Source organism: Sphaerisporangium sp. B11E5 (assembly GCF_039871875.1).
Classification (GTDB): domain Bacteria; phylum Actinomycetota; class Actinomycetes; order Streptosporangiales; family Streptosporangiaceae; genus Sphaerisporangium.
Window position 1 is genome coordinate 1 of the sequence record NZ_JBDPMD010000055.1, and the last position, 57056, is coordinate 57056.

At 73.0% G+C, this 57056-nt stretch carries 55 protein-coding genes and 1 riboswitch; of the genes, 15 read left to right on the top strand and 40 right to left on the bottom strand.

The features are described 5' to 3' along the window. From metK to pyrR, 14 genes are all read right to left on the bottom strand, one after another. Window positions 1-895: methionine adenosyltransferase (gene metK / locus ABGB17_RS33035; RefSeq protein WP_347637192.1), on the bottom strand; the 895-nt coding region annotated here is incomplete at its 3' end. A 131-nt stretch (window positions 896-1026) separates the two neighbouring features. Continuing rightward, on the bottom strand, window positions 1027-1395 hold the full coding sequence (locus ABGB17_RS33040; RefSeq protein ID WP_347637194.1) for a hypothetical protein: 369 nt from the start codon (window positions 1393-1395) through the stop codon (window positions 1027-1029). A gap of 370 nt (window positions 1396-1765) precedes the next feature. Then, window positions 1766-2986 (bottom strand): bifunctional phosphopantothenoylcysteine decarboxylase/phosphopantothenate--cysteine ligase CoaBC, encoded by a 1221-nt coding sequence (coaBC, locus tag ABGB17_RS33045; protein WP_347637196.1) that lies wholly within the window; start codon window positions 2984-2986, stop codon window positions 1766-1768. A 65-nt stretch (window positions 2987-3051) separates the two neighbouring features. Further along, window positions 3052-3315: a DNA-directed RNA polymerase subunit omega gene (gene rpoZ, locus ABGB17_RS33050; protein ID WP_347637294.1), complete on the bottom strand. Its 264-nt coding sequence runs from the start codon at window positions 3313-3315 to the stop codon at window positions 3052-3054. Window positions 3316-3417: 102 nt separating this feature from the next. Continuing rightward, window positions 3418-4038 carry a guanylate kinase gene (gmk, locus tag ABGB17_RS33055; protein WP_347637198.1) on the bottom strand — a complete coding sequence of 207 codons (621 nt, stop codon included), beginning with the start codon at window positions 4036-4038 and terminating at the stop codon, window positions 3418-3420. A gap of 122 nt (window positions 4039-4160) precedes the next feature. Then, a complete protein-coding gene (gene mihF, locus ABGB17_RS33060) occupies window positions 4161-4484 on the bottom strand; it encodes an integration host factor, actinobacterial type (RefSeq protein WP_347637200.1) in 324 nt (107 codons plus the stop codon). A gap of 560 nt (window positions 4485-5044) precedes the next feature. After that, the gene (gene pyrF, locus ABGB17_RS33065) at window positions 5045-5743 is read right to left on the bottom strand and encodes an orotidine-5'-phosphate decarboxylase (protein ID WP_347637202.1); all 699 of its coding nucleotides are present in this window, start codon (window positions 5741-5743) and stop codon (window positions 5045-5047) included. Next, entirely contained in the window at window positions 5740-6714 is a 975-nt protein-coding gene (locus ABGB17_RS33070) for a dihydroorotate dehydrogenase (protein WP_347637204.1), read from the bottom strand. Before ABGB17_RS33070 ends, pyrF begins: the two co-directional genes overlap by 4 nt. After that, window positions 6704-7570 (bottom strand): dihydroorotate dehydrogenase electron transfer subunit, encoded by an 867-nt coding sequence (locus tag ABGB17_RS33075; protein WP_347637206.1) that lies wholly within the window; start codon window positions 7568-7570, stop codon window positions 6704-6706. The genes ABGB17_RS33070 and ABGB17_RS33075 overlap by 11 nt, the downstream gene beginning before the upstream one ends. A gap of 46 nt (window positions 7571-7616) precedes the next feature. Next, entirely contained in the window at window positions 7617-10901 is a 3285-nt protein-coding gene (carB, locus tag ABGB17_RS33080) for a carbamoyl-phosphate synthase large subunit (RefSeq protein WP_347637207.1), read from the bottom strand. After that, entirely contained in the window at window positions 10894-12042 is a 1149-nt protein-coding gene (gene carA / locus ABGB17_RS33085; RefSeq protein WP_347637209.1) for a glutamine-hydrolyzing carbamoyl-phosphate synthase small subunit, read from the bottom strand. The genes carB and carA overlap by 8 nt, the downstream gene beginning before the upstream one ends. Beyond that, entirely contained in the window at window positions 12039-13343 is a 1305-nt protein-coding gene (locus tag ABGB17_RS33090) for a dihydroorotase (protein ID WP_347637211.1), read from the bottom strand. The genes carA and ABGB17_RS33090 overlap by 4 nt, the downstream gene beginning before the upstream one ends. Further along, window positions 13340-14275, bottom strand: a complete 936-nt coding sequence (locus tag ABGB17_RS33095) for an aspartate carbamoyltransferase catalytic subunit (RefSeq protein ID WP_347637213.1) — start codon at window positions 14273-14275, stop codon at window positions 13340-13342. The genes ABGB17_RS33090 and ABGB17_RS33095 overlap by 4 nt, the downstream gene beginning before the upstream one ends. Further along, window positions 14275-14856 carry a bifunctional pyr operon transcriptional regulator/uracil phosphoribosyltransferase PyrR gene (pyrR, locus tag ABGB17_RS33100; protein ID WP_347637215.1) on the bottom strand — a complete coding sequence of 194 codons (582 nt, stop codon included), beginning with the start codon at window positions 14854-14856 and terminating at the stop codon, window positions 14275-14277. Before pyrR ends, ABGB17_RS33095 begins: the two co-directional genes overlap by 1 nt. A gap of 511 nt (window positions 14857-15367) precedes the next feature. On the opposite strand from pyrR, the gene ABGB17_RS33105 reads away from it, so the two are divergent. Continuing rightward, window positions 15368-15862: a transcriptional regulator gene (locus ABGB17_RS33105; protein WP_279783368.1), complete on the top strand. Its 495-nt coding sequence runs from the start codon at window positions 15368-15370 to the stop codon at window positions 15860-15862. 23 nt (window positions 15863-15885) lie between these two features. On the opposite strand, the gene ABGB17_RS33110 is transcribed toward ABGB17_RS33105, so the two are convergent. Next, window positions 15886-16440: a GNAT family N-acetyltransferase gene (locus ABGB17_RS33110; protein ID WP_347637217.1), complete on the bottom strand. Its 555-nt coding sequence runs from the start codon at window positions 16438-16440 to the stop codon at window positions 15886-15888. A gap of 160 nt (window positions 16441-16600) precedes the next feature. After that, window positions 16601-17077, bottom strand: a complete 477-nt coding sequence (locus ABGB17_RS33115; protein ID WP_347637219.1) for a YbaK/EbsC family protein — start codon at window positions 17075-17077, stop codon at window positions 16601-16603. A 129-nt stretch (window positions 17078-17206) separates the two neighbouring features. Here ABGB17_RS33115 and ABGB17_RS33120 point away from each other — a divergent pair, with 129 nt between their 5' ends. Next, the gene (locus ABGB17_RS33120; protein ID WP_347637221.1) at window positions 17207-18034 is read left to right on the top strand and encodes a L,D-transpeptidase family protein; all 828 of its coding nucleotides are present in this window, start codon (window positions 17207-17209) and stop codon (window positions 18032-18034) included. Window positions 18035-18079: 45 nt separating this feature from the next. Here ABGB17_RS33120 and ABGB17_RS33125 read toward each other — a convergent pair whose 3' ends face one another. Then, a complete protein-coding gene (locus tag ABGB17_RS33125) occupies window positions 18080-18988 on the bottom strand; it encodes a cytochrome c biogenesis CcdA family protein (RefSeq protein WP_347637223.1) in 909 nt (302 codons plus the stop codon). 1 nt (window position 18989) lies between these two features. Continuing rightward, complete coding sequence (locus ABGB17_RS33130) at window positions 18990-19520, bottom strand: redoxin domain-containing protein (RefSeq protein ID WP_347637225.1); 531 nt, start codon at window positions 19518-19520, stop codon at window positions 18990-18992. Between the two features lie 808 nt (window positions 19521-20328). Here ABGB17_RS33130 and ABGB17_RS33135 point away from each other — a divergent pair. Further along, window positions 20329-20769 (top strand): SAV_6107 family HEPN domain-containing protein, encoded by a 441-nt coding sequence (locus ABGB17_RS33135; protein WP_347637227.1) that lies wholly within the window; start codon window positions 20329-20331, stop codon window positions 20767-20769. A gap of 488 nt (window positions 20770-21257) precedes the next feature. Here ABGB17_RS33135 and metF read toward each other — a convergent pair whose 3' ends face one another. Beyond that, window positions 21258-22187, bottom strand: coding sequence for a methylenetetrahydrofolate reductase [NAD(P)H] (gene metF / locus ABGB17_RS33140; protein WP_347637229.1), 930 nt, complete (start codon window positions 22185-22187; stop codon window positions 21258-21260). A gap of 148 nt (window positions 22188-22335) precedes the next feature. Here metF and ABGB17_RS33145 point away from each other — a divergent pair, with 148 nt between their 5' ends. Continuing rightward, window positions 22336-23403, top strand: a complete 1068-nt coding sequence (locus tag ABGB17_RS33145) for a polyprenyl synthetase family protein (RefSeq protein WP_347637231.1) — start codon at window positions 22336-22338, stop codon at window positions 23401-23403. Between the two features lie 241 nt (window positions 23404-23644). Here ABGB17_RS33145 and thiE read toward each other — a convergent pair whose 3' ends face one another. Genes thiE through ABGB17_RS33160 form a run of 3 tightly spaced genes read right to left on the bottom strand, consistent with a single transcriptional unit; the run spans window position 23645 to window position 25853 of the window. Then, on the bottom strand, window positions 23645-24283 hold the full coding sequence (gene thiE, locus ABGB17_RS33150) for a thiamine phosphate synthase (RefSeq protein WP_347637233.1): 639 nt from the start codon (window positions 24281-24283) through the stop codon (window positions 23645-23647). After that, entirely contained in the window at window positions 24261-24635 is a 375-nt protein-coding gene (locus ABGB17_RS33155; RefSeq protein ID WP_347637235.1) for an Rv2175c family DNA-binding protein, read from the bottom strand. Before ABGB17_RS33155 ends, thiE begins: the two co-directional genes overlap by 23 nt. Before the next feature lie 48 nt (window positions 24636-24683). Then, a complete protein-coding gene (locus ABGB17_RS33160) occupies window positions 24684-25853 on the bottom strand; it encodes an FAD-dependent oxidoreductase (RefSeq protein WP_347637237.1) in 1170 nt (389 codons plus the stop codon). Between the two features lie 138 nt (window positions 25854-25991). Beyond that, window positions 25992-26105, top strand: a riboswitch (TPP riboswitch). Here ABGB17_RS33160 and thiO point away from each other — a divergent pair. From thiO to ABGB17_RS33185, 5 genes are all read left to right on the top strand, one after another. Then, a complete protein-coding gene (gene thiO, locus ABGB17_RS33165; protein ID WP_347637239.1) occupies window positions 26101-27297 on the top strand; it encodes a glycine oxidase ThiO in 1197 nt (398 codons plus the stop codon). Its footprint overlaps the riboswitch before it by 5 nt. A 63-nt stretch (window positions 27298-27360) precedes the next feature. Beyond that, complete coding sequence (gene thiS, locus ABGB17_RS33170) at window positions 27361-27561, top strand: sulfur carrier protein ThiS (RefSeq protein ID WP_347637241.1); 201 nt, start codon at window positions 27361-27363, stop codon at window positions 27559-27561. Between the two features lie 25 nt (window positions 27562-27586). Then, on the top strand, window positions 27587-28387 hold the full coding sequence (locus tag ABGB17_RS33175) for a thiazole synthase (protein ID WP_347637296.1): 801 nt from the start codon (window positions 27587-27589) through the stop codon (window positions 28385-28387). A gap of 35 nt (window positions 28388-28422) precedes the next feature. Then, a complete protein-coding gene (gene pknB / locus ABGB17_RS33180; RefSeq protein WP_347637243.1) occupies window positions 28423-30399 on the top strand; it encodes a Stk1 family PASTA domain-containing Ser/Thr kinase in 1977 nt (658 codons plus the stop codon). Between the two features lie 82 nt (window positions 30400-30481). Next, complete coding sequence (locus ABGB17_RS33185; protein WP_347637245.1) at window positions 30482-31408, top strand: hypothetical protein; 927 nt, start codon at window positions 30482-30484, stop codon at window positions 31406-31408. A 63-nt stretch (window positions 31409-31471) separates the two neighbouring features. On the opposite strand, the gene alc is transcribed toward ABGB17_RS33185, so the two are convergent. The 9 genes from alc to uraD are packed head-to-tail and all read right to left on the bottom strand — an operon-like array spanning window position 31472 to window position 39444. Continuing rightward, window positions 31472-32443 (bottom strand): allantoicase, encoded by a 972-nt coding sequence (alc, locus tag ABGB17_RS33190; protein ID WP_347637247.1) that lies wholly within the window; start codon window positions 32441-32443, stop codon window positions 31472-31474. Window positions 32444-32465: 22 nt separating this feature from the next. Next, complete coding sequence (allB, locus tag ABGB17_RS33195) at window positions 32466-33764, bottom strand: allantoinase AllB (RefSeq protein ID WP_347637249.1); 1299 nt, start codon at window positions 33762-33764, stop codon at window positions 32466-32468. 5 nt (window positions 33765-33769) lie between these two features. After that, a complete protein-coding gene (locus ABGB17_RS33200; protein ID WP_347637251.1) occupies window positions 33770-34909 on the bottom strand; it encodes a glycerate kinase in 1140 nt (379 codons plus the stop codon). A gap of 16 nt (window positions 34910-34925) precedes the next feature. Next, the gene (locus ABGB17_RS33205; RefSeq protein WP_347637253.1) at window positions 34926-36314 is read right to left on the bottom strand and encodes an 8-oxoguanine deaminase; all 1389 of its coding nucleotides are present in this window, start codon (window positions 36312-36314) and stop codon (window positions 34926-34928) included. After that, window positions 36311-36781, bottom strand: a complete 471-nt coding sequence (locus ABGB17_RS33210; protein ID WP_347637255.1) for a (2Fe-2S)-binding protein — start codon at window positions 36779-36781, stop codon at window positions 36311-36313. Before ABGB17_RS33210 ends, ABGB17_RS33205 begins: the two co-directional genes overlap by 4 nt. Further along, window positions 36772-37647 carry an FAD binding domain-containing protein gene (locus ABGB17_RS33215; RefSeq protein ID WP_347637257.1) on the bottom strand — a complete coding sequence of 292 codons (876 nt, stop codon included), beginning with the start codon at window positions 37645-37647 and terminating at the stop codon, window positions 36772-36774. Before ABGB17_RS33215 ends, ABGB17_RS33210 begins: the two co-directional genes overlap by 10 nt. A gap of 14 nt (window positions 37648-37661) precedes the next feature. Then, complete coding sequence (gene pucL / locus ABGB17_RS33220) at window positions 37662-38531, bottom strand: factor-independent urate hydroxylase (protein ID WP_347637259.1); 870 nt, start codon at window positions 38529-38531, stop codon at window positions 37662-37664. 2 nt (window positions 38532-38533) lie between these two features. Beyond that, the gene (gene uraH, locus ABGB17_RS33225) at window positions 38534-38857 is read right to left on the bottom strand and encodes a hydroxyisourate hydrolase (RefSeq protein ID WP_347637261.1); all 324 of its coding nucleotides are present in this window, start codon (window positions 38855-38857) and stop codon (window positions 38534-38536) included. Continuing rightward, entirely contained in the window at window positions 38854-39444 is a 591-nt protein-coding gene (gene uraD, locus ABGB17_RS33230; protein ID WP_347637263.1) for a 2-oxo-4-hydroxy-4-carboxy-5-ureidoimidazoline decarboxylase, read from the bottom strand. The genes uraH and uraD overlap by 4 nt, the downstream gene beginning before the upstream one ends. Window positions 39445-39687: 243 nt before the next feature. On the opposite strand from uraD, the gene ABGB17_RS33235 reads away from it, so the two are divergent. Next, window positions 39688-40542, top strand: a complete 855-nt coding sequence (locus ABGB17_RS33235; RefSeq protein ID WP_347637265.1) for a deoxyribonuclease IV — start codon at window positions 39688-39690, stop codon at window positions 40540-40542. A 6-nt stretch (window positions 40543-40548) separates the two neighbouring features. Here the strand turns inward: ABGB17_RS33235 and ABGB17_RS33240 are convergent, their stop codons facing one another. From ABGB17_RS33240 to ABGB17_RS33260, 5 genes are all read right to left on the bottom strand, one after another. Next, the gene (locus ABGB17_RS33240; RefSeq protein WP_347637267.1) at window positions 40549-41706 is read right to left on the bottom strand and encodes a pyridoxal phosphate-dependent aminotransferase; all 1158 of its coding nucleotides are present in this window, start codon (window positions 41704-41706) and stop codon (window positions 40549-40551) included. Between the two features lie 22 nt (window positions 41707-41728). Continuing rightward, the gene (locus tag ABGB17_RS33245; protein ID WP_347637269.1) at window positions 41729-42349 is read right to left on the bottom strand and encodes a PAS domain-containing protein; all 621 of its coding nucleotides are present in this window, start codon (window positions 42347-42349) and stop codon (window positions 41729-41731) included. 949 nt (window positions 42350-43298) lie between these two features. Beyond that, window positions 43299-44060, bottom strand: coding sequence for a LytTR family DNA-binding domain-containing protein (locus tag ABGB17_RS33250; RefSeq protein ID WP_347637271.1), 762 nt, complete (start codon window positions 44058-44060; stop codon window positions 43299-43301). A 76-nt stretch (window positions 44061-44136) separates the two neighbouring features. Beyond that, window positions 44137-45315 carry a histidine kinase gene (locus ABGB17_RS33255; protein WP_347637273.1) on the bottom strand — a complete coding sequence of 393 codons (1179 nt, stop codon included), beginning with the start codon at window positions 45313-45315 and terminating at the stop codon, window positions 44137-44139. A 44-nt stretch (window positions 45316-45359) separates the two neighbouring features. After that, window positions 45360-45968, bottom strand: a complete 609-nt coding sequence (locus ABGB17_RS33260) for a molybdopterin-dependent oxidoreductase (protein WP_347637275.1) — start codon at window positions 45966-45968, stop codon at window positions 45360-45362. Window positions 45969-46205: 237 nt separating this feature from the next. Here ABGB17_RS33260 and aroF point away from each other — a divergent pair, with 237 nt between their 5' ends. Beyond that, window positions 46206-47240: a 3-deoxy-7-phosphoheptulonate synthase gene (gene aroF, locus ABGB17_RS33265; protein ID WP_347637277.1), complete on the top strand. Its 1035-nt coding sequence runs from the start codon at window positions 46206-46208 to the stop codon at window positions 47238-47240. Window positions 47241-47369: 129 nt separating this feature from the next. Here aroF and thiI read toward each other — a convergent pair whose 3' ends face one another. Then, window positions 47370-48617, bottom strand: coding sequence for a tRNA uracil 4-sulfurtransferase ThiI (gene thiI, locus ABGB17_RS33270; RefSeq protein WP_347637279.1), 1248 nt, complete (start codon window positions 48615-48617; stop codon window positions 47370-47372). A 278-nt stretch (window positions 48618-48895) separates the two neighbouring features. Between thiI and ABGB17_RS33275 the strand changes: the two genes are divergently transcribed. Then, complete coding sequence (locus tag ABGB17_RS33275; RefSeq protein ID WP_347637281.1) at window positions 48896-49741, top strand: MHYT domain-containing protein; 846 nt, start codon at window positions 48896-48898, stop codon at window positions 49739-49741. Between the two features lie 81 nt (window positions 49742-49822). Here the strand turns inward: ABGB17_RS33275 and ABGB17_RS33280 are convergent, their stop codons facing one another. Then, the gene (locus ABGB17_RS33280) at window positions 49823-50848 is read right to left on the bottom strand and encodes a 6-phosphofructokinase (protein WP_347637283.1); all 1026 of its coding nucleotides are present in this window, start codon (window positions 50846-50848) and stop codon (window positions 49823-49825) included. Between the two features lie 160 nt (window positions 50849-51008). Beyond that, a complete protein-coding gene (locus ABGB17_RS33285; RefSeq protein ID WP_347637284.1) occupies window positions 51009-52016 on the bottom strand; it encodes a lactonase family protein in 1008 nt (335 codons plus the stop codon). Window positions 52017-52129: 113 nt separating this feature from the next. Between ABGB17_RS33285 and ABGB17_RS33290 the strand changes: the two genes are divergently transcribed. Both ABGB17_RS33290 and ABGB17_RS33295 read left to right on the top strand, forming a co-directional pair. Further along, entirely contained in the window at window positions 52130-53044 is a 915-nt protein-coding gene (locus tag ABGB17_RS33290; RefSeq protein ID WP_347637286.1) for a helix-turn-helix domain-containing GNAT family N-acetyltransferase, read from the top strand. A gap of 109 nt (window positions 53045-53153) precedes the next feature. Then, window positions 53154-56138: a P-loop NTPase fold protein gene (locus ABGB17_RS33295; RefSeq protein ID WP_347637288.1), complete on the top strand. Its 2985-nt coding sequence runs from the start codon at window positions 53154-53156 to the stop codon at window positions 56136-56138. 12 nt (window positions 56139-56150) lie between these two features. On the opposite strand, the gene ABGB17_RS33300 is transcribed toward ABGB17_RS33295, so the two are convergent. After that, entirely contained in the window at window positions 56151-56618 is a 468-nt protein-coding gene (locus ABGB17_RS33300; protein WP_347637290.1) for a DNA starvation/stationary phase protection protein, read from the bottom strand. A gap of 118 nt (window positions 56619-56736) precedes the next feature. On the opposite strand from ABGB17_RS33300, the gene ABGB17_RS33305 reads away from it, so the two are divergent. Next, window positions 56737-57056, top strand: a 320-nt coding sequence (locus tag ABGB17_RS33305; RefSeq protein WP_347637292.1) for a MerR family transcriptional regulator, incomplete at its 3' end; no start/stop codon positions are given.

Genomic DNA, 57056 nt, shown 5'->3' on the forward strand with positions numbered 1-57056 from the left:
CGACGTTCTTGGCGACCCAGCGCATGGCGTAGGCGGCGGAGCGGTCGACCTTGGAGGGGTCCTTGCCGGAGAAGGCGCCGCCGCCGTGGCGGGCCATGCCGCCGTAGGTGTCGACGATGATCTTGCGGCCGGTGAGGCCGGCGTCGCCCATGGGGCCGCCGATCTCGAAGCGGCCGGTGGGGTTGACCAGGAGGCGGTAGCCGTCGGTGTCGATGTCGAGCTCGGCGACGACGGGGTCGACGACGTGCTCCTTGATGTCGGGGGCCAGCATCTCCTTGAGGTCGATCTCAGGGGCGTGCTGGGTGGAGACGACCACGGTGTCGAGGCGCACGGGGCGGTCGCCGTCGTACTCGATGGTGACCTGGGTCTTGCCGTCGGGGCGCAGGTAGGGCACGGTGCCGTTCTTGCGGACCTCGGAGAGGCGGCGGGACATGCGGTGGGCGAGCTGGATGGGCAGCGGCATCAGCTCGGGGGTCTCGCGGCAGGCGTAGCCGAACATCAGGCCCTGGTCGCCGGCGCCCTGGCGGTCGAGGTCGTCGATGCCCTCGCCCTCGCGGTGCTCGTAGGCGTCGTCCACACCCTGGGCGATGTCGGGCGACTGGGCGCCGATGGACACCGACACGCCGCAGGAGGCGCCGTCGAAGCCCTTGTGGGAGGCGTCGTAGCCGATCTCCAGGATCTTCTCCCGGATGACGCCGGGGATGTCGACGTAGGTCTCCGTGGTGACCTCACCGGCGACGTGGACCTGGCCGGTCGTGATCATCGTCTCGACCGCGACCCGGCTCCGGACGTCGTCTTTGAGCATCGCGTCGAGGATCGCGTCACTGATCTGGTCGGCGATCTTGTCCGGGTGGCCTTCGGTGACCGACTCGGAGGTGAACAGGCGGCGGGACAACTCAGTGGCTCCTCATGCAGCGGCTGCTGGCGACATGGCTCGGGGAACGGACGGCCCGAGCGCTCCGCTGAGTGTAGCCTCACCCCGCGCGGCGCCGCTCTACCGTCTCGACCGGTGGTCGCCGGCCGACCTCACAGGTCGGGAAGCGGATCCCGGGGCAGATCCCCAGGAGAGAACACTTCGGTGTCCGCCGCCCCCACGACCGCGACGTACTCCTCGTCGACCTCGAAAACCGTACCACCCAATTTGATCCTGGGCCCGGCGCCGAACTCGATCGGCCCGAGTCTCGTGTTGCGCGGGTGTGTCGCCCACACGGCGGCGGGCTCGTAACGGCTGAACACCTTGGTGGCGAGCACCGTGATGAACCGGTCACTCACCAGGACCATGAAGTTGGCCACCCCACCGGACCCGACGAGGCTCACCGGGAAGACGTAGTGGATGTTCTCACCCGCGGGCAGGAGTTCACGGCATCGTTGCCTGATGGCTGCGGTCACCGGCATCGTCCAGGCCCTCTCGCTCGGCCTTTCCATGGAGTATCCGACGAGGCGACACGGACAGCAAGATGCGGGATTAAGAGCGTGACCGGTTCGCGGGGAATCGGCACGCGCAAAGCGGCGATTCCGCGCGGAATCAGCGTCCGGACGTCGCCGGAGTCGCGGCGATCCAGCGTACGGGTGGCGGCACGCCCGCCGGCGGGCAGTGGCCGTCCGGCCCACGTCCGGGCACCAGGGCAGCGCCGGACTCGCCCGGGACGGCACGGGGGCAGCGGCGCGCTCGCGGGAGACGGGGCAGGGGGCCGGCCGATCGAACGGGCGCGTCCGAACCGGCATCGCCGCGCCGGGCGGTGAGGGCCCTGTCCGACGGGGGTGTTCAGGACAGGCGGGCGGACACCAGGGTCCACAGGGTGTCGGCGAGGGACTCCTTGGGGCCGCGGGGGACCTCCACAGGGTCGCCGCCGGCGACCAGGATGACGGCGGCGTTGTCGGGGGTGCCGAAGGCCAGGCCTTCGCCGACCTGGTTGACGACGAGCAGGTCGCAGCCCTTGCGTTCCAGTTTGGCCTGGCCGTTGGCGAGGGCGTCGTGGGTTTCCGCGGCGAAGCCGGCGATCACCTCGGGGGACGGCTCGCGGCCCTCGCGGCGCCGGTCGCACAGCTCGGCGAGGATGTCGGGGTTCTTGGCCAGCCGGATCGGCTCGGGTTCCCCGTCGGTCTTCTTGATCTTGGCGTCGCTCGCCGCGACCGGCCGGAAGTCGGCCACGGCGGCGGCCATGACCACCGCGTCGGCCCCTTCCGCGGCCTCCAGCACCGCCGTGCGCATCTGGGCCGCCGACTCGACGCGGACCACGGCCGCCCCGGCCGGGTCGGGCAGCGCGACGTTGGCGGCCACGACGGTGACCCGGGCGCCGCGCGCGACGGCCGTGCGGGCCAGGGCGTACCCCTGCAGGCCCGAGGAGCGGTTGCCGATGAAGCGCACCGGGTCGATGGCCTCACGGGTGCCGCCGGCGGACACGACGACGTGACGGCCGGCGAGGTCGCGCGGGTGGCCGGACAGGACGCGCCGGCACACCTCGAAGATCTCCGCCGGGTCGGGCAGCCGCCCGGGGCCGGTGTCGGCGCCGGTGAGCCGTCCCACGGCGGGGTCGACGACCACCGAGCCGCGCTCGCGCAGCGTGGCGACGTTGGCGCGGGTGGCGGGGTGCTCCCACATCTCGGTGTGCATGGCGGGCGCGAAGACCACCGGGCATCGGGCGGTCAGCAGGGTGCCGGTGAGCAGGTCGCCCGCGAGGCCGTGCGCGGCCTTGGCGAGCAGGTCGGCGGTGGCCGGCGCCACCACGACCAGGTCGGCCCGCTGCCCGATGCGGACGTGTGGCACCTCGTGCACGGACTCCCAGACCTCGCTGGTCACGGGATTGCCGGAGAGGGCGGCCCAGGTGGGCTCGCCGACGAAGCGCAGCGCGTCGCGGGTGGGGATCACCCGCACGTCGTGGCCGGACTCGGTGAACAGCCGCAGCAGCTCGCACGCCTTGTACGCGGCGATGCCGGCGCCCACGCCGAGAACGACACGCGGGCGGTCGCCCCGGCCGGCGGTCATGGCGCTGGTCCCTCTGGTTCGATCTGCTGGATCTGGTGGGTCTGTGCCGGTCTGGCGCCGAGGGCTCAGCCCTCGATCGGCTCGGAGGTCAGCAGGCCCTCGGAGATCTCGCGCAGCGCGATGGACAGCGGCTTCTCCTGGGCGTGGGTCTCGACCAGGGGGCCGACGTACTCCAGCAGGCCCTCGCCGAGCTGGGAGTAGTAGGCGTTGATCTGGCGCGCCCGCTTGGCGCCCATGATGACCAGGCTGTACTTGCTGTCGACGACCTCAAGGAGCTGGTCGATCGGCGGGTTGGTGATGCCTTCGGCAACAGGGGCGGTGCCTGCCACGTGGTCGCCTCTCCATAGTTTCGTCATTCGTGTCTCGGCGAAGGATACCAACTCCCGGGCCCCCCTCGTGACGTGCGCCGGCGAACCGGGCGCGCGCAGACCTCAGGGCCGGCGGGGGGGTGAGCCGTCGCGGACCAGGAGTTCGATGAGGCGGCCGCAGACGTCCTCCACGGCGGTGTTGACCAGCGTGAGGTCGAACTCCTTCTCGGCGGCCATCTCGACGCGGCCCGCGGCGAGGCGGCGGGCGATGACGTCCTCAGGCTCGGTGCCGCGGCCACGCAGGCGGCTCTCCAGTTCCTCCCAGCTCGGCGGAGCCAGGAAGACCAGGAGCGCATCCGGCATGGTGTCGCGGACCTGGCGGGCGCCCTGCAGGTCGATCTCCAGCAGGGCGGGCACCCCCTCGGCGAGCTTGCGCTCGACCGGGCCGCGCGGCGTGCCGTACCGGTTGCCGGCGAACTCCGCCCATTCGAGCAGCGCGTCGTCGGCGACCAGGCGGTCGAACTCGGGGCCGGACACGAAGAAGTACTCGACTCCGTGCTTCTCCCCGGGGCGGGGCGCCCTGGTGGTCACCGAGACCGACAGCCACACCTCGGGGTGGGACCGCCGAAGCTCGGCGACGACCGTGGACTTCCCCACGCCCGACGGCCCGGACAGGACCGTCAGGCGGTTTCCCTTCGGTCCGGAGGAGAGATCGGTCCCCTCCGGACTCCCGGATGGAGGCATGGGGTCACCGCCACGTGTCCCGAACCCCCCGAAAACGGGCGCCCTTCGCGCGCCCCCCTCTTCGGGCCAGGACGTACCGGTCACTCCACACCCCCGATAGTTCGCGCCGGCGTCCGCCGAGATCAACTCTCGGCGCCGCCGAACTCGCGCTCCAGGGCGGAGCGCTGGTTCGCACCGAGACCCCGTACGCGACGGGACTCGGCGATACCGAGTCTCTCCATGAGCTGCTTGGCGCGGACCTTGCCCACGCCGGGGAGCGACTCCAACAGTGCCGACACCTTCATCTTGCCGATGACGTCGTCGGTCTGACCATCCTTCAGCACCTCAGCCAGAGAAACCGCGCCGTGCTTCAGCCGGTTCTTGACCTCGGCACGCTCCTTGCGGGCCTTGGCAGCCTTCTCCAGGGCTGCGGCGCGCTGCTCGGGGGTCAGGGGAGGAAGAGCCACGCCGGGTCACCTCGAATTTCTGTCGATGTACTCGGACGGGAGGGGAAACTAGCTGGTCTTGGGCCCTTCAGGCAACGTCAAGACCAGTTTCTCCCCACATAAACTTCATTTCATCACCCTTCGTGGCCGTCACGTCGCGTTGTGTCGACAAAACCCGCCTGTACTGGCGCCTCACCGACCAGCACGCCGAGCCGGCCCGCGACGGCGGACACGCCCCGTGAGGACGCATCGAAGTCTCACCGCGCCCGTGGCGGACGACCCAAAAAATCGCCCGATTAACCGCTCAACAGGCGTTTTATCCCACCCGCACTCTTTGCCAGACAGTGCACTATTTGCCCGATCTCGTGACGCAGCCGGACGCCAGGAATCGCCGCCACGCCGGACACGCCAGGTGACCAACGGAGACGGACGGTGACCGCCGGGACGCGGCCGCGGACGCCGGACGGCCACCGGCACGACCGGCACACCGGGCGGCCACCGGCCGTCCGGTCCGGCACGTGGAGCGACACCGTGGACACGGCGCGTCATCGGCCGGGCCGGCCGACGACAGGGGCGAGGGGTCAGCCCGCGACGACGCGTCTGAGGGCGGCGGCTATGGCGGCGGCGGCGGCGCCCGGGTCGGTGGCGGCGGTGATGGGGCGGCCTATCACGAGGAGATCGGCCCCGTCGGCGATGGCCTGTTCGGGGGTCGCTACTCTTGCCTGGTCCTGGGTGGCCGAACCGGCGGGGCGGACGCCGGGCGTGATGAGCATGATGTCGGGGCCGACCTCCGCGCGGACGCCGGCGACCTCGCGGGGCGAGCAGACCAGGGCCTGGGCGCCCGCGCCGACGGCCTCCACGGCCAGGCGGCGCACGGCGTCGCCGGCGGGGCCCCGGACTCCCAGGCGCTCCAGATCGGCCTCGGACAGCGACGTCAGGGCCGTCACGGCGGCGATGCGCGTGTGCGGGGCCGCCTCGACGGCGGCTTTGATCATGGTGTGGCCGCCGGAGGCGTGGACGGTCAGGATGGCGGGCTTGAGGCGTGCCACCGCGCGGGCGGCGCCGGCGACCGTGTTCGGGATGTCGTGGAGCTTCAGGTCGAGGAAGACCTGGACCCCGCTGGCCCCCCGCACGGAGGCCAGCACGTCGGGGCCGTAGCGCAGATAGAGTTCGAGGCCGACCTTCACGGTGCTCACGTGCGGCGTGACCAGGGCAGCCCAGCGGGCCGCCGTCTCCAGATCCGGTGCGTCCAAGGCGACGGCGATGGGTGCGGACGTCACAGGGAGCTCTCCTCCAGGTCGATACGGTGCCGGGGCCCCGCCCCGGGTGGTCGCTGGGCCAGGCCGACGGCGTCGGCCAGCCGCTCGAAGCCGCGCTCCTTCAGAAGGTCCTCCAGCTCCCTCAGGATGCGCAGGCAGGCGTACGGGTCGTGGAACAGGGCGGTGCCCACCGAGACGACGCAGGCGCCCGCCAGGATGAGCTCCAGGGCGTCCCTGCCGGTGAACACGCCGCCCATGCCGACGATGGGCACCCCGGGCAGGGCGGCGTGCACCTGCCACAGGCAGCGCACGGCGAGCGGCCGCACCGCGGGCCCGGACAGCCCGCCGGTGCCCGCGGCGAGCGCGGGGCGCATGGTGTCCACGTCGATGCTCATGCCGAGCGGGGTGTTGATCATCGCGAGGGCGTCGGCGCCGCCGTCCACGCAGGCGCGGGCGACGGCCACGATGTCGGCGGCGTCGGGGGCGAGCTTGGCCACCACGGGCACGTCGTAGCGCATGGTGGCGCGCACCGACGAGATCACCTCGGCGGAGGCCGCGGGGTCGCGGGCGAACACCCGCCCGAGGTCCTCGACGTTGGGGCACGACAGGTTGACCTCGACGGCCGTCACGCCGGGCGCGTCGGCGAGCCTGCGGGCGAGCGCGGTGTACTCGGCCACGCTTCCGCCGCCGATGGACACCACGGCCCGCGCCCCGCGGTCCACCAGGCGCGGCAGCTCCCGTTCCAGGAACACGTCCACGCCGGGCCCCTGCAGGCCCACGGCGTTCAGCAGTCCCGAGGGGGTCTCGGCCATGCGGGGGGTGGGCCGCCCGGCCCGCGGCGCCATGGTGATCGACTGCGTGACGAAGGCGCCGAGGCGCGACAGGTCCACGAACTGGGAGAGCTCGGCGCCGGAGGCGGCGCACCCGGCGGCCGTGGTGATCGGGTTGGCCAGTTCGACGTGCGCGAGGTACGTCCGCATGTCAACTGACATTTCGGGTGTGAGCACCCCCTTCCTGTGCTCGTCCCCCAGGCGCGCCCAGGGCGTCGAACGGGATGGTCCCGATGTCCTCGAACCGCACCCGCTCGCCGCGGAACACCGGCCCCTCCACGCAGGATCGCACCATGCGGGTGACGCCGTCGTCACCGATGACCGGCAGCACGCAGGTCATGCACACGCCGTAACCGCAGGCCATGGCCTCCTCGACCGACACCTGCACCGGGATGTCGAACTCGACGGCGACCGCCGTCACCCCGCGCAGCATGCTCATGGGCCCGCAGGCGTACACCACGTCGGCCCGCGCGTCGGCGATCACCGACGGCAGGGCGTCGGTGACCCGCCCGCGCAGGCCGAGCGAGCCGTCCTCGGTGGTCAGGGTGGTGGTCTCGCCGATGCGCCGGGCGCGCAGCGCGCCGAACACCCGGTCGGCGGACGCGGCACCGAGCACGAAGTCGACGCGGCAGCCGCGCCGCTGCAGCACGTCGGCCAGCGCGAACAGCGACGCCGAGCCGTACTCGCCGCCGACCAGCACGCACACCACCGGGTCCCGCGGCACGGGGAACGGGCGGCCGAGCGGCCCGACGAGGTCGAGGGTGTCCCTGGCCTTGCGCTCGGCCAGCCACGCGGTGCCCCGGCCGCGCACCGCGAACACCAGCTCGACCGTGCCGCCGTAGTCGGGCTTGACGTCGTGCACGGCGAAGGCGCGCCGGGCCGGCATCGAGGTGTGCGCCCCGCCCACGGCCACCGAGACGAAGTGGCCGGGGCGGAACCGCTCGGCGATGCCGGGCGCGACCACGGTGAGGGCGTGGTAGGCGTCGACGCGGCGCGTGGTCAGCACCGTGCCCGTCACCTGTACCGCGGTACCGGCCGTCTCCTCCACCTCCCGCAGGGGTCGTTCAGCCTCGCAGCCGCTCGGCGTGCTCCTGCAGCGACCGTACGCCCACCGAGCCGGCGGCGATCGCCTGGATGCCCTGCACGGCCGCGGCGAGGCCCTGCACAGTGGTGACGCACGGGATGCCCCGCAGGACGGCCGCGGTGCGGATCTCGTAGCCGTCCAGGCGTGGCCCGGACTGGCCGGCGTCGCCGAAGGGAGTGTTCACGATGAGGTCGACCTCGCCGTCCAGGATGCGGGTCACGATGGTGGGCTCCCCGCCGGGGCCCGGGCCGTCGCTCTGCTTTCGCACGATCTTGGCATGGACCCCGTTGCGGCGCAGCACCTCCGCGGTTCCCTCGGTGGCGAGGATCTCGAACCCGAGGTCGGCCAGGGCCTTCACCGGGAAGATCATCGCCCGCTTGTCGCGGTTGGCCACCGACACGAACGCGCGCCCCTTGGTGGGCAGCGAGCCGTACGACGCGGCCTGCGACTTGGCGTAGGCCGTGCCGAACACCTCGTCGATGCCCATCACCTCGCCCGTGGACCGCATCTCCGGCCCGAGCACGGTGTCCACGCCACGGAACCGGTTGAACGGCAGCACGGCCTCCTTGACCGCGATGGGCGCGTCGAGCGGCAGCGCGCCGCCGTCGCCGGCGCGGGGCAGCATGCCCTCGGCGCGCAGCTCGGCGATGGTGGCGCCCAACATGACGCGGGCCGCGGCCTTGGCCAGCGGCACCGCCGTGGCCTTGGACACGAACGGCACGGTGCGGCTGGCCCGCGGGTTGGCCTCCAGGACGTAGAGCACACCCGCCGACATGGCGTACTGGACGTTCAGCAGGCCGCGCACGCCGACGCCGCGGGCGATGCCCTCGGTGGCCGCCCTGATGCGCTTGATGTCGTGGCCGCCGAGCGTGATGGGCGGCAGGGCGCACGCCGAGTCGCCCGAGTGGATGCCGGCCTCCTCGATGTGCTCCATGACGCCGCCGAGGAACAGCTCCTCGCCGTCGAACAGGGCGTCCACGTCGATCTCGATGGCCTCGTCCAGGAACCGGTCCACCAGCACCGGGTGCTCGCCCGCCGCGCGCTCCATGTACGACGCGAGCGTGCCCTCGTCGTACACGATGGCCATGCCGGCGCCGCCGAGGACGTACGACGGGCGCACCAGCACCGGGTAGCCGATCTCCTCGGCGACCGCCCTGGCCTCGTCCACCGTCATCGCGGTGCCGTGCTTGGGGGCGGGCAGCCCGGCCTCGGCGAGCACGCGGCCGAACGCGCCGCGGTCCTCCGCCAGGTGGATCGACTCGGGGCTGGTGCCGACCACGGGCACGCCCTCGTCCTTGAGCGCCTGGGCCAGCCCGAGCGGCGTCTGCCCGCCGAGCTGCACGATGACCCCGGCGACCGGCCCGGTCTCCCGCTCGGCGTGCACGACCTCCAGGACGTCCTCCAGCGTGAGCGGCTCGAAGTACAGCCGGTCGGAGGTGTCGTAGTCGGTGGACACCGTCTCGGGGTTGCAGTTGACCATCACGGTCTCGTACCCGGCCGACGACAGCTCGAACGAGGCGTGCACGCACGCGTAGTCGAACTCGATGCCCTGCCCGATGCGGTTGGGCCCGCTGCCGAGGATGATCACCTTGGGGCGGTCGCCGTAGGGGACCTCGGTCTCCTCGTCGTAGGTGGAGTACAGGTACGGCGTGCGGGCCGCGAACTCGGCGGCGCAGGTGTCCACGGTGTTGTACACCGGCCGCACCCCGAGCCGGTGCCGCAGCCGGCGCACCTCGGCCTCGGCGACGCCGCGGATCCCGGCGACCTGCGCGTCGGAGAAGCCGTGCCGCTTGGCCCGCGTCAGCGCCTGCGCGGTCAGCTCGCCCTCGGCGACGGCCCGCGCCTCCTCGTCGATCAGGTAGAGCTGGTCGAGGAACCACGGGTCGATGGACGTGGCCTCGTACAGCTCCTCCAGGGTGGCCCCGGCCCTGATGGCCTGCTGCGCGGTGCGCAGCCGCCCGTCGTGCGGGGTGCGGCAGGCCGCCAGCAGCTCCGCCTTGTCCCCCGGCTCCCCGTCCCAGCCGAACGACGAGCCCTTGCGCTCCAGCGACCGCAGGGCCTTCTGCAGCGCCTCGGGGAAGGACCGGCCGATGGCCATGGCCTCGCCGACCGACTTCATGTGGGTGGTGAGGGTCTGGTCGGCCCCGGCGAACTTCTCGAACGCGAACCGCGGCACCTTGACCACGACGTAGTCCAGGGACGGCTCGAACGACGCCGGGGTCTCGCGGGTGATGTCGTTGGGGATCTCGTCCAGGGTGTACCCGACGGCGAGCTTGGCGGCGATCTTGGCGATGGGGAAGCCGGTGGCCTTGGAGGCCAGGGCGCTGGACCTCGACACCCGCGGGTTCATCTCGATGACGATCATGCGGCCGGTGCGGGGGTCCACCGCGAACTGGATGTTGCAGCCGCCGGTGTCCACGCCGACCTCGCGGATCACCGCGATGGCGACGTCCCGCATGTTCTGGTACTCGCGGTCGGTGAGGGTCATCGCGGGGGCCACGGTGACGCTGTCGCCGGTGTGCACGCCCATGGGGTCGATGTTCTCGATGGAGCAGACGATGACGACGTTGTCGGCCCGGTCGCGCATCACCTCCAGCTCGAACTCCTTCCAGCCGAGGATGGACTCCTCCAGGAGCACCTCCCCGGTCGGCGAGGCGTCCAGCCCGGCGCCCGCGATGCGGCGCAGGTCCTCCTCGTCGTAGGCGAAGCCCGAGCCCGCGCCGCCCATGGTGAAGCTCGGCCGCACCACCACCGGGTAGCCGAGGGCGCCGGCGGCGGTCAGGCAGTCGTCCAGGCTGTGGCAGATCGCCGAACGGGCCGACTCGGCGTTCAGGCCGTACTCGGCGGCCACACGGGCCACGATGCCCTTGAACAGCTCGCGGTTCTCCCCCGCCTGGATGGCCGCGATGTCGGCGCCGATCAGTTCCACGCCGTACCGCTCCAGCACGCCGGCCTCGTGCAGCGCCACCGCGGCGTTGAGCGCGGTCTGGCCGCCGAGGGTGGGCAGCAGGGCGTCCGGCCGCTCCTTGGCGATGATCTTCTCGACGATGTCCGGGGTGATCGGCTCGACGTAGGTGGCGTCGGCGAACTCCGGGTCCGTCATGATCGTCGCGGGGTTGCTGTTGACCAGGATCACCCGGTAGCCCTCGGCACGCAGCACGCGGCACGCCTGGGTGCCCGAGTAGTCGAACTCGCACGCCTGCCCGATCACGATCGGCCCGGAGCCGATCACCATGATCGAGCGGATGTCGGTGCGCTTAGCCACGCCTGTCCCCCTTCGTCGCGCCCGCACGCGCCATGAGGGCGCGGAATTCGTCGAACAGCCCGGCGGCGTCGTGCGGCCCCGCGGCGGCCTCCGGGTGGTACTGCACGCTGAACGCGGGATAGTCGAGCAGGCGCAGCCCCTCCACGCAGTCGTCGTTCAGGTTGACGTGGCTGACCTCCGCGCGGCCGTACGGCGTGTCGAACGGGCCGTCGAGCGGCGCCTGGACGGCGAAGCCGTGGTTGTGCGCGGAGATGTCCACCTTGCCGGTGCGGCGGTCCTGGACGGGCTGGTTGACGCCCCGGTGGCCGTACCGCAGCTTGTAGGTGCCGAGGCCGAGGGCGCGGCCGAGTATCTGGTTGCCGAAGCAGATGCCGAACACCGGGGTGCCGCTCTCCATGACGCCGGTGAGCGTCTCGACGGCGTAGTCCGCGGCGGACGGGTCGCCCGGCCCGTTGGACAGGAACACCCCGTCGGGGTCGAGGGCGAGCACCTCGGCCGCGGTGGTGGCGGCGGGCAGCACGTGCACCTCGCAGCCCCGCTCGGCCATGCGGTACGGCGTCATGGCCTTGATGCCGAGGTCGAGCGCGGCGACGGTGAACCGCTTCTCGCCGTGCGCGGGCACGACGTACGGCTCGGCCGTGGACACCTGCCGCGCGAGGTCGGCCCCCACCATGGACGGGCTCTGCCGCACCCGTTCGGCCAGCTCCTCCACGGGGGCGTGCGGCCCGGTGAACACCCCGGCCCGCATCGCGCCCCGCTCACGCAGGTGGCGGGTCAGCGCCCGGGTGCCGGGCATGGCGATGCCGACGACGCCCTGGGCGCGCAGCTCCTCGTCCAGGGTGCGGCGCGAGCGCCAGTTGGACGGGACGCGCGCGGGCTCGCGCACGACGTACCCGGCCACCCAGACGCGGGACGACTCGGGGTCCTCGTCGTTGACCCCGGTGTTGCCGATGTGCGGGGCCGTCATCGCGACGATCTGCCGGTGGTAGGACGGGTCGGTCAGGGTCTCCTGGTAACCGGTCATGCCGGTGTTGAAGACCATCTCGCCGAACGTCTCCCCCTCGGCGCCGTACGGCGTGCCGTGGAAGGCCCGGCCGTCCTCCAGCACCAGGACGGCCGTGCCCGTGGTCGCGCGCGTCACGTGAGTTTCCCTTCCGAGACAGTGGGGCGGCCGCGCAGGAACGTCGCCACGACCCTGCCGGGCAGGGTCATGCCCACGTAGGGCGTGTTGCGGCTCCTGGACGCGAACCCGGACGGGTCCACCTCCGCGCGGGCGGAGGGGTCGACCAGGGTGAGGTTGGCCGGTGCCCCGGCCCGCAGGTGCCCGCCGTGGCCGGCGACCCGGCCGATGCGGGCCGGCCGGGTGGACATGCGGTCGGCCACCCCCGCCCAGTCGAGCAGCCCGGTCTCCACCATGGCCTCCTGCACCACCGACAGGGCCGTCTCCAGGCCGACCATGCCCATGGCCGCGGCGGGCCACTCGGTCTCCTTGTCCTCCACCGGGTGCGGCGCGTGGTCGGTGGCCACGCAGTCGATGGTGCCGTCGGCCAGCGCCTCGCGCAGCGCACGCACGTCGGCGGCGGTCCGCAGCGGCGGGTTCACCTTGTACAGCGGGTTGTACGGGCCGGCGGGCGAGGCCTCGGCGAGGGCGTCGGTGAGCAGCAGGTGGTGCGGGGTGACCTCGGCGGTGACGTCCCAGCCCTTGGACTTGGCCCAGCGGATGATCTCGACAGAGCCCGCCGTGGAGACGTGGCAGACGTGCAGCCGGGAACCGACGTGCGCGGCGAGCAGGCAGTCGCGCGCGATGATCGCCTCCTCGGCAACGGCGGGCCAGCCGGCGAGGCCGAGCCTGCCGGAGACCTCGCCCTCGTTCATCTGCGCGCCCGCGGTGAGCCGGGGCTCCTGGGCGTGCTGGGCGATCACCCCGTCGAACGCCTTGACGTACTCCAGGGCGCGGCGCATCAGCACCGCGTCCGAGACGCACACGCCGTCGTCGGAGAACACCCGCACCCGGGCCGCGCTGTCGGCCATCGCGCCGAGCTCGGCGAGCTGTGCGCCCTTCAGCCCCGCGGTGACGGCGCCGACCGGGCGCACGTCGCAGTGCCCGGCCTCCTGGCCGAGCCGCCACACCTGCTCGACCACGCCGGCGGTGTCGGCGACCGGCGAGGTGTTGGCCATGGCGTGCACGGCCGTGTACCCGCCGAGCGCGGCGGCGGCCGTGCCCGACGCGACGGTCTCGGCGTCCTCCCTGCCGGGCTCGCGCAGGTGGGTGTGCAGGTCGACCAGGCCGGGCAGCGCGATCAGCCCGTCGGCGTCCACGCGGGACGCGCGGCCGGCGTCCACCGCGCCGGGCGCCCCGACCTCGGCGACGTGGCCGCCGTCGATCAGGATGTCGCACGGGTCGCCGCCGAGCAGGCGGGCGCCCGTGATGAGGTAGGTCACTTGTCTCCCCCGATGGCGGGCTCGGAACCGGACAGCAGCAGGTACAGCACGGCCATGCGCACGGTCACGCCGTTGGTGACCTGCTCGACGATGGTCGAGCGCACGGAGTCGGCGACGTCGGCGGCGATCTCCATGCCGCGGTTCATCGGGCCGGGGTGCATCACGATGGCGCCGTCGGGCATCCGGCCGAGGCGGTCGGGGTCCAGGCCGTAGCGGCGGCTGTACTCCCGGGCCGAGGGGAAGAACGAGGCGTTCATCCGCTCGTGCTGCACGCGCAGCATCATGACCGCGTCGGACTTGGGCAGCACGGCGTCGAAGTCGTAGGAGACCTCGCACGGCCAGTTGTCCATGGAGACCGGCAGCAGCGTGGGCGGGGCGACCAGGGTGACCTGGGCGCCGAGGGTGTGCAGCAGGTGGACGTTGGAGCGGGCGACCCGGCTGTGCAGCACGTCGCCGACGATGGTCACCCGGCGGCCGTCCAGCTCGCCGAGGCGGCGGCGCATGGTGAAGGCGTCCAGCAGGGCCTGGGTGGGGTGCTCGTGGGTGCCGTCGCCGGCGTTGACCACGCTGCCGTCCACCCAGGTGGCGAGGCGGTGCGGGGCCCCTGAGGCGCCGTGGCGCACCACGACGGCGTCCGCGCCCATGGCCTGGAGGGTGAGCGCGGTGTCCTTCAGGCTCTCGCCCTTGGAGACGCTGGAGCCCTTCGCCGAGAAGTTGATGACGTCGGCGGACAGGCGCTTGGCGGCGGCCTCGAACGAGATGCGGGTGCGGGTGGAGTCCTCGAAGAACAGGTTGACCACGGTGCGGCCGCGCAGGGTCGGCAGCTTCTTTATGGAACGGTCCGAGATCCGCGACAGTTGCTCGGCGGTGTCCAGGATGAGGAGGGCGTCGTCGCGCGACAGGTCGGCCGTGGACAGCAGGTGGCGGTTCATCAGTGGCCTCCCCGCAGCAGGACGGCGTCCCGCTGGTCGGTCTCCCACAGGCACACGCGCACGGTCTCGGCGCGCGACGTGGGCAGGTTCTTGCCGACGTGGTCGGCGCGGATGGGCAGCTCGCGGTGGCCGCGGTCCACGAGCACGGCGAGCCGCACGGCCGTGGGGCGGCCGAGGTCGTTGAGTGCGTCCAGTGCCGCGCGGACCGTGCGTCCGGAGTACAGGACGTCGTCGACCAGGATCACGATGCGGCCGTCCACCCCCTCGGGGGGCAGGTCGGTGCGGCCGAGGGCTCGGGCCGGCTTGAGCCGCAGGTCGTCGCGGTACATGGTGACGTCGAGGGAGCCGAAGGCCACCGCGCGGCCCTCGACCTGCTCGATGCGGTCGGCCAGCCGGCGTGCCAGGATGGTCCCCCTGGTCGGGATGCCGAGCAGGAGGAGGTTCTCGGGGCCCTTGGCGCGTTCGAGTATCTCGTGGGCGATGCGGGTGAGGGCCCGGTTGATGTCCGGGGCCTCCAGCACGGCCCGCTCGTCCTCGCGCGTCTGGTCACCGTCGTGCGCCGTGTTTCGGGCGCCGTCCATGAAGGTCACCGCCTTTCCCGCCTCACAGGACGGGTCTTAAAGGAAGTTTGGCGTCACCACGGTAGCAGCCCGCCGAGAAAGCCGCCGAACGGGTACACAGTCCCCCAAGCTGCACAGATAGTCGTATAGTGGGCGCCTGACCAGCGGGCCGCCCGGGCCCGCGCCGCGCCCCCACGGCGTGGCGCGCCCGGCGGGGCGGACGGGACGCCGGACAAGGCGGGCGGTTTCCGGCCTTGGCCGTACCGGCCGGAGAAACCGGTACGGCGTGCGTGACTGGCCAGATCAGGGCCGAACCGGACAGGATTCGGCATCTTTTTTCCAATCAGCTTGACCAATCACGCCCACACCTTTACCGTCACTGTCCGTAACCACACCTCGCGACGTTCTCGGATAAACCCCGGCGCAACGGTCACGGTTGGTGCCTGCCCCGGGCACCGGACCCGCGCGTCGGGTGATACGTCGCAAGGCGCACAATTAGTGAGAACGTTCATAGAAAGCCGGGGGGCCACACATGCCGTCTGACTACGCCAAGTCGCTGGGCGCTCGCCTTCGCGCCATCCGCACCCAGCAGGGACTTTCACTGCACGGAGTCGAGGAGAAGTCGCGAGGCCGGTGGAAAGCCGTCGTCGTCGGCTCCTACGAGCGTGGCGACCGGGCTGTGACCGTGCAGAAGCTGGCCGAGCTGGCCGACTTCTACGGGGTGCCGGTCTCGGAGTTGCTCCCTGGCGGCTCCGCGCCGAGCCCTCTTGGACCCACGCCCAAGCTGGTGATCGACCTGGAGCGCCTCGCCCAGTTGCCGAAGGAGAAGGCCGGCGCGCTCGCCCGGTACGCCGCCACCATCCAGAGCCAGCGGGGCGACTACAACGGCAAGGTGCTGTCGATCCGCCAGGAGGACCTGCGCTCGCTGGCCGTCATCTACGACAAGTCCCCCACCGAGCTCACCGAGGAGCTCATCACCTGGGGTGTGCTGGACGCCGAGGCGCGCCGCGCCGTCGAGTCCTTCTGACGCGCGCCGGGCCGGGCACCCCGCTACGCCTGCGGCCGTAGCGGGAGCGTCGCCCCCACGATCGCGTAGCGCTCGTAGCCGCCGGGGAACACGAAAGCGCCGAGCAGGTCCACGAAACCCAGCCGCCGGTACAGATGGCGTGCCGCCGTCGGCTGGTCGTGGGTGGACAACACGGCGGTGCGCTCCGCCCGGCCCTCGCACAACCCCCGCACCAGGCGCCGCCCGATGCCCTTGCCCTGGTAGTCGGGGCGCACGTGGATCTCGGCGATCTCCAGGGCGTCGCCGAACCACGCCAGCGCGGCGTCACGGCCCGCACGCTCCTCCAGCGCGCGGCGCACCACGTCGTGCCACCACTGGCCGGGGGCGCCGTGGAACGCGTAACCGAACCCCGCGACGACGTCGCCGTCGGTCTCGGCGAGCAGGCACGTGAAGTCCGGGAAGGTCGCGTGGTTGCGCATGATGCCCTGGCGCCCGGACAACTGGTCGGCCGGAGGGCGCATCGCCGCCGTGTAGATCTCGATGACGGTGTCCAGCGCGGCGGTGAACCCTTCCGGACCGGTGCGTCGCAGTTCGATCACTTTTCGCACACTAGCAGGGCCCTGATAGCCGGACGGTCGAAACCGGGTCAAACCGATCTTGGCCCCTGTTTCCGCCCTGGTCAGGCCGCACAGCCGGGGTTTCCGTCAGGTCCCCGAACAGCCGGGGGCGCGGTGCCGTGCTCCCGCCCGGCCCGGTGGCCTACTCGACCTCCACCGGGGTGCCGCCGGTGACGCGGACGAGCTCGTCGAACGTCGTGGGGAACACCGTGTGGACGTGCCCCGCGGCGGCCCAGACCACCTCGTGCCGGCTCAGCCACTTGTCGACCAGCGTGCGGATCGGCGCCGGGTGCCCCACGGGCGCCACCCCGCCGATCGCCTGACCGGTCGCGGCCTTCACGAACTCCGGGGTGGCGCGCTTCAGCTTGGCGACCCCGACGAGACCCGCGACCAGGCCGGTGTCCACGCGGTGCGCACCGCTGGTCAGCACCAGCAGCGGCTCGCCGTCGGCGTCGAAGACCAGGCTGTTGGCGATCGCGCCCACCTCGCAGCCCACCTGGGCCGCCGCCGACACCGCCGTCGGGGCCGGGTCGGTCAGCACCACGACCTCGCCCGTCACGCCCAGCCCGCGCAGGGTCTCGGACACCTTCACCACGCTCGGATGCAACTTTTCTGGCACGCGGCCACTCTAAACATCATGACGGGACATGGGCCATTGATTACATCTGCGGAACGTAACGCGTTCGGTCATGATCGGTGCGCTAATGTCCGTTGACCAGATCATGGAGAGTGGGAAAGGAAAAGCGACATGGCGGTTGGAACGCGGCTCGCCGCCGCGGCGGTGATGACCGCGACGGCCGTGCTCCTCGCGGGCGGGACGGCGGCCTCGGCCGCGCCGGTCCCGGCCTCCGCGACGGCACGCGCGGCCGCGGGCGCGGCGGTCACCTTCCAGGTGGCGTCCGCGAGCCCGGCGAAGGCGCCGACGCCGTTCACGGCGCCGAACCGGCGGCTCAAGCTCGGCGCGAAGGGCGCGGCGGTCAAGGCGCTGCAGACCCGGCTGCGCGAGCTCGGCTACGTACCGGGCAAGATCGACGCCAAGTACGGCGGGACCACGATGTCCGCCGTCTGGGCGTTCCAGAAGGTGCAGGGCATCAAGCCCACCAGCACCGTCACCTCCCGCACCTGGCGTGCGCTCGAGAATCCCAAGGCGCCGAAGGTGCTGGTGCCGCGGGGCAAGCCGGACCGGGTGGAGGTGAACCTCACCCAGCAGGTCGCGGTGCTCTACGACGACGGCGTGGCGAAGCTCGTCACGCACATCTCCTCCGGCAGCGGCATCCCCTACTGCGAGACGGCCGTCTGGCAGGGGCGGGCGCAGAGGTTCTGCGGCGACGCGCGGACGCCCACGGGGAACTTCAAGACCACCTGGCGGCGCTCGGGCTGGCACAAGTCCTACCTGGGGCAGCTGTACAACCCGATCTTCTTCAACGGGGGCATCGCGTTCCACGGCGCGCTGTCGGTGCCGCTGTACCCCGCCTCGCACGGGTGCGTGCGCCTGCCGATGCACGTCGCGGAGATCCTTCCCGGCATGCTCGGCACGGGCGTCCCCGTGCACGTCCGGGGCAAGTTCCGCCGCTGACACCCACGCGCCTCACCAGGGCCGCGGCCGATCCAGGCCGCGGCCCTACGCGTGCCCGCCGGGGCCGGCCGAGGGGGCGCCGGGGTCGGCCTCGGCGGAGCTCCGGCGGGAAGGGCGGCCTCGCCGCACCGCCCGGAACACCGCGGCGCCGGCCAGCATCACGGCGAAGACCGCCACGATGACGCCCGCCCCCACCTGGTCCAGCATGGCGGACAGCCCGCGCTGGGCCGCCGCGGCGACGGCGATGACCGGATCATCGGTGACGGTGCCGCGGAAGAGCCGTATCTCGTACCAGCCGTACCAGGCCACATAGGCGCCGGCGACGACGAGGAGCGCACCGCCGATGCGGGACAGCAGCGGCGACGCGCGGCGCACCCGGCGCAGCAGCCCGTCGCGCGCCAGCGCCACCGCGAGCGCCGCCAGCCCCACGGTCACCCCCATGCCGGCCGCGTACGCCACGAACAGCGCCACTCCGGAGACCAGGGAACCGGCCAGGAAACTGGTCACCACGATGGCGAGGAACGGGCCGACGGTGCACGACAGCGACGCCACCGCGTACGACATGCCGAACACCACCATGGACCGCGCCGAAGGGCCGGCGACCCGCCCGCGCGACACCGCCACGCCGAGCCCGGGCAGCTGCCTGCCGGCCAGCAGCATGCCGCCCAGAACGGCGAGCAGGACGCCCACGGCGATCGTCACCCACGGCAGGTGCCGCTGCACGGCACCGGCGACCGGCGCCAGGACGAGGCCGAACACGCCGAACACGGCCACGAATCCGGCGGTCATCGCCGCCGTCGCGGCCAGCGCGCGTCCCACCGCCGAGCCGCGGCGGGCGTCGCCGTCCCCGGCCACCAGGAGCGACAGGTACGCCGGCAGCAGCGCGAACCCACACGGGTTGACCGCGGCGAGCGTCCCCGCGGCGACGGCGAGCGCCAGCGGGGCGTCGGGCATCTCAGCCCGCCAGCAGCCGGTCGAGGGTGTCCGGCAGCTCGCCGGCGTCGAGGTGGCCCCGGGCCGCGACGGCACCATCGGCGTCGAGGACCACGAAGGTGCTCTGCGCGGTCATGCCGAATTGCTTCCACACCAGGCCCTGCTCGTCGGCGAGCTGGGGGAAGCCGGACAGCTTCGCCATGCGGACGAACTCCCGCATCTCCGGCACGTCGCCCAGGCCGGCCACCCCGACCACGGCGGCCTTGCCCTCGTACTCGGCGGCCAGCGCGTTCACCTGTTTCGCCTGCCCCAGGCAGGTGGGGCACCAAGGCGCCCAGAACCAGAGCACGGCGGGCCGGCCCGCGAGGGCGCGGCCGTCGAACGTGCCGCCGTCGAGGGTCGCCACGGTGAAGTCGTACCCGCCCGTGCTTGTCGCGGCGGGCGTGCCGCCGGACGCCGGCGCCGGTCCGGGGTCACCGGCGGGTGCGCCGCAGCCCGCCAGCGCCAGAGCGGCGGCCGTGACGAGACCGGTCACCAACAGCCGTGCCTTCATCGATGGCTCCTCGTCCCTCGGCCGGGCACCCGCCACCCATGGCCCGTTCGCCGGGACGAACCCACGCGGTCCCGATGTCCGGCCGTGAGCGGCTTGACGCGTCCAGCCAGTCTCCCCTGCCGGAGGGCCCGCCGCCAGGAGACGGATCGTGCCGTAAGCAACCGATAAGGACTTGGACCCGCCGTCGGGCGCCCCTCCGCACGACCATGCCGAAGGCGCCCACACTCCCCTTCCGCCCCCCAGCCCGCCGCGGGTTCCTCCGCCGGGCGGCCACCCCGGCGAGGCGCGCCGCGCGCCCGCCACCCGCCGGCACCCGGCCCGGAGTGAGGGCCGCGGGCGGGACCCGGCCCGGAGTGAGGGCCGTGGGAGGGAGCGTCGGGCCGGCGGCCGGCTCCGCTAATCGAACGCGTGTTCGTGTGATGCTTGACAGCGCGGCCGGTCGAATCTATGTTCGACAGCGTGGGGGTGGGACTCGCGGCCCGCCCTCACCTCTGGCGCAGGGCGCCGAGTGGCGTTGGCCGGGCGGGGGGAGGGGAAGCTCCTCGTCCGGCCCCCGGCGGGCCGCCCGGCCCGCCTTACAGGCGCCACGATACGCACGCGCGCCGTCCGGATGAACCGAAAGACGAAAAGGCGGGAAAACGGGAAAGGGATGAACAGGCCCGGGGCACGGGGCAGTGCCGGGCCGGGAGAGCGAGGAGCGAACGTCCGAGTGACCACGAAATGCAGGGCCATCTGAAATGTCGGTGGAATCTGCGACTGTGTTCTCGCCGGCGGTGATCGCCGGGGTCACGACCCCAAGGAGGGTGACATGACTCGAACGTCCGGAGAAGGCCCCCGGGTTTCCCAGACCGTGCGCGCACACCTGTCCGACGCGCACTCCTGTCTCGCCGACGCCGCCGCGGCCACCACCGCCGCCGAGCGCTACGTGTCCGCACACCTGGCCGCCCTGCGCGCCGCCGCCGCGATCATCGCGGCCCTCCCCCGCCCCATGGACGGCCGCCGGCGCCGCCTCCGCAGCGCCTGGGAGCTCCTGCCCGAAGCGGAGCCCCGCCTGGCCCAGTGGGCCGCCTACTTCGCCGTCAGCGCCACCAAGCGCGCCGCCGCAGAAGCCGGCATGGTCCGCGCCGTGACCCCGAGGGACGCCGACGAACTCACCACCGAGGCCGACACCTTCGTCCGCGTGGTGGAGGAACTCCTCGGCCTGCCCAGCCAGCCCACCCTGCCCGTCCGCACGCCCCTCGCCGGCTGACCCCGCCCGCGGGGCCCGGACCGCCATACCAGGCGGTCTCCCTCCGAGGAACGCCCTCCAGCCGCACCTACAGGCGGCGCCGGGCCGGCCCACTCGGACCCGGGCGGCTCGGGGTGGTGACCGTCGAGCGGGACGGGGACAGCACGGTGCCCGTGGTCGCGCACGCGCGGGTCGTCGCGCCGCTGCCCCCGGGGAGCCGCGCCCGCTGCCCGTCCGCACGTCCCTTCGCCCGCTGCCCGTCCGCACGTCCCTTCGCCGGCTGTCCCGGCCGTGGGGCCCGGACCGCCGCGCGCAGGCCGGTTTCCTCCGAGAAACGCCCTCCAGCCACACCTACAGGCGGCGCCGGGCTAGCCCACGCTGCCCGTGTGCACGGCCCTCGCCGGCTGGCCCCGCCCATGGGGCTCGCCCTCGGGCTGGGGGCCGCCTCACGGAGGGCGGTTTTGCCGCTGGGGGAGCCTTTCAGCCGCGTTCGCAGGCGGCGTCGGCTCTCAGATGGCGCTGGCGGCGGGGGCGGGGGTCAGGGCCTGGTAGACCTCGCGGGTGGCGCTGCTCTTGTTGAAGGTGATGAAGTGGATGCCGGGGGCGCCCTCGTCGAGGAGGGTCTGGCAGAGCCCGGCGGCGTGCTCGATGCCGAGGGCGCGGACGGCGGCGGGGTCGTCGGCCACGGCTTCGAAGCGGGCGGCCACCTCAGGGGGGAAGGGCGCGCCGGAGAGCTTCTCCGATCTCTCGATCGTGCTCATCTGGGTGACGGGCATGATGCCGGGGATGATCGGGGTGTCGCAGCCCTTGGCGGCGACGCGGTCCCGCAGGCGCAGGTAGTCCTCGGCGCGGAAGAACATCTGGGTGATGGCGTAGTCGGCGCCGGCACGGCACTTGCGCACGAAGTAGTCGGTGTCCGACTCCACGGACGGGGAGCGCGGGTGGCGGTAGGGAAACGCGGCCACGCCCACGCAGAAGTCGCCCGCCTGGCGGATCAGGCGGACGAGGTCCTCGGCGTAGTGCACGCCCTCGGGGTGCGCCACCCAGTCGGCGAGCGGGTCGGAACCGGGCGGGTCGCCCCGGACGGCCAGGATGTTGCGCACGCCGGCGCCCGCGAACCGGCCGATCAGGTGGCGCAGCTCCCGCAGCGAGTGGTTCACGGCGGTGAAGTGGGCCACCGGGGTGAGCGTCGTCTCGTGCGCGAGCCGCTCGACGATCTCGACCGTGCGGTCGCGGGTCGAGCCCCCGGCGCCGTACGTCACCGAGACGAACGTGGGGCGCAGCGCCTCCAGCTCGCGGATCGCGCGCCACAGCTGCCGCTCCCCCGTGTCGGTCTTCGGGGGGAAGAACTCGAACGAGAACGACCGGCCACCGGCGGCGAGAAGCTCGCGGACGGTGGGCACACGGCCGGGCAGGACGGAAGGACGACCTGAAGCCATGGTTCACAGGCTACAGGTGGATGCCCCGCCACGCCCCGTACCGCGACCCCGGTACGCGGCCCCGGCCCCCCGGACTCGGGTGCGGTAGGCGGTGACAGGGGACGCCCCGTGGGGCGGGGAGGGGCGGCCGGGACATTAGTCTCAGAACATGACCACATCCTTCGCCGTCACCGACGCCCTGCGCGCCGAAGTGGACGCCCGGCTGCTGGAGTTCGTCGACCGGCAACGTCCCCTGGTCGGCGAGCCGGAGCTGGCGCCGCTTCTCACGGCCGCGGAGGACTTCCTCGCCGGGGGCAAGCGCCTGCGGCCCGCCTTCTGCTACTGGGGCTGGCGCGGCGCCGGCGGGGACGAGGACCCGGCGATCCTGACCGCCGCCGCCTCACTGGAGCTGCTCCAGGCCAGCGCGCTGATCCACGACGACGTCATGGACGCGAGCGACCTGCGCCGGGGCCTGCCGTCCGCGCACCGCCGCTTCCAGGCGCTGCACGAGTCCTCGGGCTGGCACGGCTCGGCGCGGCAGTTCGGCGAGGGCGCGGCGGTGCTGCTGGGCAACCTGCTGCTGGTGTGGTCGGGCGAGATGTGGCGCACCAGCGGCCTGCCCGCCGAGGCGCTGGCCGCCGCGCAGCCGGTGCACGACCGCATGCGCACCGAGCTGATGTGCGGGCAGTACCTCGACCTGCTTGAGCAGGCGCAGGGCGGCGGCACGTTCGACAGCGCGCTGCGGGTGGCCCTGCACAAGAGCGGCAAGTACTCGGTGGAGCAGCCGCTGCGGCTCGGCCTGGTGCTCGCCGCCCGTGAGCGGCGCCCGTGGATCGACCGGCTGTGCGTCGAGTACGGGCACAAGGTCGGCATCGCGTTCCAGCTCCGCGACGACGTGCTCGGCGTGTTCGGCGACCCGGCGGAGACCGGCAAGCCCGCGGGGGACGACCTGCGTGAGGGCAAGCGGACGATGCTCGTGGCCCGCACGCTGGCCACAGCGTCCCCCGCGCAGGCCGCGGACGTCCACCGCCTGCTCGGCGACCCCGCCCTGGACGACGAGGGCCTCGCGCGGCTGCGCCAGATCATCGAGGACACCGGCGCGCTCACCGCCAGCGAAGAGATGATCAAGCAGTACCTCTACGACGCACTCGGCTCCCTCGACCACGCACCCCTCACCCCGGAGTCCCGCGAGGCCCTCACCGAACTCGCGGTGGCCGCCACCTCCCGCAGAAGCTGACGCCGGCCCGGCTCAGGCCGTGTCGCGGCACGGCCAGAGCGGACGGCCAGAGCGGCCGGCCGGACCGGCGCACGCCGGACCGGCGCACGCCGGACCGGCGCACGCCGGATCGCGGCACGACGAGATCACGGCACGACGAGATCACGGCACGGTGGGACACCCCGCCGCCCGGGACCCTCGTCCCTGGCACGGACGGCGGGCGAGGCGCCCGCCGCCGTTCCTCGGGCGGCCCGGCCGGCGTTCACCCCTCGCGCAGGCGGCGGGCGAACTCCTTGGCGGCGGCGGCCGGGTCGTCGGCCTCGGTGATGGCGCGCACGACCACCACGCGGGTGGCGCCACGGGACATGACCTCGTCGAGGTTGCCGAGGTCGATGCCGCCGATGGCGAACCACGGGCGATCGGTGCCGAGGGACACGGCGTGGTCGATCAGGCCGAGGCCGGGCGCGGGCCTGCCGGGCTTGGTCGGCGTGGGCCAGACCGGGCCGCAGCAGAAGTAGTCCACCCCGTCCTCCCGCGCCGCCGCCGACACCTCGCCGGCCGCGTGCGTGGAACGGCCGATGAGCATGTCCGGGCCGACGATCGCGCGCGCCACGGGAACCGGGAGATCGTCCTGGCCGAGATGGAGCACGTCCGGGCCGGCCGCGTACGCGACGTCGGCCCGGTCGTTCACCGCCAGCAGCGCCCCGTGCCGGTCGCAGGCCGCACGGAACACCTCCAGCAGCGCCAGCTCCTCGGCGGCCTCCAGGCCCTTCTCGCGGAGCTGCACGATGTCCACGCCCGCGCCGAGCACGGCGTCCAGGAAGGGTTCCAGGTCACCGCGCGCACGGCGCCCGTCGGTGCAGAGGTACAGCCTGGCGTCAGAAAGCGAGCGCCTGGGCACGCCTCTTCACCTCGGTATGCCGGCCCGCGACGATGGCGTCGATCGGCGCCCCCGGCAGGGACTCGTCGGCCGTGAACAGCCACCGCAGGGCCGCCACGTCGTCGTACCCCGCGTCCGACAGTACGGTCAGGGTGCCGGGGAGGCCCTTGACCACGTCGCCGCGGTGGAGGAACACCGCCGGGACCTCCGGCTCAGGCCCGCCGCGCCGGACCCCGATGAGCTTCTTGTCCTTCAGAAGCTGCTTGGCGCGCCCGGCGCTGAGCCCGAGCCGCTTGCCCACCTCGGTGAGAGGGAGCCATTCGCCCACTAGCTGGTCGGTTTCCCGGTCGATCTGTGCAACAGAAAGCGTCACGAATCCACAACTACCACGTCCCGGGACTCCGCAAACACCCCAGAGAGGTCATGTACAGTCGCGCAAGGGTGTCGCGGGGTTCCGCACACGATCCTCATCCAGTCTTTGCCCGCCCTCGATGAGACGGCGGCCCTGGAGCAGGTCGCGGGGAACGTCGACGGTGAGGATGGCCGCGAGCCTATCGTCGTCGGTCAGCCAGCACGCCGCCCACTTGGTGCCGGCCTCCGGGTCGCCGCGCAGCACCAGCCGCGCGCCCACGTGGTGCCCGGCGTACTGCAGCATGTGGTCGAACTGCTCGGACCAGAAGTAGGGCACCGGGTCGTACACGGCGGTGCCGCCGAGCATGGTCGCCACGGCGGTCTCCGGCGCGTGCAGCGCGGTGTCCCAGTGCTCCACCCGCAGGCGGCGGCCGAAGCGGCGCGACCACCAGCTGGCGCAGTCGCCGACCGCGACCACGCCCGGCATGGACGTGCGCAGGTGCTCGTCGACGACGATGCCGTTGTCCAGCTCGATGCCCGACCCGGCGAGCCACGCGACGCTGGGCCGCACGCCGATGCCGGTCACCACCACGTCGGCGGGGATCCACGAGCCGTCCATCATGGTCAGCCCGCCCGGGTCCACCGAGCCGACCATGGTGCCGAGCCGCAGGTCGATGCCCGCCTCGGCGTACCACGGCGCGGTGAACGCGCCGACCTCGCAGCCGAGGGCGGTGGCGAGCGGCGACGGCGCCGACTCGACGACCACGACCTCGCACCCGGCCTTGCGGGCGGCGGTGGCGACCTCGGCCCCGATCCACCCGGCGCCGACGATCACGACCCTGACGCCCTCGGTCATCAGCTCCCGGAGGGTGAGGGCGTCGTCGATGGTGCGCAGCACGTGCTGCGGGCCCTCGCCGCGCAGCCGCACCGGCGCCGCGCCGGTCGCGACGATCAACCCGTCGAACTCCAGCTCGCCCTCGGTCGTCTCCAGCGTGCCCTCGCGCAGCCCCTTGGCCGCGACACCGAGCCGCAGATCGACGTCCAGCGCGCCGAAGTCGGAGTCCACCAGCGTGGAGTCCAGATCTCCCTGCAGCACCGCCTTGGAAAGGGGAGGCCGATCATACGGCCGATGGGGCTCCTCCCCGATCAGGGTGATGCGCCCTTTGAATCCTCGGGCCCGTAGCGCCTCGACACTCCGCACACCGGCCAGCCCGGCGCCTACTACCGCGACATGATTCACAACCTGACCCTAAGCGGCCGGGCCGGTAACTTGCCAACGGCGATTTGGTAACAAATTGGCTCACTACCCGGTACGCGCGGTAATGAGACTACTCAACCAGGTGCGCATGCCGTAGGAGGGCAGGAATAGGCTAGTGTCGCAAGCACGCGCGGGAGTCCGGCGAGACCGGGCTGAGAGGAGGGCTCGTAGGCCCTCGACCGCCAGAGACCTGATCCGGATCATGCCGGCGAAGGGAGCGGGATCCTCCGTGAACGTGCCGCACGCGAACCGTGCCGCGGCGCCCCCTGTCACGCACCGGGCGGACGTCTGCGTGGCCGGAGGCGGCGTCATCGGGTTGTCCATCGCCTGGCGCGCCGCCGCGCTCGGCCTGTCCGTCGTCGTCGCCGACCCCTCTCCCGGGTCGGGCGCCACCCACGCGGCGGCGGGCATGCTCGCCCCGGTGAGCGAGGTGACCTACACCGAGGAGCCGCTGCTGCGGCTCGGCCTCGCGTCGCTGGCCCGGTGGCCCGCCTTCGCGGTCGAGCTCGGCGAGGAGTCCGGCGTGGACGTCGACCACCGGACGGACGGCACGCTGGCCGTGGCGTTCGACGCCGACGACCTCACGGCGCTCGGCGAGCTCGCGGACTTCATGGCGAAGCTGTCGCTGCCGGCGCAGCGGCTGACCGGCCGCGAGTGCCGCCGGCTGGAGCCCATGCTGGCCCCCGGGGTGCGCGGCGGCGTGCTCGCCGCCGAGGACGCCTGGGTGGACCCGCGCCGGGTCGCCGACGCCCTGCTGGCCGCCGCCGTGCGGCGCGGGGTGACGCTGGTGCGCGACCGGGTGACCGGGGTGATCGTCGAGAGCGACACGGCGACGGGTGTGCGGCTGGCGGGCGGCGGCACGGTGGCCGCGGGGCGGGTGGTGCTCGCCACCGGGGCCTGGTCGGGCGCGCTCGACGGGCTGCCGCCGGGGGTGCTGCCGCCGGTGCGGCCGGTCAAGGGGCAGATCATGCGGCTGCGCGGCGCGCCGGGGTTCCTCGGCCACTGCGTGCGCGGCGTGGTGCACGGTTCGTCCGCCTACCTCGTGCCCCGCGGGGACGGCGAGGTCGTGCTCGGCGCGTCCCAGGAGGAGATGGGGTTCGACACCCGCGTGACGGCGGGCGGGCTGTACGAGCTGCTGCGCGACGCCCGTGAGCTGGTGCCGGGGATCACCGAGCTGGAGGTCACCGACACCGTCGCCAGCCTGCGTCCCGGCACGCCGGACAACATCCCCGTGATCGGCCCGGCGTCCCTGCCCGGCCTGGTGCTGGCCACCGGGCACCACCGCGGCGGCGTGCTGCTGGCCCCGCTGACCGCCGAGTACGTGGCGGCGGAACTGGCGGGCGGGTGGCCGGGGGACGGCCCGCCGGTGGCGGAGATCTGCTCCCCCGCGCGGTTCGCCGGCCGGACCGCGCACCACCACTACTGACAGACGGCAAGGAGGATGGGGGCTTCCCCGGCCCTGCGGCCGGGACGTGTCCCGTAACGGCATATGAAGGTGACGATCAACGGCATGGCCCACGACCTCCCCGCCGGCACCACCGTCGGGCAGGCCGTGCGGGAGCTGACCGCCGCCCCGGGCGGCGTGGCGGTCGCGCTGAACGACGAGGTGGTACGGCGCGGCGACTGGGAGTCGACCGCGCTCGGCGAGAACGACCGGGTCGAGGTGCTGACGGCGGTGCAAGGTGGCTGACCCGACGACCCCCACGGAGATCCCCATGGACACCCGCATGGACGCGGCGCCGGACGACGCGCTGGAACTCGGCGGGGAGAAGTTCCGCTCCCGCCTCATCATGGGCACCGGCGGCGCGCCGTCCCTGGACGTGCTGGACGACGCGCTGGTGGCGTCCGGCACCGAGATCACCACGGTGGCCATGCGCCGCCTGGACCCCGCGGCCCAGGGGTCGGTGCTGGACGTGCTGCACCGGCGCGGCATCAAGGTGCTGCCCAACACCGCGGGGTGCTTCACCGCCGGGGAGGCGGTGCTCACCGCGCGGCTGGCCCGCGAGGCGCTCGGGACCTCCTGGGTCAAGCTGGAGGTCATCAACGACGAGCGCACGCTGCTGCCCGACCCCATCGAGACGTTCGACGCCGCCGAGCGGCTCGTCGCGGACGGCTTCACCGTGCTGCCGTACATCGGGGACGACCCGGCGCTGGCCCGGCGGCTGGAGCAGGCCGGGTGCGCGGCCGTCATGCCGCTCGGCTCCCCCATCGGCTCGGGCCTCGGCATCCGCAACCCGCACAACATCGAGCTCATCGTCGAGTCGGCGGGCGTGCCGGTGATCCTGGACGCGGGCGTCGGCACCGCGAGCGACGCGGCCCTGGCGATGGAGCTCGGCTGCGACGCGGTGCTGCTCGCCACCGCCGTCACCCGGGCGCGGCGGCCGGCGCTGATGGCGGCCGCCATGCGGGACGCCGTCGTCGCGGGCCGCATGGCGCGCCTCGCGGGCAGGATCCCGCGCCGCCGGTACGCTGAGGCGTCCTCGCCGGCGATCGCGCCGGCGACGAAGGATCGCTGAGCTGGGACGGGGAAACATGTCGGCATCGGTTTGGGATGAGCCCGCTCTGCGCCTGGCAAACCGCCCGTAAACTCGCTCCTGTGGACACGACGGTTGCGGACCCCCTCGTAGGGCGAGTGCTGGACGGGCGCTACCGCGTTGAGTCCCGGGTCGCCCGGGGTGGCATGGCTACGGTCTACCTGGCGCTGGACGTCCGGCTCGACCGCACGGTGGCCCTGAAGGTCATGCACCGGACCCTGGCCGAGGACCCCGACTTCGTGCGGCGGTTCATCGGCGAGGCCAAGTCCGTGGCCAGCCTGTCGCACCCCAACGTCGTGCACGTCTTCGACCAGGGCACCGACGGCGACCACGTGTACCTGTCGATGGAGTACGTGCCGGGCAGCACGCTGCGCGACGTGCTGCGCCGACGCACCCGGCTGCCCGCCCGCGAGGCGCTGGAGATCATGATCCCGGTGCTGGCGGCGCTCGGCGCGGCCCACCAGGCCGGCATGGTGCACCGCGACGTCAAGCCCGAGAACGTCCTGATCACCGACGACGGCCGGGTCAAGGTGGTGGACTTCGGGCTGGCCCGCGCCAAGATCTTCGAGGGCGGCAGCCATCAGACCCGCACCGGCGTCATGATCGGCACCATCGCGTACATGTCGCCCGAGCAGGTCACCGCCGGGCAGGCCGACGCGCGCAGCGACGTCTACGCGGCCGGGGTGATGCTGTACGAGCTGCTCACCGGGCGGCAGCCGTACGAGGGCGAGAACCCCATGTCGGTGGCGTACCGCCACGTCCACGACCGGGTGCCCGCCCCGTCGGCGCTGGTGCCCGGCACGCCGCCGCGGCTGGACACCCTGGTGCTGGCCGCCACCGACCGTGACCCCGCCCGGCGCCCGCCCGACGCCACCGCCATGCTGGTCGCCGCCGTGGACGCCCACCGCACGCTCCCCCCCGACGCGGCCCCCACGGCCCGCCACGCCGCCGTCCCCGCCGGTGCCTCAGGTCCCGCCGCGAGCCCCATGCCCGCCCCGCCGGCCAACCCGACGCTGATCCACCCCGCCGCCGACCTGCTGACCGCGCCCCCCTCGCGCCCCGGGCGCGCGGCGCCCCGCCGGCCGCGCGTCAACTGGTTCCTCGTCGCGCTGGCCCTGGTCATGGTCGGCGCCGTCGTCGGCACCGGCTGGTGGTTCTCGGAAGGCCGCTACGACAAGGTGCCCGACCTGGTCGGCATGAACCTCGCGGTGGCCAAGGCCGAGGCCGGCAAGGCCGGTTTCGAGGTCAGGGTCGGCCCCGCCGAGCACGACAGCAAACTCGGCGAGGGCAAGATCCTGCGCACCGACCCCGGCGCGGGCAAGGAGGTGCTGAGCGGCTCCGCCATCACCCTCATCCCGTCCTCGGGCCCCGTCAAGATCGCCGTCCCCAACGTCGTCAACCTCACCGAGGCCGAGGCCCGCGCCAAGATCTCCGAAGCCGGCCTCACCGCAGGCTCCGTCAGCAAGGTCCCGAGCGACACCGTCCAACGTGGCCTGGTCCTGCGCACCAGCCCCCAGGTCGGCACCAAGGTCAGAGAAGGCGGCAAGGTCCAGCTCGTGCTCAGCGCCGGCCAGCTCATGCCCGACGTCAGCGAGATGCAGTGCGACCAGGCAGCCGAGTTCCTCCGCCAGAAGGGCTTCGCCCCCAACGTCGTCCAGCAGGTCGACGACGCCCAGCCCGGCACCGTCATCGCCCAGAACCCCGCCCCCCGCGCCGAGGTCACCACAGGCCAGCCCGTCCAGCTCACCTGCAGCAAGGGCCCCGACACCGGCTTCCGCTGGCCCTGGGAACGCGACGGCAACATCCAGCCCGGCCAGAACCTCGTCCCCATCCCCGACGTCCGCTTCAAGAGCGTCCCCGACGCCACCCGCGAACTCCGCACCGCCGGCTTCCAGGTCAAGGTCCGCCGCCTCGCCGGCGGCTCCGGCACCGTCATAGCCGAGAACCCCCTCGGCCAGGCCCCGGCCGGCACCCGCATCACCATCTGGCACTGACCCCGGCCGGGCCACCGCGGCGACGGTAAAGAAGAACACGAAGGCCGGTCACGTAATGTGCTCGGCCGGTAGCTTCTCGTGCATGCCCTCCGTCGTGCATGACACTCTCAACTCCCTGTTCCGCAACCGGCCCCAGCTCGCCGTAGAGCTCCTCCGGGACCAGCTCGGCGTCCCCCTGCCGCACGGCACCCTGGCGCATGTGGCCACGAGCGATTTCAACGACCGTCCCTCCCGGGACTGCCAGGCCGACACCGTGATCGTCGTAGGCCCATGGCAGGAGCCGGTCCACGGCATCGTCGTGGAGATCCAGCAGGACGTCGACGATTCCAAACGGCGCAGCCTGGCCAGGTACGCGGCCGCCCTGTGGTTGCGAATGGACTGCCCCGTCACCGTCCTGGTGATCTGCAACGACCGGAAGGTCGCGACGTGGGCGGCCGAGCCGATACCGACCACGCTCCCGGGTTACGTCCTCACCGTCGAGGTGTTCGGACCCGCCACCACTCCGATGATCACGGATCCCGCGCAAGCCGAGGCCAATCCCGAACTGGCCGCCATATCGGTGATGGTGCACGGGGAGCACCGCGACGTCGCCACCGCGTTCATCGGCGCGCTGGAGAAAGTCGACCCCGAACACGCTCCGTATTACTATGAATACGCACACCGTCTGGCCTCGCAGCCTGCACGGCGCATCCTGGAGGAGATCATGTCGTCTACCGCCTGGCCCGTCTACAGTCCGTTCGCCCGGGAGCACTACGGCAAGGGGCACGCCGACGGCCGCAAGGAAGGCCGAGCCGAAGGACGGGCCGAAGGACGAGCCGAAGGACGGGCCGAAGGAGAGTTCGCAGGGGAGGCCAAAGCCTTGCTGACCATCCTCCACGCTCACGGCATTCCGGTTCCGGACGAGATCAGGGAGCGCGTCATGGCGTGCACCGACCTCGATCAGTTCGATGCATGGATACGGAGTGCCGTTTCCGCGACCGCACTTGATGAGGTTTTCGACACCGACTGACGATCGAACGGCGTCCGGTGGACACTGCGCCCTCGGCTGGGGGCTCGTCCACCGGGCGCCGGATCAGGTTCCGGGGGTGCCGTGGAGGCGGAGGCGGGCGAGGCCGCCGTCGGGGTAGATGTCCAGGCGGACGTGGGTGGCCGGCTGGGTGGCGGGGATACGGAGATGGTGGCGGGTGTCGGGCTGGAGGCGGGTTCTGGGGAGCAGGGGGAACCACTGGGCGTCGTCCACGGGGGCGCGGGGGGGGAGGTGGGTGGCGGTCAGGCTCGCGGCGGCGGGGGCGTTGTAGACGAGGTTGGTGGTGTCCAGTTCGGCGAGGTGGATGGTGCCGGGGAGGCCGAGGCGGACGATGAGCCAGTCGTTGGCGTCGTCGCGGCGGCGGGCCGTCTCCCAGCCTTCGGCCTGGTGGCGGGCGAGGCCGGGGGCGAGGACGTTCGACGGGGATGAGTAGAAGTCGTTGGAGCAGGCGATGACCAGGCCGCCGTTCTCCAGGGCGGCGAGGTCGGTGGTGAGGCCCTCGTGGCGGGTGGGGTCGGGGATGACCTCGCCGTGGGCGCGGAGGCGGGCGACGCCGCCGTCGGGGTGGATGTTGAGTCTCAGGTGGGTGACTCTGGCGGGGTGGTTCACGGCGAACTCGTGGGTGGTGTCGCCGGTCAGGGGGGTTCTCGGGACGATCTCGGTCCAGGGGGCGTCCTGGAGTTCTTCGGGTGAGGGGTAGCCGTCGGCGGTGCAGGCTTCCACCGAGGCGGTGGCGGGGTGGTTGCCGGTGAACCAGGCGGTGTCGATGACGATGCCGCGGACGATGCCGGGCAGGCCCAGGCGGATGACGGCCCAGTCGTGGCCGGGGGTGCGGCGGCGGCGGGTCTCCCAGCCGTCGTAGACCTGGCCGCGGAAGCCGAAGGTGTGGGGCTGGAAGACGGGGACGCTCGGGAGGATCAGGGCCTGGCGTTCGGCGAAGGACTCGTCGCTGGCGGCGACGACGGAGCCTCCGTACGCGCGGGACGCGAGGTCGGGCAGCCGGCTGACGTCGCTCACGGGCGGTCCTTGGACGGGTGGGTCACAGGAGCTCTCCAAACGGCTGGGCGTCGTCGGTCACGGGACGGCCGCGCAGCCAGGTGGCGCGGACCACCCCGGCCAGGGTGCGGCCGTGGTAGGCGGTGATCGGGTTGCGGTGCCGCAGGTGGGCGGCGTCGACGGTGAAGGCGGCGGTGTCGTCGAAGGCGGTGAGGTCGGCGTCCTTGCCGACGGCGACGGCCCCCTTGGCGGTGAGCCCGGCGAGGGCGGCCGTGCGCGCCGACATCCATTCCACGACGCGGGTCAGGGGATGGCCGCGGTCCCTGGCCTCGGTCCAGACGGCGGGCAGGCCGAGCTGCAGGGACGAGATGCCGCCCCAGGCCGCGGCGAAGTCGGGGACCTTCAGGTCGGGGGTGGAGGGTGAGTGGTCGGACACGACGCAGTCGAGCACGCCCGAGGCGAGGCCGTCCCACAGCGCGTCACGGTTGCCGCGGTCCCGGATCGGGGGGCAGCACTTGAACTCGGGGCCGCGCACCTGGTCGGCGGTGAGGGTGAGGTAGTGGGGGCAGGTCTCCGCGGTGATCCGCACACCGTCCCGCTTGGCGGCGTCGAGGGGCTCCAGGCACGAGGCGGAGGAGACGTGGAGGATGTGGACGCGGGCGCCGGTGTCCCGGGCGGCGGCGATCACCTTCTCCACGGCGCGGCGTTCCGACTCGCCCGGGCGGGAGCCGAGGAACTCGGGGTAGCCGGGGCCCTGGGGCTCGGTGAGCAGCGCCGGGTCCTCGGCGTGCACCACCATGAGGCCGTCGAACGCCGCGACCTCGGTGAGCGCGGCCCGCAGCCCGGCCTCGTCCAGCGGGGGGAACTCGTCCACGCCGGACGGCGACAGGAAACACTTGAACCCGTACACGCCGGCCTCGTGCAGGGGACGCAGCGCGGCGGCGTTGCCGGGGATCGCGCCGCCCCAGAAGCCGACGTCCACCGCGCACTGCCCGGCGGCGGCCGCGCGTTTCACGGCGAGGGCGGCGGTGTCCACCGTGGGCGGGAGGGAGTTCAGCGGCATGTCCACGATGGTGGTGACGCCCCCGGCGGCGGCCGCGCGGGTGGCGGTGGCGAAGCCCTCCCATTCGGTGCGGCCGGGCTCGTTGACGTGCACGTGGGTGTCGACGAGGCCGGGCAGCAGCGCGGTGTCCCCGAGGTCTGCCTGCACGGCCGCGGCCGGCGGGTCGTCGTAGGGGGTCAGCGCGGTGATCGTCCCGTTCCGCACGGCCACCGCCAGCGGGCGCTCGCCCTCCGGGGTCACGACCCGGCGGGACCGTACGACCAGCTCGAACCCGCTCACCGGCGTCACTCCCCGTCGAACAGGGCCGGCCACCGGGTGGCGATGTCGGCGGCCAGCCGTTCCATCAGCGGGCCCGCCTCGGTCATGAGGCGGTCCTCGTCCTTCTCGATGTCGGTGAGGGCGAACGCCCGCCGGATGCCGGCGCCGTGGAGCTGCCCGGCGGTCAGGGTGGTGCGGCCGCAGACGGCGATGACCGGCACGCCGCGCGCGGACGCCGCGGCGGCGACCCCGGCGGGGGCCTTGCCGTGGAGGGTCTGCTCGTCGAGTGCGCCCTCGCCGGTGACGACCAGCGCGGCGCCGGGCAGGCGGGCGGCGAAGCCGAGGAGGTCGAGCAGGAGATCGATGCCCGAGGCCGGGGTGGCGCCGAGGAACGCCATGGCGGCGAAGCCGGTCCCGCCGGCGGCGCCCGCGCCGTGGGCGTCCCGCACGCGGACGCCGAGGTCGCGCTCCACGATGCCGGCGAACCGGGCCAGGCCCTCCTCAAGTCGTGCCACGTCCTGTGGCCGCGCGCCCTTCTGGGGGCCGTAGACGGCGGCGGCGCCGTGCGGGCCGAGGAGCGGGTTGTCCACGTCGCTGGCCAGCGTGAAGGTGACGCCCTCGGGGCGGGTGAACTTCGTCAGGTCCAGGGCGTGGAGGCCGGCGAGGGCGGCCCCGCCGGGCGGCAGGTCGTGCCCGCGGGCGTCCAGCAGGCGGACGCCGAGGGCACGCACCATGCCCGCGCCGCCGTCGGTGCAGGCGCTCCCGCCGAGGCCGATCACCACCCGGCGCGCCCCCTGGGCGAGGGCCGCCGCGATCATGTCGCCGGTGCCCCGGCTGGTGGCGGTGAGCGCCGCGAGCCGTCCACCGGGCAGCCGCCGCAGGCCCGACGCCTCGGCCAGCTCGACGATCGCGACGCCGTCCCGCAGGCCGTACGCGGCGCGCACGGGGTCGCCGAGCGGCCCGGTGGCCATGGTCTCCATGCGGGTGAACCCGGCCGCCACGGCGGCGTCCACCGTGCCGTCCCCGCCGTCGGCCACCGGCACGGTGACCACGGGCAGCTCCGGCCGTACGGCCCTGAACCCGGCCGCGACCCGCTCCGCCACCTGGACGGCGGTCAGCGAACCCTTGAACTTGTCGGCCGCGACCACCACGTGTCCCGAGCTCAAGCACCCCTCCCGGAGGTCATCGGTGGACTTCCTGAGCCACTGTATGACCTTGGGCCGCGGCCAGTTCCAGCAGGCGGCGGTGGGCACGGACACCGGCGGCGGCCGCCTCGTCGTGGGGGACGGTGCGCAGCTCGCCCGCCTCGACGACGGTCCTGCCCGCCACCATGACGCGGGCGACGGGCGGGGGCGGGCCGAAGACGAGGGCGCAGACGGGGTCGTCCACGGCGGAGCGGAAGCCGTCCACGCGCCACAGGACCACGTCGGCCTGCTTGCCGGGTTCCAGCGACCCCAGGTCGTCGGCGCGGCCGAGGCAGCGGGCGCCGCCGAGGGTGGCCATCTCCAGGGACTGGCGGGCGGTGAGGGCGGCGGGGCCGTAGCGGGCGCGCTGGAACAGCAGGGCCTGGCGCATCTCGCCGGAGAGCGCGGTGAGCTCGCTGGAGGCGCTGCCGTCGACGCCCAGGCCGACGATCGCGCCGGCGCGCAGCAGCTCGGAGACGCGGGCGATGCCGGCGCCGAGGCGGCCGTTGGAGGAGGGGCAGTGCGCGGTGCCGGTGCCGGTCTCGGCGAAGCGGGTGATGTCGCGGTCGCGCAGGTGGACGGCGTGGGCGACCCACACGTCGGGGCCGAGCCAGCCGAGCTTCTCCATGTAGTCGACCGGGGCGCAGCCCATCTGCGCGCGGCAGTGCTCCTCCTCGTCGAGGGTCTCGCACAGGTGGGTGTGCAGGCGCACCCCCTTGTCACGGGCCAGGGCGGCGGCCTCGGTCATCAGGCGGCCGGTGACGGAGAACGGCGAGCACGGCGCGACCGCGACGCGCACCATCGAGCCGGGCGAGGGGTCGTGGTAGGTGTCGACGGCCTCGGCGGTGGCGTCGAGGATCTCCTCCAGGGTCTCCACCACCTCGTCCGGCGGCAGGCCGCCGTCGGAGACCCCGCGGTCCATGGAGCCCCGGCACGGATGGAAACGCACCCCGATGTCGCGGGCCGCCTCGATCTCGGCGGCGAACAGATCGCCCCGGCCCTTGGGGAACACGTAGTGGTGGTCGGTGGTCGTGGTGCACCCGGACAGCGCGAGCCAGCCGAGCCCTGCAGTGGCGGCGCCCTTGACCACCTCGGCGTCCATGGCGGCCCACACCTGGTACAGCGCGGTGAGCCACTCGAACAGCGTGGCGTCCTGGGCGACGCCCTGGGTGGCCCACTGGTACAGGTGGTGGTGGGTGTTGACCAGGCCGGGGGTGGCCAGGCAACCGGTGCCGTCGACGCGTTCGGCGCCGGGGACGTCCGGCGCCGGCCCGGGGCCGAGCGCGGCGACGCGGCCGTCCTCGATGTGGAGGTACCCGCGGGCGATCTCGGGCCCCACGACGGGGGCGATCGCGACGTTCTCCACGACGGTCGCGCGGGCCGTCATCGGGCCGCCTTGCGGGCGGCGGCGAGCCGTACGGCGTCCAGGATCTTCTCGTAGCCGGTGCAGCGGCACAGGTTGCCCGCCAGCGCCTCCCTGATCTCCGGGTCGGACGGCTCGGGCACCCGTTCCAGCAGGTCGTGCGCCTGGACGATGAGGCCCGGTGTGCAGAAGCCGCACTGCACGGCGCCGCACTCGACGAACGCCTCCTGCAGCGGGTCGAGCCGGTCGCCGTCCGCGAGCCCCTCGACGGTGCGCACCTCGCGGCCCTCGACCTGCCCGGCGGCCACCAGGCACGCGCACACCGGCAGGCCGTCGAGGTACACCGTGCAGGACCCGCACTCCCCCTGCTCGCAGGCGTTCTTGGACCCCGGCAGGCCGACCCGCTCGCGCAGCACGTACAGCAGGCTCTCCCCCTCCCACACGTCGTCGGCCGTCTCGGCGCGCCCGTTGACGGTGAAGTTCACGCGCATGACGCCACCCTCTCCCGGTAGTCGTTCCACGCCCAGCCGAGCGTCCTTCGAGCCATCACCGCCACGGCGTGGCGGCGGTAGGCGGCGGTGCCGCGCACGTCGTCGATCGGAGAGGCCGCCTCGGCGGCCAGCTCGCCGAACCTCGCGAGCAGCGGTTCGCCGAGCGGCGCGGCGCCGTCCCAGTCCAGCTCGGCGGCGAGGAAGTCCTCGGCGGCGCGGGCGCGGCGCGGGGTGGGGGCGGCCGAGCCGAGGCCGGTGCCGGCGCGCCGCTCGTGGGGGTGCAGCGCCACGGCGAACGAGCACACGGCGATGACCATGGCGTTGCGGGTGCCGACCTTGGAGAAGTACTGGGGCCCGGTTGCCGGGCTCATCCAGAACGCCCTGATCAGCTCGTCGGGACGCAGGGCGCTGCGTTTGACGCCGACGTAGAACTGCTCGGCCGGGATCATCCGCACGCCCCCGGCCGCCGACTCGACCTCCACGACGGCGTCCCCGGCGAGCAGCGGCGGGTGGCTGTCCCCGGCCGGCGAGGCGGCGCCGAGGTTGCCGCCGACCGACCCCCGGTTGCGGATCTGCGGCGAGCCGACCGTGCGGGACGCCTGGGCCAGGCCCGGCAGCCGGTCCCCGAGTTCGGTGATGATCCGCGCGTACGGCACGCCGGCGCCCACCCGCAGCCGGCCGTCCGCGGCCACCTCCCAGTCGCGCAGGCAGGCGACGTACCCGAGGTCCAGCAGCGCGGCCGGGCGGCGCATGTCGAAGTTGATCTCGACCATGACGTCGGTGCCGCCCTGGACGGGCACCGCCTCGGGAGTGGCGGCCTTGGCGGCCAGGGCCTCCTCCCAGGTGGCGGGGCGCAGGAACTCCATGCTTCCGATCCTCCTCAGTCCCACGCCGCGCCGGGATCCGGGGCGTCGTCGTGCCGCACGGTGCCCTCGATCAGGCCGTACGGGCGGTCCGCCGCGAAGTACACCTCGTTGTCGTTGTCCAGGCCGAAGGGGGTGAGGTCGACGAGGAAATGGTGCTTGTTGGGGAGGGCCAGGCGGACCTCGCAGATCTCCGCGCGGCTGGTGAGGACCCGGGAGCCCATGGCGTACAGCGTCTGCTGCAGGGAGAGGCTGTGCGTGCCGGCGAACGCCTCCACCAGGCAGCGCCGCACCTCTTCAAAGGATTTTCCGAAATCATAGGATCCGGTGGCGGACGGGTGGTGTCGCCACCCGGCGGTGACGGCGGTGGCGAGGACACGGTCGGTGGCCGGCTGGAGCGTCGTGTAGCGGTCCTCGGCGAAGCCGTGGAACTCCGAACCCGTGGTGTTGAGCAGCACCAGGTCGCGCAGGCCCGAGACCACGCTGGTGGTGCCGTCCTCGTCGTGGTGCACGACACAGGTGCGCACCTCGGCGGCGGCGCGGGCGAACGAGTGGGGGCCCTGGCGTTCCCAGACGTACTCCTCGATCGCCACCCGGGCGTGGTGCACGGCCGGCTGGGACCCGGTGAAGTGGCGGGCGAGCAGCAGGGCGAAGTCCTCGATCTGGCCGATGCCGTGCTCGCGGGCGAAGGCGTAGACGGTGTTCTTCTGCGAGTCGGTGGGCAGCACCGCGGAGTTGTCACCGGTCAGGTGGACGGCGGCCATGTCGCCTGACAGGGCGACACCGACGTTGCAGTCCTTCAGGTGGTGGACGTCGCCGTCCCGGGTGACGCGGACGACGCGGGTCTCCGCCTTGCCGTAGCGGTTGGCGCCGAGGACGACGGTCACGGCTAGCTCCCCCGGTAGGTCGAGTAGGCGAACGGGCTGAGCAGCAGCGGCACGTGGAGGTGCGCCGCGGGGTCGGCCACGGTGAACGTGACGACCACCTCGGGGTAGAACGTCTCCACGCCGAGGCGGGCGAAGTACGCGCCGGTGCCGAAGACCAGGCGGTACGTGCCCGCACCGGGCTCGCCGTCCGGCAGCCAGTCGCGCAGGCGCCCGTCCTGGTCGGTGGTCCCGGTGCCGACGGTGCGGCCGTCCCGTTCCAGCCGGACGGTCACTCCCTCGGCGGGGCGGCCGCGGGTGGCGTCCAGGACGTGCGTGGACAGGCTCATCGGGCCTCCCCGGTACGGCCAGCGTCCCCCGCGGCGCGCTGCACGCCGCGGGGGGCGCCGCCGGGTCCGGTGCCCAGCAGCTTGCCGACCCTCAGCCGGGTGATCCTGGCCAGTTCCTCGCGCACCACGGCGCGCTCGGTCTCCTCGTCGTTGCCGAGGCGGGCGGTCAGGCGGGCGAGCATCTCCTCGGCGGACAGGCCGGTGGCGCAGATCAGGTAGACGTGGCCGAACCGCCGCTCGTAGGCGGCGTTGCCGTCCGCCAGGCCGGCCAGGACCCGCGCGTCCGCGCCGTCGGTGCCGGACTGCTCGCGGCGGGACCAGGCCGACTCGCGGTCCGTCCCGGGCTTCCGTTCGCCGATGCGGGGGTGGGCGGCCAGGGCCTCCAGGACGTCCGGCCAGGTCAGGGCGCGTACGGTGGCGGCGGCCGTGTCCGCCAGGTCGTCCGCCGACGCGTACGGCCTCGCCGCCGCCACACGGTCCGCGAACGCCGCGGAGGCGCAGCAGGCGAGCAGCTCACGCCTGGCCTCGGGGGCGGGCAGGGCGTTGAGCGCGGCCAGGCCGGCGGGCGCCGGTGTGACGTGCGGCATGACAGCCAGTAGATCGCCTGGCCGGGCGGCGGGTCCAGCGGCGATAGCTCCCAAGCGGGCCAACGCATCGTCAGGACTTTTCGTGTCATGCTCCAAGAGGACCTCGCCCCGCGTCCTGCGGCGGGCCGGGCGCTGCCCTAAGCTGGAGGGCATCTGACCTGCGCCTGGAGTCCGCACACGCGGTCAAGGCGCCCGCTGACACGAAGGAGACGGCACGCCGGTCCTCGGCGGTCCCAGCACGCGATGACCCCTACCTCACTCATCGGCGGCCACGTGTTCGTGTCCGGCGGCCTCGCCACGGGCGGCCTGAAGTACGCCGCCGAGATCCACGCCGAGGTCGTCCAGGTGTTCGTGACCAACCCCCGCGGCTGGGCCCTGAACGACGGCAACCCCGCCGAGGACGCCGCCCTGCGCGATTCCGGCATCCCCGTCTTCATCCACACGTCCTACATGGTCAACGTGGGCTCCCCCGACCCCGCGATCCTGGAGAAGTCCGCCGCGTCCATCCGCCACGCGCTGCGCCGCGGCACCGAGCTGGGCGCCCGCGGCGTCGTCGTCCACACCGGCTCGGCCGTCACCCAGCCCCGCGAGGCGGCCCTGCGCGGCCTGCGCGAACATCTCCTGCCCCTGCTGGACGAGATCCCCGGGACCGGCCCCGACCTGCTCCTGGAACCCATGGCGGGCCAGGGCAACATGCTCTGCGCCGCCGTCCCGGACCTGGCCCCCTATCTGGACGCCCTGGACTTCCATCCCCGCGCCGGCATCTGCCTCGACACCTGCCACGCCTTCGCCGCCGGCCACGACCTCTCCACCGAGGCCGGCGTCACGCAGACCCTGGACGCCCTGCACGCCATCGCCCCCGGCCGCCTCAAACTCGTCCACGCCAACGACTCCAAGTTCCCGCTCGGCTCCAAGCGGGACCACCACGAGAACATCGGCACCGGCCACATCGGCCAGGACGCCTTCGCCACCCTGATGCGCCACCCCGCCGCCGCGGGCGTCCCTCTGTGCATCGAGACCCCCGGCAAGGGCGAACGCCACCGCCAGGACATCGAACTGCTCAAACGACTCCGCGACGCCCCCGCCCCCGGAGCCTGAGACACCTCAGACGCGGGACGTGCGGCGGCGGCTGGTGAGGAAGTCGTCGAAGGCGGCCAGGGCTGGGGCGGGGTCGCGGCGGCCGACGCCGATGCGGAAGCGGTCGGGAGGGACGGTCGCGAGCGCGGAGGTGTAGATGCTCGCGGGGAGCACCACGACTCCGGCCGTCTCCACCAGGTCGCGGCAGAACGTCTCCACGCCGTCCTCACCGAGGTAGCGGGGGAAGGCGACACAGCCGCCCTCAGGGGGTGCCCACTCGAACAGGTCCTCATGGGACGCGAAGAAGTCCGCGAAGACCGGCAGGTTCTCGGCGATGATCCCCCGGTTGCGGGCCTGGATCCGCTCCCCCGCGCCGAGGGCCACCGCGGCGAGGAACTCGCTCGGCGCCGCGCCGCAGATGGACGTGTAGTGCTTGTGCCGCTCCAGCGTCTCCAGCAGGGCGTGGTCATGGCTGGCGACCCACCCGACCCGCAGGCCCGGCATGCCGTACGACTTGGACATCACGTTGATCGACACCGCCGTGGGCGACAGGTCGGCCGCATGCGGCAACATGCGCCCCCGGTCGTTCTCCAGGCCCCGGTAGACCTCGTCCGACACCAGCCGGATCCCCCGCTCCTCACACAACTCCACCAGCGCCCGCCACGTCTCGTGGTCGGGCACGGCCCCGGTGGGGTTGTTCGGGAAGTTGACCGCCACCGCCCGGGTCGACGGCCGCACCGCCGCCCGGACCGCCTCCACGTCCAGCCGCCACCCGTCGGCCGCGTCCAGCGGGACCCCGGTGACCTCGGCCCCGGAGGTCAGCGGCACCGTCTCCATCGACTGGTAGTTCGGCACCGTCATGATCACATGGTCCCCGGGGCCGGCGAGCACCTGCATGACCCAGAAGATCGCCTCCTCCGCCCCCGCGAAGGCGAGCACGTCCTGCGGCCCGCACGTCCCGTACGTCGCCGCGACCGCCTCCCGCAGCCGCCCCGTCCCCCACGTCTCGGTGTAACCCAGCGGCAGCTCGAGGAACGCCCGCCGGTCCTCCTCCGTCCCGAGCTCCAGCAACTCCGCGACGGTGAGCGTCTCCGCGTCCGACGCCGTCAGGTGGTACCGCGCGGCGAACTCCCACCGCGACAGGTAGGTCTCCAGCCGGAACTCCGGCATCCGCGTGTACGTCACGGCCGGGCCCTTCCCTCGATGATCACGAACGGGTCTCCTTCAGGAGGGCGTACACGGTGGCCCGCGACACCCCGAGCGCCTCGGCGGCCAGATCGGCCGCCCGCCGCACGGCGAACAGCCCTTCCCCGTCGAGCCGCGCGATCAGCTCCCGCCGCGCCTCCCGATCGAGCCGGTCCCGCCGGACTCCCCGTTCCCGGCAGAACTCGTGCACCCGCAACGCGATCTGCTCACGCCAGTCCTTGTCCGTCAGCCCGCCCGGCCGTTCCACCCGCGCCGCCAGCAGCGTCCCCGCCAGCGCCGCGATCTGATCCAGTCCCGACCGATCGAAGTTCACGCAGAGCAGCCCCCGCGGCTTCCCCGCCTCGTCACTCAGCACCGCGCTCACCGAGGTGCACCTGCGCCCATCCGGCAGCACCTTCTCGTACGGCCCGATGACCCGCCCCGCCGAAGGGTCCTCGGGCAACTCCTCGATCAGCGAGTCGTCCCCCACCCGCCGCCCCGAGAGAGGGTTCCACAGCGCCACGATCCGCTCCGTCCCCAGATCATGCACCGCCACCTCCCCCTGCGGCGCCAGCAACACCGCCACCGCCTCACACACCGGCACGAACGGCTCCCACCAGGGCGGACCCTCATCCCGCAGCACGCTGGACAGATTATCCAACCATTAGACCATCCGTCTACCTGCGCCCGGCCGGGACCTGAATCGACTCAGGGAGCCCAAGATCACCAATGCTGGAGCGGCGGAGAGGTCCCTGCTCTCGGGCGTCGGGCGGGGTGTTCGCTGACGCGATCCGGCCGCCCCCCTAAAGGGCCGGATCGTGTGAGAGGCCTCGCGGCCGGTCGGCGAACACCCCGCCTCGCCGAGGCCACCCGGCCCTACCCCCCGGTCAGGGCCCGGTGGCCTCTGGCGGTCGCCGGGTGCGCGGGTGCGCGGCACCATGTGGCGGCCACCATCGGAACTGCGTGACCAGGGCTGCGTTGGGCCTGGTCACACAGTGTGGCTCTTCGACGCGCACGACATTACGTTGGGTCATCAGGCCGCGTGAGCCCGTTGGAAGCCCGCTCGCTCAACGGTCAGTAGTCAGCGGTATACGGAGCGCTCAAGCGCGACGAGCGGCGCCCCGCGGACGACGAGCGGCGTGCCGGGGGCTCGCACGGAGCCCGTTTCGGTGGCCACCGCCGCACTCCCGCCCCGTTCCAGGCATGAACGCAGCGCACACCGGTCGCCAGGGACGAACGGCGGCCACTTGAGGATGAACGGGACACCCCAGCCACCCACCCGTTCCCCCTGGGCGAACGGCAACGACAGGAACGAGACGACGGCCCGCCCACCTCGGCCACCGTACGAGGCGCCGGATTCACCACACACCGTCCCGCCGACGCGGCGCCGAAAGGGCCCACAGAGGGAGCGGAACGTGGAGTCGAGGCGCCGGGCCTCCCACCCTCACCGCCGCACGACGACGCCGAACTCGCCGTACACCACCCCACCGGCGCGGCGCCCGGCGTGGAGGCGGGGGCGCCGGGCCCCATCTCCGCCGCCGCGCGACGGTGCTGGAACCGCACTTCGGCGGGCCGGCGGCGTGGCGGTGGGATCAGGGGTGGGGGCCGGGAGTGGGGAGGGGGCGGGCTTGGCGGACTAGTTGTTCTCTTACGTGGCGGGTGTGGCGGCGGCTTACTTTTAGGGTGGTTTCGCCTACTTTTAGGAGGGCTCGGCCTTCTTCGAAGCGCATTTCTGTCACGTGGCGGGCGGAGACCAGGGTGCTGCGGTGGACGCGGATGAAGCCCAGGGGGGCCCAGCGGCGTTCCAGGGCGGCCAGGGACATGCGGACCAGGTGGGTGCCTTCGGCGGTGTGGAGGCGGACGTAGTCGCCGCTGGCTTCGGCGTAGCTCACGGCGTGCTGGGGGATGAAGCTGGTGCGGCCGCTCAGTTCTACGGGGATCACGTCTTCGGTGCCGGCGTCTCCGGTGGCCGAGCCGTAGGTGGCCAGCTCCAGGCGGCGTACGGCTTCGGCGAGGCGGTCGGGGCGCAGGGGCTTCAGCAGGTAGTCGACGGCTTCCAGCTCGAAGGCCTGGACGGCGCGGTCGTCGTGGGCGGTGACGAACACCAGCTTGGGGGGGACGGGGAACGCGCCGATGAGGCGGGCGAGGTCCAGGCCGTCGAGGCCGGGCATGCGGATGTCGAGGAAGACGCAGTCGAGCCGCTCGCCGGCGCCGATCATCGCCACCATGTCCTGCAGGGCGGCGACGCCGTCGGTGGCGGTGAGCACCTGCTCGACACGGCTGTCCTGCCGCAGCAGGTAGGCGAGCTCCGACAGCGCGTGTTCCTCGTCGTCAACTGCCAGCACACGGAGCATGGACCTACGCTGCCGCCCGGACCACCCGCCGGGCAAGACCTGTCACGACATTGTGTGGTTGCCTGACGACACTGAGTTATGGTCGCGGGTGCCGCTTGGGCAGCCGCATCCGCACCGTCGTGCCCTCGCCTGGCGCGGTGTCGATGGCGAGGCCGTAGTCCTGGCCGTAGATCTGCCGCAGCCGCACGTCGACGTTGGCCAGCCCGATGCCGCTGTCCCCGAGCGGCGGCTCACCGTCCAGCAGGTCACGCACACGGGCCGGCTCCATGCCGGCGCCGTCGTCCTCGACGGTGATGTGCACCTCGTCCCCGGCGTCGCGCACCACCACGCTGACCTCCCCGGCGCCGCCGCCGTGGCGGATGCCATGGGTGATGGCGTTCTCCACCAGCGGTTGCAGGCACAGGAACGGCACGGGGACGGGCAGCACCTCGCGCACCACGTCCACGACGTACCGCAGCTTGCTGCCGAACCTGGCGCGTTCCAGCAGCAGGTAGCGGTCCACACAGGTCAGTTCGTCGGACAGGGTGGTGAAGTCGCCGGCGCGGCGCAGCGCGTGCCGGGCGAACTCGGCGAAGTCCAGCAGCAGCTCGCGGGCCCTGGCGGGCTCGGTGCGGGTGAACGAGGCGATGGTGGCGAGCGAGTTGCACACGAAGTGCGGCGAGATCTGTGCCCGCAGCGCCCGCGTCTCGGCGGCGAGGGCGCGGCGCCGGGTGGCGTCCAGCTCGGCCAGCTCCAGTTGCCCGGACGCCCACCGGCCGAGCTCGGTGGCGGCCCGCACCAGCCCCGCCTCGACCTGCGGGTGGTACGCGGCCAGCGCCCCGATCACCCGCCCGCCGACGGTGAGCGGCACCACGACGGCGCTGCGCACCGCGCAGTCGTCGGCCTCGCAGAACAGGTCGTCCCCGGCCACCAGGTGGGGCCGCCCGCCCGCGAGCACCCCGGAGACGTGCCCGAGCAGGTCGCGCACACACTCCTCCCCCATGGGCTCCCAGGCGCCGTCCCAGGCGAGGAGCTGGTCGGTGGAGGTGACGGCCAGCGCGGACGTCCCGGCGAGGGCGCGCAGGTGGCGTACGGCCCGGCGGGCCGACTCGCGGGTGAGCCCGGCCCGCAGGTACGGCGCGGCCATCGCGGCGACGTGCAGGGTGGCGTGGGCGGCGGCCGGGTCGTCGCCGCCGCGCCCGCGACCGCGGCGGCCGAGCACGTACCCGACGGCGCCGGTCGCGACGCACAGCAGCAGCCATCCGCTATCCAGCATGCGGGAAACCGTAATGGGTGACGGCCCGTGATCGGGCGCGAACGCTACGCGGGGCCCTCCCCGGGCTCCTCCTGGTAGGAGTAGCGCTGCTCGCGCCAGGGGTCGCCGACGTTGTGGTACCCGCGGTCCTCCCAGAACCCGCGCCGGTCCTCGGTCAGGTACTCCACCGCGCGCACCCATTTCACGCTCTTCCACGCGTACAGGTGGGGGACGACGATCCGCACCGGGTGGCCCCGCTCGGGCGTGAGCGGCTTCTCGTCCAGTTCCAGCGCGAAAAGAGTGGTGTCGCGGTCGAAATCCGCCATGCGCAGGTTGGCGCTGTAGCCGTACTCGCCCCAGATCATGACGTGGCGGACCCCCGGCCCGGGGGGCACCGCGGCGAGCAGCGCGCCGGCGGGCACGCCACCCCACTCGTTGCCCATCAGGGAGAACTTGGTGACGCAGTGGAAGTCGGCGAGCACCGTGGCGCGGGACAGGGAGGAGAACTCGGGCCAGGTGAACCGGGTCTCCTCGCCGGAGGCGGTGGCGCCGAACACCGAGAAACTCCAGGTTTCCGGACGAAACCTCGGAACCCGCCCATAGTGGACGACCGGTCGGCCACGCGGGACATACTGCCCGGGGGGCAGTCGGTCTTCCTCGGTAGGGTCCGGCACGCAGTCATCCTCCCATCGCGTCCCCGGCCGCGCGGCATCGGCACCCGGGCGGGCGTGTACGTGCGGGTCTGCGCTAGACTCGATCACGATGCGTACAGTGTTCGAGTTTTGGTATGGCGACGGACCCGTGGAGTGGACCGTTCGCCGTCAGACGCTGCGCTGACCGGTAAACGTCACAAAGGCCCCGGGTCCGTCTTGGACCCGGGGCCTTTTTTCGTGCAGAAAGGGATGAGATCCATGGTCATCGTCATGGCCCCGGAGGCTACTCAGGACGACGTCGACGCGATCGTCGGCGTCGTCGCCACGGCGGGCGGCAGCGCGTTCGTCAGCCGCGGCGTGAGCCGTACGATCATCGGCCTGGTCGGGGACGTCGCGCATCTCGGCGCGCTCGACCTCGGGGGCATGAGCGGTGTGGCCGACGTCATGCGCATCACCGCGCCGTACAAGCTGGTCAGCAGGGAGAACCATCCGGACCGGACGACCGTGCGGGTGGGCGGGGTGCCGATCGGGCCGGACACGGTGACCCTGATCGCGGGGCCGTGCGCGGTGGAGACGCCGGACCAGACGCTGGAGGCGGCGCTGATGGCCAAGGCCGCCGGCGCGACCCTGCTGCGCGGCGGCGCCTACAAGCCCCGCACCTCTCCCTACGCCTTCCAAGGCCTGGGCGAGGCAGGCCTGCGCATCCTGGCCGACGTCCGCACCGAGACCGGCCTGCCCATCGTCACCGAGGTCGTCGCCGCCGACGACGTCGACACCGTCGCCGAACACGCCGACATGCTCCAGATCGGCACCCGCAACATGCAGAACTTCCCCCTGCTCCAAGCCGTCGGCGCCGCCGGCCGCCCCGTCATGCTCAAACGCGGCATGAGCGCCACCATCGAAGAATGGCTCATGGCCGCCGAATACATCGCCCAGCGCGGCAACCTCGACATCGTCCTGTGCGAACGCGGCATCCGCACCTTCGAGACCGCCACCCGCAACACCCTCGACATCTCCGCCGTCCCCGTCGTCCAACGCCTCTCCCACCTCCCCGTCATCGTCGACCCCTCCCACTCCGGCGGCCGCCGCGACCTCGTGCTGCCGCTGACCCGGGCGGCGGTGGCCGTCGGCGCGGACGGGGTGATCATCGACGTGCACCCGCGCCCCGAGCAGGCGTTGTGCGACGGCCCGCAGGCCTTGGTGGACGGCGACCTGGACACCTTGGCCGGCATCATGCGGGACCTGCCGCCCCTGGTGGGCCGGGCCGCCGCCGCGGCGCTCACCCCGGCGTGACGCGGCGGCCGGGGTCTCCCCGCCGAGGCCCCGGCCACGCGGACGGGCCGGTCACCGCCGGGGAGCCCGGCCGCGCGATACGCCCGTGCCGCCGGGGAGCCCGGCCGCGCGATACACCGAGGACCCGGCCTACGCGGAGCGTGCGTCCCCGGCGGCCTTGGCGTCCGCGGGGCCGAGCTTGTACTCCTGGATGGAGTCGGCGAGCCGCGTGGCGAGTTCCTCGGCGTCCAGCCGCTTCTCGATCTGACGCAGGTCGGCGATCTTGGCGCGGGTCTCCGCGCGGCGCGGGGTGAGCAGGGTGCAGCAGTCCTCGTCGGGCAGCTCGGAGATCTCCAGGGTGCCGATGCGCCGGGCCTCGGCCATGATCTCGGTCTTGTCCATGCCGATCAGCGGGCGCAGGATCGGCATGGACACCGCGTCGTCCAGCGCGGTGAGGTTCTGCAGGGTCTGCGAGGACACCTGGCCGAGCGAGTCGCCGGTGACCAGCACGTCGCGGTGCAGCCGGTGGGCGACCTCCTCGGCCGTCTTGAGCATCAGCCGGCGCTGCGCCACCACCTGCAGACGGTCCGCCCCGGAGGTCTTCAGGGACTGCTGCGCCTTGCCGAACGGCACCACGAACAGCCGCGCCCGGCCCTGGAACCTGCTCAGCGCCCGCATCAGCGCGTACGCCTTGTAGATCGACTCGGAGGTGGTGAACGGGATGCCGGAGAAGTGCAGGAAGTCGACCTGCAGGCCGCGGCGCAGCATGCGGTAGGCCGCCACCGGGGAGTCGATGCCGCCGGACATCAGCACGAGGCCCCGGCCGCTGGTGCCCACCGGCAGGCCGCCCTGACCGGGCATGCCGTCGGTGAAGACGAACACCTCGTCCCTGTCGACCTCGATGTGCACGGTCAGCTCGGGGTCCTTCAGGCGCACCGGCAGGCCGTACTTGTCGTTGATCTCGCCGCCCACCATGCGGTCGAGCTCGTTGGAGCGCAGCGGGAAGCGCTTGTCGCGGCGGCGCGAGCGCACGGCGAACGTGGCGCGTCGCTCGACCTCGGGACGGCCCGCCACCAGTTCGAGCGCGGCGGCGGTGACGGCGTCGGGGTCCTTGGCGACCCGCCAGGCCCGGTGGACCCAGACGAGCCCGATGACGTCGGTGAGCCGGCGGGCGACGGCGCCGGCGGTCTCGACCGAGGTGCCTTCCGGCAGCAGGATCGCGATCACGCCGTGCCGCTGGCGCAGGTCGAACGGCACGCCGAACTCCTTCAGCGCGGCCCTGATGTTGCTCTGCAGGCGCCGCTCGAACGTCTCGCGGTTCTTCCCCTTGAGCACGACCTCACCGAGCTTCAGCAGCACGCAGGGGTCGCCCAGAGCAGACGGGGGCACGACGGACATGGGGGCCTCCGGGCGGGTGGTCAGAGTGGGGCACCGTTGCCAGGTCGGAGGATCGTCCCGGCGGGCACCCTTCAATTTATCCCGGATGACGAGCACTCCGGCCCCCTTCCGGCCTGCTTCCGAGCGGGGGACACTTCCGTTCCCTGACAGTTTCGGTCAGGTCTACTACCGTGTCCCACACCACCGAATACTTACTGTCACGTCCCTGACAACGGCATTCGTTCTGATACACCCAGCTAACACGAACCATGTTCGCGTTTTCCGCAAGGAGCGCACGCTTGTCGCACATCGACCACTTCTCCCACGGCGCGGTCATCCCCGTGCTGTCCTACGCCATGTCCGTGATCGGCTCACTGCTCGGCCTGCTGCTCGCCTCCCGCGCCCGGGTGACGGAGGGCGCGGCGCGGGTGCGCTGGCTGATCGCGGCGGCGCTGGCGATCGGCGGCACCGGCATCTGGGTGATGCACTTCATCGCGATGATCGGTTTCTCGGTCCCGGGCACGCCGATCCGCTACGACGTACCGCTCACCATCGTCTCGGCACTGGTCGCGGTGGTCATCGTGGGCGTCGGGCTGCTGCTGGCGGCCCGCGGCGGCGAACGCCCGCTTCCCCTCGCCGGCGCCGGCCTGGTCACCGGGCTCGGCGTCGCCGCGATGCACTACCTCGGCATGGCGGCCATCCGCATGCCCGCCGACCTGCACTACGCCCCGGTGACCGTCACCGCGTCGGTGGCCATCGCCGTGGTCGCCGCGACCGCGGCGCTGTGGTTCACCCTGCGGGTCGAGGGCCTGGTCGCCACCACGGCGGCCGCCCTGATCATGGGGGTGGCGGTGTGCGGCATGCACTACACCGGCATGTTCTCCCTCAGCGCCACGCCGTGGCCGTCCGGCACGGCCGAGTCGCTCGGCGGGGCGCCCGCGCTGAGCTTCCTGCTGCCGCTGCTCATCGGCATCAGCCTGGTGACGCTCGGCCTGCTGCTCGTCGTCACGCTGATGCCCTCACAGCGGGAGATCGAGAACGAGGCGGCCCTGCTGGCGTCCATCGAGCGGCGCCGTGCCGGGATCGTTCCAGCCGAGACGCCGCGCAGCCCGTCGCTGTTCGACTCCGGCGGCCCCGTCCGCTGACAAGGCTCATCGCAGCACGGCGACGGCCCCGGCGGTCTGAACACCGCCGGGGCCGTCGTCTCGTCGCGTCGAGCCCGCCTGTCAGCCGAAGAAGACCTCGGCCTCCTCGTAGCGGGACACCGGCACGGTCTTCAGCTCGGCGGTCGCCTCCTCCAGGCGCACCCGCACGATGTCGGTGCCGCGCAGCGCGACCATCTTGCCGTAGTCGCCGTCGTGCACGGCGTCGATGGCCTGCAGGCCGAAGCGGGTGGCGAGCACCCGGTCGTACGCGCTCGGCGTGCCGCCGCGCTGCACGTGGCCGAGCACGGTGGTGCGGGCCTCCTTGCCGGTGCGCTTCTCGATCTCGTGCGCCAGCATCTCGCCGATGCCGCCGAGACGGACGTGCCCGAACGAGTCGAGCTCGCCGGTCTGCAGGGCCATCTGGCCCTCCAGCGGGTGCGCGCCCTCGGCGACCACGATGATCGGCGAGTAGCGGATCTTGAAGCGGCTCTCGACGTACTCGCAGACCTTGTCGATGTCGAACGGCTTCTCCGGGATGAGGATGACGTTGGCGCCGCCCGCCATGCCGGCGTGCAGGGCGATCCAGCCCGCGTGGCGGCCCATGACCTCGCAGATCAGCGCGCGGTGGTGGGACTCGGCCGTGGTGTGCAGCCGGTCGATGGCCTCGGTGGCGATGTTCACCGCGGTGTCGAAGCCGAAGGTGTAGTCGGTGGCGTTGAGGTCGTTGTCGATGGTCTTCGGCACGCCGACGACCTTGACGTCGCGGTCGTAGAGCTGCTTGGCGACACCCAGGGTGTCCTCGCCGCCGATCGCGATGAGCGCGTCGACGCCGAACTCGACGAGGTTGGCCTTGATGCGGTCGACGCCGCCCTCGATCTTCATGGGGTTGGTGCGCGAGGAGCCGAGGATGGTGCCGCCGCGGGGCAGGATGCCGCGCACGCTGGAGATCTCCAGCGGCATCGTGTCGCCTTCGAGGGGGCCGCGCCAGCCGTCACGGAACCCGACGAACTCGTGCCCGTAGACGCTGACACCCTTGCGGACGACGGCACGGATGACCGCGTTGAGGCCAGGGCAGTCTCCGCCCCCAGTCAGTACTCCGATACGCATGGCGGGTTCCTCCCGAAGTGGGGTCGCGGTCACACACTATTGCTGGGCATGGCTGCCGGCGGGCGCCGGGCGGAAGGTATTCCCCCCTCCGCCGGCGTGACCGCCGATGGCATTGTGCCGCAGCCGCCAACATTGGTCTAGACCAGCATGTGAGAGGCGGTCAGGCGGGCCCGGGGAGCACGCACGACGGACTGCCGACCTCGAAGGCCGGGCCCGCCGGCGCGGGCACGCCGTCGCGCAGGGAGAGCACGGCGACGTTGTCGGACCGCTGGTTGGCGACGTACATGTGGTCGCCGGCGACCGTGAAGTGGCGCGGCCACAATCCCCCGCAGCCTACCTCCGTCACCGGGGTGAGGCCGCCGTCACCGGTGAAACCGAAGACCGCGACGGTGTCGGGGCCGCGGTTGGCGGCGTACAGGTGGCGGCCGTCCGGGGAGACCTCGATGTGGGAGATCAGGTTCGGGCCGTCGGATCCGGTGGCCCGCACCGCGCCGAGCTCGCGCCACCCGTCGTCGTACACCCGGATGGTGCCGTCCAGCTCCCCGCCGACGTACCAGCGGCCGTCGCGGCGGGCCATGTGGCGCGGCCCCATGCCGGGGGCCACGGTCACCGGGCCGTCCGGGTGGGGAGCGGGCTCCGCGCCCACGGTGAAGCGGCGGATCCGGTCGGTGCCGAGGTCGGTGACGTACAGCGTGCGGCCGGGGCCGAAGACCGACTGGTGGGCGTGCGGGCCGGCCTGGCGTGCCGGGTCGGGGCCGTGGCCCTCGCCGGGGAACAGGCGCGGGCGGCCGTCGAACAGGCCGGAGCTGCCGAGCCGGAACACCGCCACGGTGCCGTCGCCGTAGTTGGCGACCGACAGCCACGTGCCCGAGGGGTCCACCGCCGCGTGGCAGGGGTAGGAGCCGCCGCTCGCGCCGTCGGCGAGCAGCGCGGGGCCCTCGGTGTCGGCGGAGAAAGCGGCCACCCCGCCCTCCTCGCACTCCAGCACCGCGTAGACGACCGGGAGACGCGGGTGGAAGGCCAGGAACGACGGGCCGGGGGCGGCGGTCTCGGCGAGGGCCTTCAGGGCCCCGCTCCCCTCGCGCCGCACGACCGTCAGGCCGGTGCCGTTGCCGCCGGTCGCGGGCGTGTATCCCCCGATGTAGAGCACGTCGTTCCCCGAAGTCATGTGATCGAGAATAGCCTGCGCCCTGATCTTGAGCCCCGATCGCGCGGAGGGCCTGGATCGGCGGCGCACTATATGTTTGACTGAGTCAACGGAACAGTTGATCGGAGCAAACGATGCAGGAGCTCATCGGCGGAGTCCGCGCGTTCAACCGCTTCTACACCCGGATCATCGGCGTGCTCGGCGCCGGCATGCACGACACCCCGTACTCGCTGACCGAGGCCAGGGTGCTGTTCGAGCTGTACGGGCACGGCGACATGGAGGCGGCGGAGCTGCGGCGGCGGCTCGGCCTGGACGCCGGTTACCTCAGCAGGATGCTGGCCGGGTTCGAGTCCGGCGGGCTGGTCACGCGGGAGCGCTCGGCCTCCGACGCGCGGCGGCAGATGGTGCGGCTCACCGGGGAGGGCCGGGCGGCGTCCAAGGTGCTCGACGAGTCCGCGGCGGCCGCCACGCGCGACCTGCTGGACCCGCTGACCGCCGAGGACCGCGAGCGCCTGCTGTCGGCCATGACGACCATCCGGCGCGTGCTCGCGCCGGCGCCCCGCGACGTGCCGTACGTCATCCGCCCGCCCCGCGCCGGCGACCTCGGCTGGATGGTTCACCGCCACGGCGTGCTGTACGCCGAGGAGCACGGCTGGGACCACACCATGGAGGGCTTCGTCGCCGGCATCGTCGCCGACTACGCCGGCTCGCACGACCCGAGGCGCGAGGCGTGCTGGATCGCCGAGGTGGACGGCGCCCCCGCCGGCTCCGTCATGTGCGTGCGCGGGCCGGACGACCGCACGGCGCAACTCCGCCTGCTGCTGGTGGAACCGTCCGCCCGCGGCATGGGGATCGGGTCCCGTCTCGTTGAGGAATGCGTGGTCTTCGCGCGTTCTGCCGGTTACACGCGGATCGTCCTGATGACCGTGGCGGCGCTCACGTCCGCGCGCCGCGTCTACGAGCGGGCCGGGTTCGAGCTGGACGAGCAGCACGAGAAGGCCGCCTACGGCACCCGCGTCACCGAGCAGTGGTGGTCGCGTGCCCTTTAGCCCCCCCATAGGCAAAATCCCCGCCAAAAGCGGTTAATGGAGCCGCATGGCGGACGTGTGGGGCGGCGCGGCGTTGAGAGCATCGGCAGTGCGTCCAGGGAGCCCGCCGATGACCTCGATGATCGTTACCGCGCCGCCCGCCCCTGCCATCAGGAACCGCAAGGCCCTGGTCTTCCTCGACCCGGAGGGCGCCGCCGAGGAGGCCGCCCGCCGGCTCGCGCACGCGCTCGACGCCGAGGGCTACACCGTGCAGACCGCCCCGTGCGGCGACGAGGAGCAGCGGCGGGTGGGGGCGTTCCTCGACGCGGTCGAGCCCGGCGACCTGCTGCTGGTGCGGTGGTCCACCGAGTCGGGATGGGGGCGCAGGGAGTTCGGCGCGCTGATGGGCGAGTTCGCGCGGCGCGTGGAGCGGTCGGACGGGGCGGCGCTGCTGCTGGTCGTCGACTTCGGCTGGATGGTCACCGTGGACGGGGGCCGCCCCCACGAGACCGTGGGGCGCCTGCGGGTGAAAGGGGAGCCGGTGGCCGCCGCGGCGGCGCTCACCACCAGCGCCACCATGCCAGGGGAACGGCCGGGACGCACCGTGTCGCTCACCGCGATCCTCGCCGACGGCATCCTGTCCGGCGCCGCCGACCTGGACCGGGACGGCACCATCACGGTGGGCGACCTGTTCAGGTACGCCGAGGAGCGCTGCGCCGTGCTCGGCGCGGACCGGCGGCCGTACCTGCTGACGTACGGCGAGGGTGAGCTGATCGGCGTCGCCGCCGCGCCCGGCCCGGCCCGGCACCTCGGCGCGGCGTTCGGCACCGCCCTGGCCCGCCTCGCCGTCACCGGGGACCCGGTGCCGCCGCTGTCGGCCACCGAGCTGGTGGGGCGCGTCTACGACCTCCACCTCGGCGAGAACGCCCGCCGCCTGCTGCGCCGCGCCACCCTGCTCGAGGACGACGAGCCCCTCACCCCCGACCTCGCGTACCTGCTCACCGAGGGCACGCCGCTCGCCGCCGGGGACGAGGCGGTGGACGACGCCCGCGCGGCCCGGCAGGCGGAGAAGGCCGCCGAGGTGGAGGAGGCCGTGGGCGAGCTGCTCGCCTGGGGGCTGCTCGGGGAGCGCACCCCGTTCGCCGACCCCGCCGTGCGGCACGCGGCGGCCGCGCGGCTCGGCCCCGGGGAGCACGCCCGCGTGTCCGCCGTGCTGCGGCGCCGGCGGGCCGCGCGGCGTGCCGTTCGGCCGCGGGCGCGGCTCACCGGCGACCGGTGGACCATCAGGGACCGGCTCGGCCACCGGGTGCACGCCGAGGCGGTCGCGGCGTTCATCCGGCACCCCGACACCCGGCCGCCGCTGACCATCGGCGTGAAGGGGCCGTGGGGGGCGGGCAAGACCTCCCTGATGCGCATGATCCAGGACGTGCTGGACCCGGGGGCGGCCGAGGGACGTCCCGCGCCGATCCACTTGAACCGCGACGAGACCGCGCTGACCAACGCCGAGGTGCTGGCGCGCGCGCGGGGGCCCCGGGAGCGCGCGGACGGCCGGGCCGTGCCGGGGGTGCTGCCGCTGCGGGAGGGCGACTGGCGGCCCACGGTCTGGTTCAACCCGTGGATGTACCAGAACGGCGAGCAGGTGTGGGCCGGGCTGGCACACGAGATCATCAGCCAGGTCACCGACCGGCTGCCCCGGGGGGAGCGGGAACGCTTCTGGCTGGCGCTCAACCTGGCGCGGATCGACCCGGAGGCGGTGCGCCGCCGCGCGTACCGGCTGGCGCTCACCCGGCTGCTGCCGGTCGCGCTGGCCCTGGGCGCCACGGTACTGCTCACCTCGGCGTCCCTGGCCGCCGCCGCCCTGGTGCCGGCGCTCGGGGCGCTGCTGCGCGGCATCGCGGCGGCCGTCGGGGCGGGAGGCACGCTCGTCGCCGTGCTCGCGGCGGGGGTGCGGCTCGCGCGGTTCCTCGGCGAGTCGGCGGACACCGCGTTCGGTGGGCTGGTGAGCAGGCCCGACGTGCTCGCCGGCTCGCCCGAACTCGTCGAAGGGCTGACGCCCGACCCCGGGTACCGGGCCAGGACCGGGTTCCTGCATCTCGTGCAGACCGACATGCGGCACGTGCTCGGCATGGTGGCGAGCGCCGAACGGCCGCTGGTGGTGTTCGTGGACGACCTGGACCGGTGCTCGCCCGGGACGGTGGCCCAGGTCATCGAGGCGGTCAACCTGTTCCTCGCCGGGGAGTTCCCCGACTGCGTGTTCGTGCTGGCCATGGAGCCGGAGGTGGTGGCGGCGCACGTGGAGGTGGCCTACGGCGACCTGGCCCGCAGCCTGCCGCCCGGCGGGCTGGAGCGGTCGGGGCTCGGGTGGCGGTTCCTTGAGAAGATCGTGCAGCTACCGCTGAGCGTGCCGCTGCTTGACGACGGAGAGCGGCTGCCGTCCTACCTGCGGGCGCTGCTCGGGGTGCGGGCGGGGGCCGGCGAGCGCCGTGCCGTCCCCGCGGGCGGGCAGAAGGCGGAGGAGGACGCGGCGGCCAAGGAACTGGTGGACCGGCTGGAGGCGGAGATCAGGGCGCTGCGGCCGTCCGCGGACGACCTCGACGCCGTCGCGCGCCGGGTCGAGGACTCGGCCGCGCCCCCGGCCGGGGAGACGCGTATCGGCGGGTTGTCGGCGGCGACGCGGCTGGCGGCGGGCCGGGTCTACGACGACCTCTACAGCGACGAGAACGCCTACGGGGCCATCCGCCGCATCCTGCCGGTGCTCAGCCTGACCAATCCCCGTGAGCTGAAGCGGTACGTCAACGTGTTCCGGTTCTACTCGTTCGTCACCTACCGGCGGGCCCTCGCGGGGGCGCCGCGGGCCACCGACGACGAGGTGGCCAAGCTGGCGCTGCTGACCATCCGGTGGCCGCACCTGCTGTCCCTGCTCACCCGGGACCTCGGGGAGGGGCCCACCGTGCTGGAGTCGCTGGAACGGGCGGCCCCCCGCGCCGACGGCGATTGGGTCCGTGCACTCACGGAAAGCGGGCTCGCGGGCGAGGCCGGGCCCCCCTGGGACGCGCTGCGCGCCCTGCTCGCGGCCCGGCCGCTCGTCGCTCCGCTCGCCCGCGACCTGCTGTGACGCCCCCTGTCGTCAGCGCTGAGCCTGGATCATCCAGTGCTGCTTCTCCAGCTCCTGGGTGACCTCGATGAGCAGGTCCTGGGTGACGGGGTCGGCCTCCTCGGTGGCGGTGACACGGTCGCGCATGCGCTTGACCAGGGCGCCGAGGATGTCGGTGAAGAGCGCCACCATCTTGGCGTCCTCCAGGTAGCCGACCTCCGGCTGCTGGATCTGCGTGTCCCTCGCGACCGTCGCCGCCCGCCCGTCCGGGTTCAGCCCGAGGGCGACGGCACGCTCGGCCACGTCGTCGGCGCGGTTGCGGGCGATGGAGACGATGTCGTCGAGCTGGAGGTGGAGGGAACGGAAGTTGCGCCCCACCAGATTCCAGTGAGCCTGCTTGCCGACGAGCGCGAGATCGAGCAGATCGGTGAGCGAGCCCTGCAGCGCCTCACCGGTGATCTTGAGATTGTCGCCCGACAGCGGGCTGGTGATCTGGGCCATGAGGTTGTGTCCCCCTAACAACACGTTCTGACGGCCTTGTCCCTTCCTCAGGAGCCCTAACCCAACGCCCCGGCATTAAACGTTGACACTGTAACGATGACAGTGTCATGATTGCCTCATGAGCGAAACCTGGACGATCGGCGAACTGGCCACCCGGGCGGCCGACGCCCTGGGCCCCGCGACGCCACGCGCCAACGGCCGGGTCCGCGACGTCCCCAACGAACGCCTCATCCGCTGGTACACCACAATCGGCCTGGTCGACCCCCCGCTGACCCGCCGCGGCCGCGTCGCCCTCTACGGCCGGCGCCACCTCCTCCAGTTGGTGGCCATCAAACGCCGCCAAGCCGAAGGCCTCTCCATCGCCGCCATCCAAGCCGAACTGACAGGCGCCCCCGACTCCACCCTCGAATCCCTGGCCCGCCTCCCCACCCCCCAGAT

Bases quoted from the DNA above. Each gene is read 5' to 3' on its own strand.
- ABGB17_RS33040 (WP_347637194.1), bottom strand. From the start codon at position 1,395: ATGCCGGTGACCGCAGCCATCAGGCAACGATGCCGTGAACTCCTGCCC.
- coaBC (WP_347637196.1), bottom strand. From the start codon at position 2,986: ATGACCGCCGGCCGGGGCGACCGCCCGCGTGTCGTTCTCGGCGTGGGC.
- gmk (WP_347637198.1), bottom strand. From the start codon at position 4,038: ATGCCTCCATCCGGGAGTCCGGAGGGGACCGATCTCTCCTCCGGACCG.
- ABGB17_RS33070 (WP_347637204.1), bottom strand. From the start codon at position 6,714: ATGTCAGTTGACATGCGGACGTACCTCGCGCACGTCGAACTGGCCAAC.
- ABGB17_RS33095 (WP_347637213.1), bottom strand. From the start codon at position 14,275: ATGAACCGCCACCTGCTGTCCACGGCCGACCTGTCGCGCGACGACGCC.
- pyrR (WP_347637215.1), bottom strand. From the start codon at position 14,856: ATGGACGGCGCCCGAAACACGGCGCACGACGGTGACCAGACGCGCGAG.
- ABGB17_RS33105 (WP_279783368.1), top strand. From the start codon at position 15,368: ATGCCGTCTGACTACGCCAAGTCGCTGGGCGCTCGCCTTCGCGCCATC.
- ABGB17_RS33120 (WP_347637221.1), top strand. From the start codon at position 17,207: ATGGCGGTTGGAACGCGGCTCGCCGCCGCGGCGGTGATGACCGCGACG.
- ABGB17_RS33125 (WP_347637223.1), bottom strand. From the start codon at position 18,988: ATGCCCGACGCCCCGCTGGCGCTCGCCGTCGCCGCGGGGACGCTCGCC.
- ABGB17_RS33130 (WP_347637225.1), bottom strand. From the start codon at position 19,520: ATGAAGGCACGGCTGTTGGTGACCGGTCTCGTCACGGCCGCCGCTCTG.
- ABGB17_RS33135 (WP_347637227.1), top strand. From the start codon at position 20,329: ATGACTCGAACGTCCGGAGAAGGCCCCCGGGTTTCCCAGACCGTGCGC.
- metF (WP_347637229.1), bottom strand. From the start codon at position 22,187: ATGGCTTCAGGTCGTCCTTCCGTCCTGCCCGGCCGTGTGCCCACCGTC.
- ABGB17_RS33145 (WP_347637231.1), top strand. From the start codon at position 22,336: ATGACCACATCCTTCGCCGTCACCGACGCCCTGCGCGCCGAAGTGGAC.
- thiS (WP_347637241.1), top strand. From the start codon at position 27,361: ATGAAGGTGACGATCAACGGCATGGCCCACGACCTCCCCGCCGGCACC.
- ABGB17_RS33175 (WP_347637296.1), top strand. From the start codon at position 27,587: ATGGACACCCGCATGGACGCGGCGCCGGACGACGCGCTGGAACTCGGC.
- pknB (WP_347637243.1), top strand. From the start codon at position 28,423: ATGAGCCCGCTCTGCGCCTGGCAAACCGCCCGTAAACTCGCTCCTGTG.
- ABGB17_RS33185 (WP_347637245.1), top strand. From the start codon at position 30,482: ATGCCCTCCGTCGTGCATGACACTCTCAACTCCCTGTTCCGCAACCGG.
- ABGB17_RS33205 (WP_347637253.1), bottom strand. From the start codon at position 36,314: ATGACGGCCCGCGCGACCGTCGTGGAGAACGTCGCGATCGCCCCCGTC.
- ABGB17_RS33210 (WP_347637255.1), bottom strand. From the start codon at position 36,781: ATGCGCGTGAACTTCACCGTCAACGGGCGCGCCGAGACGGCCGACGAC.
- ABGB17_RS33215 (WP_347637257.1), bottom strand. From the start codon at position 37,647: ATGGAGTTCCTGCGCCCCGCCACCTGGGAGGAGGCCCTGGCCGCCAAG.
- uraH (WP_347637261.1), bottom strand. From the start codon at position 38,857: ATGAGCCTGTCCACGCACGTCCTGGACGCCACCCGCGGCCGCCCCGCC.
- uraD (WP_347637263.1), bottom strand. From the start codon at position 39,444: ATGCCGCACGTCACACCGGCGCCCGCCGGCCTGGCCGCGCTCAACGCC.
- ABGB17_RS33235 (WP_347637265.1), top strand. From the start codon at position 39,688: ATGACCCCTACCTCACTCATCGGCGGCCACGTGTTCGTGTCCGGCGGC.
- ABGB17_RS33250 (WP_347637271.1), bottom strand. From the start codon at position 44,060: ATGCTCCGTGTGCTGGCAGTTGACGACGAGGAACACGCGCTGTCGGAG.
- ABGB17_RS33255 (WP_347637273.1), bottom strand. From the start codon at position 45,315: ATGCTGGATAGCGGATGGCTGCTGCTGTGCGTCGCGACCGGCGCCGTC.
- aroF (WP_347637277.1), top strand. From the start codon at position 46,206: ATGGTCATCGTCATGGCCCCGGAGGCTACTCAGGACGACGTCGACGCG.
- thiI (WP_347637279.1), bottom strand. From the start codon at position 48,617: ATGTCCGTCGTGCCCCCGTCTGCTCTGGGCGACCCCTGCGTGCTGCTG.
- ABGB17_RS33280 (WP_347637283.1), bottom strand. From the start codon at position 50,848: ATGCGTATCGGAGTACTGACTGGGGGCGGAGACTGCCCTGGCCTCAAC.
- ABGB17_RS33285 (WP_347637284.1), bottom strand. From the start codon at position 52,016: ATGACTTCGGGGAACGACGTGCTCTACATCGGGGGATACACGCCCGCG.
- ABGB17_RS33290 (WP_347637286.1), top strand. From the start codon at position 52,130: ATGCAGGAGCTCATCGGCGGAGTCCGCGCGTTCAACCGCTTCTACACC.
- ABGB17_RS33295 (WP_347637288.1), top strand. From the start codon at position 53,154: ATGACCTCGATGATCGTTACCGCGCCGCCCGCCCCTGCCATCAGGAAC.
- ABGB17_RS33300 (WP_347637290.1), bottom strand. From the start codon at position 56,618: ATGGCCCAGATCACCAGCCCGCTGTCGGGCGACAATCTCAAGATCACC.